Annotated in this window: 32 protein-coding genes and 2 tRNA genes (1 of these 34 running past the window's edge); 14 read left to right on the top strand and 20 right to left on the bottom strand. The window is 49.7% G+C overall.

Translation table 11 applies throughout. From position 1 onward, the window contains the following. The 5 genes from VFS25_RS21455 to VFS25_RS21435 all read right to left on the bottom strand — a co-directional run. Positions 1 to 1,041, bottom strand: the beginning of a protein-coding gene (locus tag VFS25_RS21455) for an alpha-galactosidase (protein ID WP_326464230.1). The gene continues 1,143 nt to the left of window position 1, outside the view; the window shows 1,041 of its 2,184 coding nt (coding positions 1-1,041); its start codon is at positions 1,039 to 1,041; its stop codon lies off the left edge, out of view. Positions 1,042 to 1,061: 20 nt separating this feature from the next. Then, the gene (locus VFS25_RS21450; RefSeq protein WP_326464229.1) at positions 1,062 to 3,065 is read right to left on the bottom strand and encodes an alpha-galactosidase; all 2,004 of its coding nucleotides are present in this window, start codon (positions 3,063 to 3,065) and stop codon (positions 1,062 to 1,064) included. Between the two features lie 62 nt (positions 3,066 to 3,127). Further along, positions 3,128 to 4,690 carry a RagB/SusD family nutrient uptake outer membrane protein gene (locus VFS25_RS21445; protein ID WP_326464228.1) on the bottom strand — a complete coding sequence of 521 codons (1,563 nt, stop codon included), beginning with the start codon at positions 4,688 to 4,690 and terminating at the stop codon, positions 3,128 to 3,130. Positions 4,691 to 4,709: 19 nt separating this feature from the next. After that, the gene (locus tag VFS25_RS21440; RefSeq protein WP_326464227.1) at positions 4,710 to 7,835 is read right to left on the bottom strand and encodes a TonB-dependent receptor; all 3,126 of its coding nucleotides are present in this window, start codon (positions 7,833 to 7,835) and stop codon (positions 4,710 to 4,712) included. A 458-nt stretch (positions 7,836 to 8,293) separates the two neighbouring features. Further along, positions 8,294 to 9,058, bottom strand: coding sequence for an SDR family NAD(P)-dependent oxidoreductase (locus VFS25_RS21435; protein WP_326464226.1), 765 nt, complete (start codon positions 9,056 to 9,058; stop codon positions 8,294 to 8,296). A 350-nt stretch (positions 9,059 to 9,408) separates the two neighbouring features. Between VFS25_RS21435 and VFS25_RS21430 the strand changes: the two genes are divergently transcribed. Further along, positions 9,409 to 10,512, top strand: coding sequence for a class I SAM-dependent methyltransferase (locus VFS25_RS21430; RefSeq protein ID WP_326464225.1), 1,104 nt, complete (start codon positions 9,409 to 9,411; stop codon positions 10,510 to 10,512). A 90-nt stretch (positions 10,513 to 10,602) separates the two neighbouring features. Next, positions 10,603 to 12,963: an alpha-L-rhamnosidase C-terminal domain-containing protein gene (locus VFS25_RS21425; RefSeq protein WP_326464224.1), complete on the top strand. Its 2,361-nt coding sequence runs from the start codon at positions 10,603 to 10,605 to the stop codon at positions 12,961 to 12,963. A 102-nt stretch (positions 12,964 to 13,065) separates the two neighbouring features. Here the strand turns inward: VFS25_RS21425 and VFS25_RS21420 are convergent, their stop codons facing one another. The 3 genes from VFS25_RS21420 to VFS25_RS21410 form a co-directional block, all read right to left on the bottom strand. Next, positions 13,066 to 15,078 carry a TIM-barrel domain-containing protein gene (locus tag VFS25_RS21420; RefSeq protein WP_326464223.1) on the bottom strand — a complete coding sequence of 671 codons (2,013 nt, stop codon included), beginning with the start codon at positions 15,076 to 15,078 and terminating at the stop codon, positions 13,066 to 13,068. A 256-nt stretch (positions 15,079 to 15,334) separates the two neighbouring features. Continuing rightward, positions 15,335 to 17,071, bottom strand: a complete 1,737-nt coding sequence (locus tag VFS25_RS21415) for a RagB/SusD family nutrient uptake outer membrane protein (protein WP_326464222.1) — start codon at positions 17,069 to 17,071, stop codon at positions 15,335 to 15,337. Between the two features lie 18 nt (positions 17,072 to 17,089). After that, the gene (locus VFS25_RS21410; protein WP_326464221.1) at positions 17,090 to 20,062 is read right to left on the bottom strand and encodes a SusC/RagA family TonB-linked outer membrane protein; all 2,973 of its coding nucleotides are present in this window, start codon (positions 20,060 to 20,062) and stop codon (positions 17,090 to 17,092) included. 767 nt (positions 20,063 to 20,829) lie between these two features. Here VFS25_RS21410 and VFS25_RS21405 point away from each other — a divergent pair. Then, positions 20,830 to 22,164, top strand: a complete 1,335-nt coding sequence (locus VFS25_RS21405) for a DUF6377 domain-containing protein (protein WP_326464220.1) — start codon at positions 20,830 to 20,832, stop codon at positions 22,162 to 22,164. 23 nt (positions 22,165 to 22,187) lie between these two features. Here the strand turns inward: VFS25_RS21405 and VFS25_RS21400 are convergent, their stop codons facing one another. The 5 genes from VFS25_RS21400 to VFS25_RS21380 all read right to left on the bottom strand — a co-directional run bounded on the left by VFS25_RS21400 (position 22,188) and on the right by VFS25_RS21380 (position 27,198). Beyond that, positions 22,188 to 22,652 (bottom strand): DUF3368 domain-containing protein, encoded by a 465-nt coding sequence (locus VFS25_RS21400; protein WP_326464244.1) that lies wholly within the window; start codon positions 22,650 to 22,652, stop codon positions 22,188 to 22,190. Then, positions 22,636 to 22,863 (bottom strand): UPF0175 family protein, encoded by a 228-nt coding sequence (locus VFS25_RS21395; RefSeq protein ID WP_326464219.1) that lies wholly within the window; start codon positions 22,861 to 22,863, stop codon positions 22,636 to 22,638. The genes VFS25_RS21400 and VFS25_RS21395 overlap by 17 nt, the downstream gene beginning before the upstream one ends. Positions 22,864 to 23,081: 218 nt before the next feature. Next, positions 23,082 to 23,156, bottom strand: a tRNA-Pro gene (locus VFS25_RS21390). A gap of 174 nt (positions 23,157 to 23,330) precedes the next feature. Beyond that, positions 23,331 to 26,558, bottom strand: a complete 3,228-nt coding sequence (locus VFS25_RS21385) for a glycosyl hydrolase (protein ID WP_326464218.1) — start codon at positions 26,556 to 26,558, stop codon at positions 23,331 to 23,333. A gap of 551 nt (positions 26,559 to 27,109) precedes the next feature. Next, positions 27,110 to 27,198, bottom strand: a tRNA-Ser gene (locus VFS25_RS21380). Positions 27,199 to 27,346: 148 nt separating this feature from the next. On the opposite strand from VFS25_RS21380, the gene VFS25_RS21375 reads away from it, so the two are divergent. Both VFS25_RS21375 and VFS25_RS21370 read left to right on the top strand, forming a co-directional pair. Then, complete coding sequence (locus VFS25_RS21375) at positions 27,347 to 28,993, top strand: M28 family metallopeptidase (RefSeq protein WP_326464217.1); 1,647 nt, start codon at positions 27,347 to 27,349, stop codon at positions 28,991 to 28,993. A gap of 380 nt (positions 28,994 to 29,373) precedes the next feature. After that, positions 29,374 to 30,447 carry a fatty acid desaturase gene (locus VFS25_RS21370; RefSeq protein WP_326464216.1) on the top strand — a complete coding sequence of 358 codons (1,074 nt, stop codon included), beginning with the start codon at positions 29,374 to 29,376 and terminating at the stop codon, positions 30,445 to 30,447. 93 nt (positions 30,448 to 30,540) lie between these two features. Here VFS25_RS21370 and VFS25_RS21365 read toward each other — a convergent pair whose 3' ends face one another. The 4 genes from VFS25_RS21365 to VFS25_RS21350 form a co-directional block, all read right to left on the bottom strand. Then, positions 30,541 to 32,172: a RagB/SusD family nutrient uptake outer membrane protein gene (locus VFS25_RS21365; protein WP_326464215.1), complete on the bottom strand. Its 1,632-nt coding sequence runs from the start codon at positions 32,170 to 32,172 to the stop codon at positions 30,541 to 30,543. Between the two features lie 11 nt (positions 32,173 to 32,183). Next, positions 32,184 to 35,483, bottom strand: a complete 3,300-nt coding sequence (locus VFS25_RS21360; protein WP_326464214.1) for a SusC/RagA family TonB-linked outer membrane protein — start codon at positions 35,481 to 35,483, stop codon at positions 32,184 to 32,186. Between the two features lie 261 nt (positions 35,484 to 35,744). Then, the gene (locus VFS25_RS21355; RefSeq protein WP_326464213.1) at positions 35,745 to 36,929 is read right to left on the bottom strand and encodes a FecR family protein; all 1,185 of its coding nucleotides are present in this window, start codon (positions 36,927 to 36,929) and stop codon (positions 35,745 to 35,747) included. A gap of 97 nt (positions 36,930 to 37,026) precedes the next feature. Further along, positions 37,027 to 37,605, bottom strand: coding sequence for an RNA polymerase sigma factor (locus tag VFS25_RS21350; protein ID WP_326464212.1), 579 nt, complete (start codon positions 37,603 to 37,605; stop codon positions 37,027 to 37,029). A 193-nt stretch (positions 37,606 to 37,798) separates the two neighbouring features. Here VFS25_RS21350 and fabF point away from each other — a divergent pair, with 193 nt between their 5' ends. From fabF to VFS25_RS21325, 5 genes are all read left to right on the top strand, one after another. Beyond that, positions 37,799 to 39,061 (top strand): beta-ketoacyl-ACP synthase II, encoded by a 1,263-nt coding sequence (gene fabF, locus VFS25_RS21345; protein WP_326464211.1) that lies wholly within the window; start codon positions 37,799 to 37,801, stop codon positions 39,059 to 39,061. 132 nt (positions 39,062 to 39,193) lie between these two features. After that, positions 39,194 to 40,462 (top strand): hypothetical protein, encoded by a 1,269-nt coding sequence (locus tag VFS25_RS21340; RefSeq protein WP_326464210.1) that lies wholly within the window; start codon positions 39,194 to 39,196, stop codon positions 40,460 to 40,462. Between the two features lie 87 nt (positions 40,463 to 40,549). Further along, positions 40,550 to 43,423, top strand: coding sequence for an excinuclease ABC subunit UvrA (gene uvrA / locus VFS25_RS21335; RefSeq protein WP_326464209.1), 2,874 nt, complete (start codon positions 40,550 to 40,552; stop codon positions 43,421 to 43,423). A gap of 92 nt (positions 43,424 to 43,515) precedes the next feature. Then, on the top strand, positions 43,516 to 43,980 hold the full coding sequence (locus VFS25_RS21330) for a DUF6452 family protein (protein WP_326464208.1): 465 nt from the start codon (positions 43,516 to 43,518) through the stop codon (positions 43,978 to 43,980). Further along, complete coding sequence (locus VFS25_RS21325; protein WP_326464207.1) at positions 43,943 to 44,755, top strand: DUF6048 family protein; 813 nt, start codon at positions 43,943 to 43,945, stop codon at positions 44,753 to 44,755. Before VFS25_RS21330 ends, VFS25_RS21325 begins: the two co-directional genes overlap by 38 nt. 12 nt (positions 44,756 to 44,767) lie before the next feature. Here VFS25_RS21325 and VFS25_RS21320 read toward each other — a convergent pair whose 3' ends face one another. Continuing rightward, positions 44,768 to 45,211, bottom strand: a complete 444-nt coding sequence (locus VFS25_RS21320; protein WP_326464206.1) for a GNAT family N-acetyltransferase — start codon at positions 45,209 to 45,211, stop codon at positions 44,768 to 44,770. Between the two features lie 172 nt (positions 45,212 to 45,383). On the opposite strand from VFS25_RS21320, the gene VFS25_RS21315 reads away from it, so the two are divergent. From VFS25_RS21315 to pbpC, 4 genes are all read left to right on the top strand, one after another. Continuing rightward, complete coding sequence (locus VFS25_RS21315) at positions 45,384 to 46,892, top strand: ATP-binding cassette domain-containing protein (protein WP_326464205.1); 1,509 nt, start codon at positions 45,384 to 45,386, stop codon at positions 46,890 to 46,892. Between the two features lie 154 nt (positions 46,893 to 47,046). Beyond that, positions 47,047 to 47,313 carry a hypothetical protein gene (locus VFS25_RS21310; RefSeq protein WP_326464204.1) on the top strand — a complete coding sequence of 89 codons (267 nt, stop codon included), beginning with the start codon at positions 47,047 to 47,049 and terminating at the stop codon, positions 47,311 to 47,313. A gap of 62 nt (positions 47,314 to 47,375) precedes the next feature. After that, the gene (locus tag VFS25_RS21305) at positions 47,376 to 52,949 is read left to right on the top strand and encodes an alpha-2-macroglobulin family protein (RefSeq protein ID WP_326464203.1); all 5,574 of its coding nucleotides are present in this window, start codon (positions 47,376 to 47,378) and stop codon (positions 52,947 to 52,949) included. Between the two features lie 116 nt (positions 52,950 to 53,065). Then, positions 53,066 to 55,441: a penicillin-binding protein 1C gene (pbpC, locus tag VFS25_RS21300; protein WP_326464202.1), complete on the top strand. Its 2,376-nt coding sequence runs from the start codon at positions 53,066 to 53,068 to the stop codon at positions 55,439 to 55,441. A 170-nt stretch (positions 55,442 to 55,611) separates the two neighbouring features. Here pbpC and VFS25_RS21295 read toward each other — a convergent pair whose 3' ends face one another. Further along, positions 55,612 to 56,874: a replication-associated recombination protein A gene (locus VFS25_RS21295; RefSeq protein ID WP_326464201.1), complete on the bottom strand. Its 1,263-nt coding sequence runs from the start codon at positions 56,872 to 56,874 to the stop codon at positions 55,612 to 55,614. Between the two features lie 34 nt (positions 56,875 to 56,908). Next, positions 56,909 to 57,400: a hypothetical protein gene (locus VFS25_RS21290; protein ID WP_326464200.1), complete on the bottom strand. Its 492-nt coding sequence runs from the start codon at positions 57,398 to 57,400 to the stop codon at positions 56,909 to 56,911. Between the last annotated feature and the right edge of the window lie 271 nt (positions 57,401 to 57,671).

Below are 57,671 nucleotides of genomic sequence, written 5' to 3'. Positions count from 1 at the left end.
ACCCAGGTATTTGGCTTCTGTGATCAGTGAGTCCAGCTTCTGCTCATTGAAATCAAACCCTGTAGATTCCCAGTTGTTAAGCAGGGTTAGCCGGTCGCCCTGCCCGTCCTTAAGCTGGTAATTACGCGCCCACCGGTGCAGGTCGCGGCTGCCTTTTCCAGTGCCGCTGTTGCTCAACGTAAAGATAAAGGCTGGCGTGGTAAATACCTTTCCGGGATCTAACGTATAGTCAGAAGCATAAGGATTGATGCCCGAGATCACCCGCAGGTTGTTTTCATTATCCACTTCAAATGTAAAGCGGAAGTTGCCGGTCCAGGCCAGGGTGCCCATTAGTACCTGGCCGTCATTTTCACGGGGCGCTTCGCCCAGGCCTACGGTGAAGAAAGGCGATACATGCAGGTCGGCCCTGGATCCCAATTTTGAGTCAATCACTTTTTTGCCAAAGTTCAGCGGCGCAGTACTCATGCTCGCTTCCTTAGCCCAGTCGCCGCTAAACTCCGTGAGGAAGTAGCGGGCGCGTTTCCAGTACAGCATAGACGATGCATAACGGCTGATGCTCACCGGCCGCTTTTCATGGTGGCTGATCTCCGTCCACGACTCAATGATATTATCTTTTGCAAAGGTGCGGTAGCAGAGCTTCACCTGCACGGGGTACAAAGCGTCTTTCAATGTGATAACCGTTTCCGTAACATCATCTGATACTTTCTGCACATTATGTGAAACGTACTGTAATACCGTGGTCAGGTTACCATCGTTATGCCGGATGGCAAATGCCGGTTCAAAAAAAGTTTCCGTACCGGACACAGGGTACGCCTCCCATGCCTGCCCGTCGCTGCGCGATTTCAAAGTAGCTGCCAGGTGGGCGTACTCACCGGGGTCTGACAGGCGGGGTCCCAGGTAAAGCTGGTAAAGGCAGCCGTTCTGCGCGGTTTGCAATACCAGCTCTGTTTCATTGGTAGCAATGTGAATGGTTTCCGATTTAACGGCTGCGTGGGTTACAACAACCAGGAAAAACAAAATTGTCAATAGCTTCTTCCTCATGGATATGATTTATTGCCAGCTTATTTAGCGCTGATTTTTAAAAAACGAACGTCTTTTGCGGGAATGCCGATGGCCTGCGCCGCATCAATATCAGTATGGGACCAGAGATCGCGCACGCGGTAATGCCTGCCGGGTTTCAGTCCCAGCCTTTCCAGCGGCAGCTGCATGCTGCGGCTGTTTGCTGTATAGTTGAAAACAGCATAGTAGGTATTGCCCTGCGCATCTGTTAACGTGAACTGGTCTTCCGAGCGTTCGCCGGTTCCTTCTACCGGGCGGAAGCTGCGGCCCATAGCAGCAGCGTTCACTTCTGCGTTGGTCAAGAACTCTTTGGCTTTGGCTTTTCCCTCTTCGCTGCCGTTTTTGCTGAAATCGTCGCCGGATATAAACAGGCCGGTGATAACGGCAGAGGTTACACGCGCGCGGTTCTCGCCTTCAGATGCTTTTTGCAGCACCACATGATCTGCATCGTTGAACTGGTAAATATGGGTAATCCACCAGCCATAGGAAACTGCATTGAGCGTGTATTCCGTGTCTTTGATCTTGTTCCATGCATCGCAGGCTATGCGGCGCGACTGCGCGTACTGCGCGGGGAAAATGGGTGCAATGGAAAGGTTGATGTACATGTCGCCAAAGTATTTGTCCAGCAGCTGCATGCCATAGTTATAGGCGGCAATGCCGGATTTTATTTTGGGATTGTACCACTTATCTGCATTAATAGCGCCATGCGCCATGAAATCAACCTTCACATACTGGAAGCCGCAGCGGCGAAAGAGTGCAGCCACTTTTTGCATGCGCTGCTCAATGGCCGGGTGGGTAGGATCAATGGCATAAGCGCCATCCAGCTCCTGGGGTTTGCCATGGGCGTACAGGTAAACATCTTTGAATTTATACTGCGGCGCTTCCTTAATTACAGCATCCGGGTGTTTACCCCAGTCTGTAAAAGGTGTCCAGTAAATGCCTGCCATCTGGCCATTGGCTTTACAGTGCCGCACAAAATCTTTCAGCTGCTCTTCGGTAAAACGGTCCCAGCCCGAGTCCAGGCCAATCACCACTTCACCATCACGGTTTGCAAAATGGTGCGGCTGCAGGTTTTCATGGAAAAAGTCCGACACTTCCAGCGCTTTCTCGTAGCTGATCTTGAACTGTAATACGCCCCAGCTGTTCCATCCAACCGGCATGGCCTTTTTCCAGGGCCTGCGCGGCGCAATCACGGCGTTGGCAGCCCCATAGGCTTCCATACCGGTGCGCCAGTCGCTGAATACACCCAACATTACTTTCGGGGATTTGATGATGTGCCCTTCCAGTGCGCCATGCGGCAACAAATCACGGGTAGTGGAGTCTGCAGCACCGCCGTAGCAGGTAAGCGTGTATGCGTTTCCATTAGCAGCCTTGCTCATAATAACGGCCGACTTCCAGAAGCTGTGCTCTACAGAACCTACCACCAGCCCTTTGCGGGTATCGCCATTAAATACAGCCGTGGTTTCGTAGCTGGTAAGGGTAGTAAAATCCAGCGGGTGCGACTGAAAGCGGATCCATTTGTCGTTGTCAAAAGGTATGAACAGGGCACGGTTGTTTCCGTTGCCCAGCATTTGTGTCATATCTTCCAGGTTAACAGGCGCCATGTAGTTGGAGGCTATGCTGCCCGAAGGCGCTTCAAGCGTAAATTCCGTGAGCAGGTAATCTTTGCCGGGATATTGGTAGAACGACTGCACCAATGTGGGCAGCTTTTCATCACGATAAGTAACGTGCGCCAGCGAACCCTTGCCGAATGCATCGTTCAGGGGCTTTACCGTCAGCGCATTGTGTGCGTAATCTTTTGTGGTAACCAGCTGCCCGTTCAATTTATAGGAAGCATACAGCTGAAGGTTCACATTGCCCGCAGCCCTTGTAAGCCGCAGGGTTTTGCCTGTCTTATCATACACAATTTTCCAGCCGGCCGGCGGAGCTGCATTTGCTGCAACCGCCAGTAAAAGCACGGCCACCGCTATTATCACAAGCGGGACAATTCTTAATATCTTTCTCATAATAATGATAAAAGCAGGTCCATTGCAATAGACAACGGACCTGCTTCTTTTAAAAATGACGATTAGTGATAGCCAGGATTCTGATCTGCTGGTGTAATATCATCGTTCAATTTCAGTTCCGTATCAGGAATGGGCAGCAATGTATTGAAATCCTGTATGGTATTGGATTGCTGCGTCCATTTGTTACGGGCCTTAACCAGCTGCAGGTACTTGCCGGTGCGGATCAGGTCAATACGGCGCCAGTCTTCCGCAAACAGCTCGCGCATACGCTCGTCCATAATAGCCGTGCGGAAAGCTTCCTGCGACATGGCGGCCCAGCGCTTGTCGGCCGGCAGCGTGCCGCCCCAGGCGCGGGTGCGTACTTCATTCACCACATTAACGGCATCGCCCGTACGGTTCATTTCGTTGAGGCACTCCGCATAGCAAAGCTTAATATCGCCCAAACGAAGCACCGGTATATTCTTGCCGGAGTTCCACATGTTATTGATCTTATTATCCGTATGCTTGTCTGTACGGAAGTCTTCATATTTTTTCACGTGCGGCATCAGCTCGTCATAGTCGTTGCCCAGGTCTTCCCACAGTACCGGGTCCAGGGTAGGTGTTTCGCCGTAGTAGGTAAAATCATAGCGGATAGCTTCCCACCTGCGCTGGTCGCCGGATTCCCATACGCCGCCGCTATCTACAGAAGAGTAAGCATAATGCGTAGGCACGATCTTATCATAACCGGAATAATAGCAGCCGTCGCCAAAGAAGGCCTGCACGGCGCGCGAGCCTATCTGGAACTGTATCTTATTGTTATTGGGATAGATGGGGCTGAACTGGAATTCCAGTATAGACTCCGCTGTATTGGGCTTGTTATAGTCCCAAAGGTCCTGGTAAGGCACCAGGGAATAGTCGCCCATCATTTTTTCAAAGCAGGCAGCCGCTTTTGTAAAGTCGCGCAGGCCGGTGCTTTCAGGCGCCGACATATACGCCTTGCCTAACATAGCCCATGCTGCGCCGGAAGTAGCGCGGCCCGGGTCATTGGTTTTGGGGCAATTATCCGCCGCGCGTTGCAAATCGGCGATTATGAAAGCCCATACATCTTTCAGCGGCTGGCGGCGGGTACCCAGTTCCGCTTCACGATCCAGGTCGCGGATGGGAATTTCGCCCCAGTACATGGCCAGCTGAAAATCAAGGAAACCGCGTACAAAGGAGGCTTCGCCCAGCAGCTTTGCTTCGCGCGAGTCCGGCGTAACAGTGCCGGAGCCAAGGCCTTTAATGATCCGGGCGGCTTCATTCACAATGGGCCAGCGGATGTTCCACTGGTTGGCAATGTGGTTGAGCGTAGAGTTCAGGTTACCATCGTACCGGTCCAGGCCGCCTTTCGCGGGATCGCTCTTCATCTGGAAAGCGCCCTGCTGGGTTTCATCGGTGCCCATCATCATAATGAGGCCCTGCTCATCGGTACGAACAGATTTCCAGTTGGCGTAAATGCCTTTAAGGCTGGTTTCTACCAGGTTTACATCAGAGTACACCTGGCTTTCATCCAGCTTTGTCATACTCTTTTCATCGAGAAATTTGCTACAGGAGGCGGTGAACATTGTCATTCCCGCTACCAGCGTCCATATTATAGTGCGTTGCATAATAATTAGCAGTTGAAGTTTAGAAACCTACATTCAGTCCGAATACATACATTTTTACCGGGGGATAACCATAGTCGCCGGTTTCCGGGTCCATGCCCTTGTATTTTGTAATACAAAGCAGGTTAGAGCCGGTTACATACAGGCGCAGGTTGTTCAGCTTCCAGGCAGTGAGCATTTTTTCCGGCAGGTTGTATGACAGCGTAAGAGCCGACAGGCGCAGGAAAGATGCATTTTGTATGGCATAATCCAGGTCTGACGGGTTGTAGCGGTTATAGCTGGTGTTGGCAATCACGCGGGGAATATCCGTGTTGGTATGTTCCGGTGTCCAGCGGTTCAGCAGGTCTACAGAAGCCATGCTTTCGCCAACGCTGTTTATCAGGCCTTCGTAGTAGCTGCTGATCTTTTTAGCGCCATAAGAATAGGTGAACACTGCGTTCAGTCCAAAAGCCTTGTAGTTAAGATCCGTGGAAAAGCCGCCATAGAACTTGGGATCTGTTTTAGCCACCACGGTTTTGTCGTACTGGTCTACTACCCCATCCGGCGTACCGGCGGGTCCTGAAATATCACGGGCAAAGAGATCGCCCGGGTTCACGGTTTTACCGTTGTAGTTCAGTCCTTCCCATTCCCTGCGGTTAGATTCCTGCGCAATACCGCCGGAAACGAGCGTGTAAATGCCGTGCAGCGACTGGCCCAGGAATATGTTGTTTTCACGCTGTATCACATTCTCGTTGATATTGTATATCTCGGTAGCATCGCCGTACAGGCGGGTTACCTTGTTCTTTACAAAGGCGATGTTGCCGGACACTGACCAGTTGATATCTTTCTTCTGAATAACGTCGCCTGTTACAGAAAACTCCATACCCTTGTTATTCACACGCCCGATATTCTCCCATTGCTGTACGTAACCATAGGTGGAAGCCAGGGAACGGTTCAGCAGCAGGTTATCGTTATTGATATAGAAGAAGTCTGCGGTAACGGTTAATCTTGATCTGAACAAACCCATGTCCAGTCCAATGTTGCTCTGCTTCTGCTTTTCCCATGTAATATCCGGGTTACCACGGCGGCCGTCATTCACGATCAGGGCGTTGCCGTTATCGATCTTTGAGCCGTACAGGGTTTGGAATGCATAGTTGCTGATGTCCTGGTTACCTACAACACCATAGCCTGCGCGCAGCTTCAACTGGCTGAACAGGGATATGTTCTTCATAAAATCTTCACTGGTCACATCCCAGGCAGCGGATATAGAGGGGAAAATGCCCCAGCGGTTCCCTTCTGCAAAACGGGAAGAGCCGTCATAACGCGCTGTTGCTGTTAAATGGTATTTGTCTTTGTAGGTGTAGTTCACACGACCCAGAACAGAAAGCAGCGAGTAGGCATAGAAGTCGGAGCCCAGCACTGATTTTTCCACGGCAGCAGCGCCGCCCAGGTCGTGGTAAGATAATTCGTCGCTGGCAAAGCGGTCGCCCTGCGCCAATGTATAATTGGATTGGCGCTTGCTGGCGCTGGTACCTACCAGGGCAGTGAGCTTATGATCATTGGCAATGGTGGTGTTGTAAGTAATGGTATTGTCCCATTGCCAGTAAGTATCGCTCCACCTTTCATGTTTGGCGCGGGAGTCGCCGTTGTAGTGGCGCACTGCTTCCTGGATGTTATGCGGCGTAAACTCGAACCAGTCCTGTGCGCCATAGTCCAGTGAATAGCTGGAGCGGATATCCAGTCCTTTTATCGGTGTAATATCTATATAGTTGGCGGTAGTAATGCGGTTACGGGCACGGTTGCGCTGAATAAGCAATGAGTTAAAGGGATTGAAGTCATTATTATTCTGCTCTCCGTGTGAGCGGTAGTAAATAGTAAGGTAATCGTAAGTATAGCGTGTAGCCGGATCACGATAAGGATCATAATTCAGCAGCGGGTTGGCATTCAGGGCCTTGCCGTATACATCGTCAGAAGGAATATCGTCGTTGGTACGTGTAAAGCCGGTGTTGGTGCCTACTTTCAGCCATTTCTTAATATTATATTCCGCATTAAAACGGCCGGTATACTTATTCTGTTTGGTATTTTCCACCACGCCTTTGTTGCCTGCATAGCCAAGGCTCAGGTAAAATATGCCCCGATCAGATCCGCCGGAAAAGCTCACAGCATGGTTTTGCTGTAAGCCGGTGCGGGTTACCTGGTCCAGCCAGTTATAGCTTTGTTTCTTGTTGTAAGTATCAAATTCCTGGTCGGAGAAGGCAATGTTTGTTTTCATCAGGGTGTTATCGATGTAGTCCTGGCGATCAGCATCCGGATGATCCTTCATATAGCCGTTGGCATAGGCATCTGTACGCAGCGCAAACAGCTCCTGTGCATTCATGGTTTTAGGTATGCGCGTAAAGTCGGAAACACCGAACCAGCTGTCGTAGGTCACAAGCCCGTCGCCGCCCCTGCGCTGGCCTTTTTTGGTGGTGATCACTATTACGCCGTTGGCGCCGCGGGAGCCGTAAAGCGCTGTTGCAGATGCATCTTTGAGCACCTGTATAGAAGCCACATCGTTTACGTTGATGGAATTAAACCCGCCCTGGTTATTTTCCATTACCACGCCATCCACTACATAAATAGGGGAAGATCCTGCGTTGATGGTATTGATGCCGCGCACCCTGATGGTGGCGTCGTCGCTGGGACGGGTGCCGTTGCTCACAAAAACACCGGCAGCATTGCCCTGCAAAGCCTGGTTGATATTGGTGGCAGGCCTTTGCAGCAATTTTTTAGAGTCTACTGTAGCTACTGCGCCGGTAAGGTCCGTTTTTTTCATGCGGGCGCCTACCACCACTACTTCATCCACATTAGCGGTGGCCTGCTGCATTTTTACATTCAGCGGAGCAGAACCGGTGAAGGGCACCGTTTGTGTTTCAAAACCTAAAAAGCTGAACTCCAGCGCGCCGTTTGCGCCGTCTGTATTCAGTGAAAAAGCACCGTGGCTGTCTGTAACGGTACCGGTTTTAGTACCGGTTAGCTTCACCGATACACCGGGAAGCGGCTCTCCTTTAGTGTCGGTGACATTACCGGAAATCTTGCCACTCTGGGCAAAAACGGGCACAACGCCGGTTAGCATAGCTATGATGGCAAGGAGCAAACATAGCCTCCTGGAAGCATTTCTTGTATGCATAACGTGAAGCATAAAGTGTAAAGATTCTTTTTTAATGATAGGTATAATGTCTGTTTGTATCCCCCGATGAACGTGAAATTGCATTTCGAACCTGTCCCCATTACACAAAGCGATTCCTGCACAGCGGCAACCCGCTGCTTTGAGCCTCAGTTTGTGGATTTTGATTGGTTTGGTCTAGTCTGTTCTACTGAACAAATATAGTGTTAGTTTGGGATAAACAAATAATATTTTTGACAAGCGGGATTTGAGGAACATTATGAAGCGCCCGCGTTATGATATTATTTTCTGCAACTGTGCAAAGGATAATGGCGGTAGTAGAATGGTGCTAAATGTACGGCAGACTGGGGCCACGTGGTGCATTTCTATCCTTGGGGCATTAACAAAATACTTCCCGGCACTTATTAAAATTTAAGAACCGGGAAGTAGCATACTTTAATAGCTAACGATGGCTGGGGGCGTTACAGCTGCATGCCGCCGGAAGCCTCAATACGCTGGCCATTTACCCAGCGTGCATCTTCCGTGCAGAGGAAAGCCACCACACCGCCAATGTCTTCAGCTACGCCTGGCCGGCCCAAAGCTGTAACACTGCTCACGAATTTCTGCAGCTCTTCATTATTACGTAAATGGCCGCCGCCAAAATCCGTCATGATAGCACCAGGAGCAACTACGTTTGCACGAATGCCTCTTGCACCCAGCTCTTTGGCCAGGTAGCGGGTAAATGTTTCCACTGCGCTCTTTAAAGAAGCGTACACCGATGATCCGGGAACAGCAATACGTGTAAGCCCCGAAGAAATATTTACGATACCGCCCCCGTCGTTTATTGCCGGAATAAGCTTTTGTGTTAAGAAGTAAACGCCTTTAAAATGCACGTTCAGCAGGTCGTCAAAAAACGCCCCGGTTACATCACTGACAGGACTGTAACCGCCTTGCCCCGCATTATTCACCAGGAAGTCAAAGCGATCAGCGCCGAAATGAGTACTTAAAGTTGTATTAAGCTGGTTTGCAAAGCGGTCGAAGCTTTCGATAACGCCGGTGTTGAGCTGCAACGTTGCAGCCTTTTGCCCCGCTGCCTCAATTTGCGCTGCCACACGCTGCGCATCCTCAGCCCGGTTGTTATAAGTAATGATAACGTCCAAACCTTTTTCGGCCAGCCTTAAAGCCATGTCCCTGCCTAGTCCGCGGCTTCCGCCGGTTACCAGCGCTATTTTGTTTTTCTTTTCCATTGCATTTGTTTTTTGCAAAGTTATATGATGAAGCAGGGCAACGGTTTGCTGTAATCAATCGGTTATTTGTAAAAATCAAATATTTGGAAAGAGAAGATGCCGGGAGCGCTACTTTAGTTAAGACCATTGCCTGGCTGGCAGGTGGTTATACACGAACAAGTTGTGGCTATCGGATTAGCGCTGGCGGCCCCTTCAGCGGTAATGACCCCAGTAATGCGGCAAACAACACTATTTCTTTCGGTTAAAGAGCTTTGTTTACATAGGACTGCAGTTCAGGTACTGCTGTCTGCACACCAGTTGGCAAACCCTGTTTGCATAGTTTTTGTGCTGGCTTCAGAAAGAAAGCCATTATGCACCTTTCCGACATCATAAAAGAAACGATCAGCAGGAATGGCCCTATTGCTTTCCATGATTTTATGGAAACTGCCCTGTATTACCCCGGGCTGGGCTATTACACTTCTGACACTGATAAAATTGGTACAAAGGGGGATTATTATACCAGTACGAACCTGAGCGCTGTTTTTGGCGCCATGATCGGACGCCAACTTGAAGAAATGTGGGATTTAACAGGGCGGGGACCATTCACCATCGTTGAATATGGCGCCGGAACAGGTGCACTTTGCCATGACCTGCTGGATTACTTAAAAAACAATCCGCCATTTTATGAGCAACTGCAGTATTGCATTATTGAAAAAAGCCCGTTCATGCGCAGTAAAGAAAAAGCACATTTATGCGGGAAGGTTAGCTGGCATGATTCCATTGCCGAAATAGGTGATGAAATAACCGGCTGCATATTATCCAATGAACTGCTCGATAATTTTTCCGTTCATGAAGTTGTTATGGGCAATGAACTGATGGAAGTGTTTGTGGGCTATGATAACGGGTTCTTTGAACTGCTGCAGCCGGCGTCGCCTGCACTTAAAGATTATTTGCAGCAGCTGCATATCACTTTACCAACAGGCTTCCGTACAGAAGTTAATCTACAGGCCATAGAATGGATCAGTGAAATTGCCCGGTCGTTAAAAAAGGGATTTGTGCTAACCATTGATTACGGCTATCCTTCTGCTGAGCTATACCGGGAATACAGGTGCAACGGTACACTTATATGCTATCATGAACACCGGGCAAATGACAATCCCTACCATCACATAGGGGAACAGGATATTACCGCTCATGTAAACTTTTCCGCATTGCATCACTGGGGTGTAAAAAATGGATTGGAATGCTGCGGGTTTACGGATCAGGGTTGTTTTTTGCGCTCCCTGGGACTAATGGATTATTTAAGAGCGATCGAACAAAATAGTGTTGACAACGGCCTTGCAGGCCCTGAAAAGGCAATAGCGATCTACAACCTGCTGAACGACATGGGCGCCAAACTGAAAGTTTTCATCCAGCAAAAGGGATTGGCCGCCCAACCGCTCACTGGTCTTGCACTGGCCAGGATGCCTGTTTAGAAAGGTCTGCCATCAGCATAACAGGATAGTGTAGGATGCGGAGTATATAACAGACTGTTATATTGGCATCCAGCTAATTCCATGTTTTAAATGAACAAATTCTTTTCTTTAGTACTGGCGCTTTACTCCTTTCTGCTTACTCAGGCCAGTTATGCCCAATTTGCCACTTCCGGGAGCAGGCCCTGGAACGCCAATTGGATTGCGGCCCCCAATGACCCGGGCAACACGTACGGGGTTTATTATTTCCGGAAAAATATTGATCTCGCAGCAAAACCAGCCAGCTTTATCATACATGTGTCAGCCGATAACCGTTACAAACTGTATGTAAACGGTAAACTGGTATCGTTAGGGCCGGCACGCGGAGATGCTTATTACTGGAACTATGAAACAGTAGATATTGCGCCATACCTGGCAGCAGGTAAAAATACGGTAGCGGCGCTGGTTTTTAATGAAGCAGAGAACCGCCCGGAGGCACAGATCACGGTAAGAACCGCATTTATTGTGCAGGGAAACACTTCGGATGAGGACATACTAAATACCAATAATACCTGGAAATGCATCCGGGATAAAGGGTATCAGCCTATTACGGGCTTTTTTGCCGCCAGTACAGGTGAACTGGTGGATATGAACCAATCTGTTAAAGGCTGGACGGCCGTTGATTTTGATGATAGCAGCTGGCCATTTGCCGCTAACCTGTTCCGCGGCCAGCTAAAAGGCTCATCCGATGGATTTGGCTGGATGCTGGTGCCTTCGCCATTACCACAGATGGAGCTGACTTATCAACGGCTACCCGTTGTGCGTAAAACAACCGGTATTATCCTTCCTGCTGCATTCCCAGCGTCGAAAACCGCCATTACTATTCCAGCTGATACTACGGTTTCTTTCCTGCTGGACCAAACCTTTATGACCAACGCTTACATTCACTTAAACTTTAGCAAGGGTAAGCATGCCGGCATTTCCATGCGTTATGCCGAGTCACTTTTTGATAATTTACAGCAATACGGCGACCGGAAAGGCAACCGGAATGATGTGGATGGCAAAGATTTTAAAGGACGGAAGGACAGCCTGATCTCCGACGGCAGCACAGGACAATCTTATACAACCCTTTACTGGCGCAGCTTCCGTTACATATTAGTAACGGTGCATACGCAAAGCGAGCCATTGGTGATAGATGATATTTTTGGCGTATTCACCGGTTATCCTTTTAAATTCAATGCAGCCTTTAATACCGGTAATACCGAAATAAAAAAGATATTGGACATAGGGTGGCGAACCGCCCGGCTATGCGCCATGGAAACCTATTTCGATTGCCCTTATTACGAACAGCTGCAGTACATAGGCGATACACGCATACAGGCAATGATCAGCTACTACAATAGCGGCGACGACCGGCTGGCCCGTAATGCCATTAGCCTGATGGACCACTCACGTACAGCCGAAGGCGTTACACAAAGCCGGTGGCCTACTCACGATACCCAGGTTATACCCACCTTTTCTTTATGGTATATCGGCGTGCTGCACGATTACTGGATGTACCGGTCCGACAGCAGCTTTATAAAGGATAAGCTAACCGGCGAACGCGTTGTGCTGGACTTTTTTAGTAAGTACCAGGGAGCAGATGGCTCGTTAAGAGGCGTTCCTTACTGGAATTTTATAGACTGGGTAGGCGGTAAAGGATGGGACTTTGCCATGCCGCCAAAAGGCACCGACGGCGCATCCGCCATCCTTGATCTGCAGCTGCTGATGGCCTACCAATGGGCCGCTGAGCTGGAATCCAACATGGGTATGCCCGCATATGCCGCGCTGTACCGGCAAAAAGCAGGACAGCTAAAGCACACCATCCAAACCAAGTACTGGAATGCAGGCAGGAAATTGTATGCAGATACGAATGAAAAAGACGTTTATTCACAGCATGCCAATGCGCTGGCAATACTGGCCGGTATGGTTGATCAACAACACCTCCCCGAAGTATGCCGGCAGCTTTTAAACGATCATTCGTTAACCCAATGCACCATCTATTTTAAGTATTACCTGCACCAGGCGCTGGCAAAAGGCGGCCTTGGAAATGACTACCTCAAGTGGCTGGATGTATGGCGGGATAATATCAAAATGGGATTAACCACCTGGGCCGAAGTATCTGACCTGCCCAACAGCCGGTCCGACTGCCATGCGTGGGGAGCCAGTCCTAATATCGAATTTTTCAGGATAGTGCTGGGTATCGACAGCGATGCGCCCGGCTTCCGCAAAATAAAAATCGAACCACACCTGGGAGGCCTCACCCATGTAAGCGGCGAAATACCGCATCCTAACGGAAAAGTTGCCGTAGCATATGCTTTCGATAAAGGCAAGTGGAAAATAAAAATTGTTTTGCCTGCAAACACTTCCGGTACGTTGATATGGAAAACGGAAAAATATCAGCTGAAAGCGGGAGAGAATGTGTTGGAGATTTGAACATACCGGGATTGATAAAGAAGTTTTGGAAACAAAAAGGCCTTACAGCATTACACTGTAAGGCTTCTTTTTGCCTGGCTATAAAAGCCAGCTCTTTACCTGTTATGAACCTGCGGTTTTTAACTCGCCTTTTTTTAAATTTATCAGGCCTGAATATACCTGCCCGTTTTTAACAACCACTGCTTTAACCTGGTGAATGTCTTTATTAATGTTGTACCTGCCCCGGCGGGATGTAAGGTTAATTCTGGTTACACCATTTTTTTCTGTTGCCTGGAACCTGAGAAGGGAATAGTTACCATTTTTAAAGCCCCAGCCTTCGCCGGCATCCCAATAAAGCTCGCCACTGGCTTTACCTGTGCTGTCCAGGCATATGAACAATGTTAGCTGCTCTACTGATTTTTCATTGGTATTCTGAATAATTTTTCCGGCAGGAATAATGCTGCCGCCTTTGATGAACAGTTTCGCCTGGTATGGATCTGATTCATCCCCGTCAACCAGGTTTAAGCGTTCCCAGATGCCTTTGGGCAGCTCCGGATCTTTGGCAAACGAAGGCACCACCAGCAAGTGTTTCCCAAGCAAAAATACCTGCTCCTCTGCCCTTAGCCTTATGTCTTCGGGATCATCAAAAAACACGGGACACATTAACGGCAGCCCGGTTTCATGCGCATTGTAAAATAAGGTATAGAGGTAAGGCAGTAAACGGTACCGCCGTTCGATTGCAATCCGCGATGTTGTTTCAATACTGTCACCAAATGCCCAGGGCTCTTTGTCATTGGTTCCGGCACAGGCGTGCCCTCTTGCAAAAGGCAGGAAAACGCCAAAGCCCAGCCATTTTGCCCACAGGTCGGCACTGGTATTGCCGAGAAAGCCACCAATATCGGGGCCGCTGAAAGGCTGGCCCGATAAGCCAAGGGTAATAGACATCGGCACGGAAAGCTTCATAAATTTCTCACTTGCCCAGTTATCACCTGTCCAGGTGGCGGCGTAACGCTGCCCACCCAGTAAATTCGCCCGCGTTAAAACAAAAGGCCTTTTGTCTGGTTTGGCAGCCATCACGCCTTGCCGGGTAGCCTGCACCATCAGTCTTCCAAAAGCATTATGGTATAGCAGGTGCGGCCCTGCAGGCAAGCCGCCGCCGCCACGATGCGGTGTGTTGTATGGCATTGTGCCCAGCCGCAGATCCTGCGCCAATTCATTATCATTAACTGCTGGCTCGTTCATATCATTCCAAATGCCATCCATGTCATTTTTCATGAAGTCGCGGTACAAGCCGGCCCACCACTGCCGGGTACGGGGCATCGTAAAATCCGGGAAGGCGCAGTCGCCCGGCCATACCTTCCCATGGTATTCCCTTCCTGCCGTGTCTTTCACCCAAACATCCTTTGCTGTGCCTGACCTGTAAACAGCATAGGTAGTGTCGAACTTAACACCCGGATCGATCATAAACACCGAGTGAAAACCCTTTGCATGCAGGTCGGCATTGAGCTGCCTGGGATTGGGAAAATTGGTTTTGTTGAAAGTGAATACCCGGTAGCCATCCATATAATCTATGTCCATCCAGATAGCGTCGCAGGGAATCTGTTTTTCACGGAAAGTGCCTGCAATTTCCCTTACACGTTTTTCTGTTCCATACGAGAACCTGCATTGATGATAACCTAAGGCCCATAGGGGTGGCATTTCAATGGTTCCGGTTAATTCGGCTAATCCTTTCAGCACATCCTGCGGCGATTTCCGGTCAATCACAAACACACGGAACAAAGCGCCTTGTGTATTAAATTCAATTTTATCAGTGTTGGTAGTCAGCTGCGATTTCCACGGACTGTCAAACAAGATCCCAAAGGCAGTACCATCTTTTCTCACACCTAACACCCAGGGGTGGGTTTGATAAAGCCGTTGACCGTTATCAGTGCCATAAGCGCCGTTATCGGTGTTCCACAGTTTAATGGTTTGACCATTTCTTAACAGCGGGCCGGTTACCTCCCCTCCGCCATACAGGCTGATGTCGCCTTTTAAATGAACATTCGCACTTGCCTTGCCATCTGTTAAAAAAAATTCAGGAAAGATGTTCCAGTTTGCCGGCACGGCACCTTGTATGGAAGGATTGCCCTGCAGCATTAACGACGGCGTTTTTAATGAATCAAACCCTGCCGGGATAAATGCTGCAATTGAATTGCCCACAAGACCTGACTGTTGAACCGGGATATTTTGTGCCTGCGATGCGGAACAGAGAAGAACAAAAAGGATAAACAGGTAACACTTTGACGATATAGTCATGAATAGCTGGCAGTTGAATAAATTGACGAAAAAAACCTGCTGCCCTATACCATTGCATGGGTTTGGGGCAGCAGGTGGATATATTAACAGTGGTGTATTAGTAGCCTGGGTTCTGCACAAATTGCGGGTTAGCACCCATGATGTCGCGGCCTATGGGGAATATAGCTGTGTGGTTATCGGCATCCGGTTTTTTATCCCACCAGGTACCGGTATTAAATACGCCCCAACGTATCAGATCAGTGCGGCGACGGTTCTCCCCTAAAAATTCCCGGCCCCATTCGTCCAGCATTTCCTGGTCGGTAAGCTGGCTGCCATCTGGCCTATACAAACTGGGGGAGCCGGCCGGGTAGTTCCGCTGGCGTACAGCGTTCAGCAATACGGCTGCACCGGCCTTATCTCCTGCGCGGTACTTACATTCAGCCAGTGAATAATAGATCTCTGACAAACGTATCTCCGCATAGGCAGATGTAATACGATTCGGATCGGGAGTTGGGTATAAAGGATATTTGAGGAAGAATACGCCTGAGTTATGGTCGGCATGATTCATATTGGATTCCTTATCAGCAATCCGTGTTCCGGGCTTTGCATCCAGGAACCAACCCACCTGGTCGCGGATAAACAGCGGGTAAGGGCCCTTGTTGCCACGAACGGTATCGGTAACGGTTACACCGTTCACAACGTGTTCATAGGGCAGGTAGCCGTACAGGAACATGCCTTCACGTTTGCTGTCGCCCAGGTTTTTGTACAGCTTCAGGCGATAGTCGTCAGGATAGCGTTGAAACTTAACGAAAGGCTTACCCAGCTGAAAGCTGTATTCAACACTGTCTACATCCCTACCGGGTTGAAGCGCGTATCTCGGGTTAGCCTGGCCAAAATCCGTAAAACCGCAATATAGTGGCGCTGCGTCGTAGGTCATTGCCCAAAAGAACATGCCGCCGTCATACTGCCAGTGTGTGCGTGCAAGCGTGGATGGGAAGCCATAGATCGTTTCTGAATTAACCGTAGTGTTGGTATAATCAAACGGCGCATCCCAGCGGGTGTCCAGCTGATAGTTACCGTATTTGCCGTCAATAATATCCTGGCAAACCTGGGCGCAATCGCTGTACTTATCCTGGCCAATGTAAACTTTAGCGTTCAGGTACAGGCGTACCAGTAAAGCTGCTGCGCCTGCCTGTGTCCACCGGCCAATGCCTTTATCGCCCAGTGTTTCGCGTTTGGGCAAATCGGGCAGGGCTGCTTTCAACTCTGATTCAATATAACTGAAAGTTTCTTCCGGCGGTGATTGCTTGTTACCAGTGGTGGTATGCTTTACGTCTGTTATGATCTCGATATTGCGGTAAAAATCAAATGCTCTTAAATAAAACCATGCCCGCAATGTTCTGAGCTCGGCTTTAAAGTCGGCCAGCTCGGTTTCTGTAACATTCAGCTTACCGGGATCAGATATTGCTTCCATATCCTGCAACGAGTTCGTTGCAAGCACAATGCCCTGGTAAAAGGCTGTCCAGGCGCCGTTGGTAAAACCATCCTGCGTAGTCCAGGTATGATAGTGCATACGCTGGTAATAGTTTCCGTCCTGCCAGTCGCCCTGGCGGTTAAAGGTGCCTATTTCGTCGGTGCTATTCTCCCCTACAGCGTAAATGTCATTCCCCTGTATGCTCCAGTAGGCGTGCTCAAACGGCCGTAAGAAATCCCTGATCACATCATCGCGCCTGGTAAGGAACTGCGACACATCCACCTTGTCATAAACATGCTCATCCAATTTTGTGCAGCCGCCTAAAATCAGCGCGGCGCTCAAAGCGGCATTTACTATATATTTTTTATAACTCTTTTTCATACTGTACCTATTAGTTGTTTAGAATGTTGCCTGTACGCCTGCCAGTATCTGGATGGTGGCCGGGTAAAAATTCAGACCATAAGTATTTGTACGCGGGTTACCCTGAACACCAGGTGTTAAGTCGTTAACCGGGTACAGGTCAGGATCGCCGCCTGTGAAGCCGGTAAAGGTGTACAGGTTGCTTGCCGCTGCATAAATCCGAAGGGCACGCAGGTATTTAGAGTTAATTGTACAATTATATCCCAGCGTTACGTTATCGATCTTAACAAAGGAACCTGACTCCAGGAAATAATCTGAAGCAAGCGCTGTAGTGGCCGAGCTGGTAAGCTTTGAATATTTGCTTTTCGGATCGTAGGCCGATCTTAAAGTATTAGCATCGGTTTGGGTGGCCGGCGTGCCCAGGTAAAAAGCCTGCATGTTAAACAGCTTATAACCAAAGTTTCCTCTCAGGAAGATGTTGAGATCCCAGTTCTTATAAGTGAACACGTTGCCAAGTGAGCCGGTAAATTTAGGCAAACCATTGCCTACAAATTGCTTGTCGTCTGCATTTGCCTGGTTAGCAGTTACTATTGTTCCATCCTTTTTATAAACCAACAGTGCGCCATTTTCATCCACACCCGCAGATCTCAACATATAAAAGTCCCCGATTCGGTGCCCCTCCTGCAAACGCTGGATAGGACCGGGAGAACCTGGCGCAGGTAACCCTGCCATATCCTGGAAAGGAGCTCCCTGGTACAATTCATTAGAGAAGGAAACAAATTTGTTATTATTAAGAGCAGTTGTAAATGACAGGTTATAGTTAAAGTCCTTGTGCTGTATTACCTGTGCACTCAGCTGTATCTCTAACCCCGAATTCTTCATGGTGCCCACGTTAGTGAACGTTTGGGACTGCGGATTAGGCGGCAGCGGCACATTGTAATTACCCAGCAGGTCTTTGTTGGTACGCACATAATAGTTTACGGAACCTGATAAGCGGCTGTTGAATAACTCAAAGTCGATGCCTGCATTAAAGTTGATGGCTTTTTCCCAGCCCAGGTTCGGGTTTATGTTCTGTGATGGACCATACACCTGGTAAGTTTGGCCATTGAAAGGAAAATATCCATAACCACCATATAAAAGCAGCGATTTGTAGCTGTCAAAGTCCTGGTTGCCGGTTACACCGTAATCCGCTCTCAGCTTCAGGTCGTTCAGCCAGCTGATTTTGTCTTTCAGAAAACTTTCATCAGAAATACGCCATGCAACGGAGGCAGCGGGGAAGTTGCCCCACTTGCTATCAGCGCCAAATTTTGATGACCCTTCGTGCCGGAGGCTGGCGGTAAAGATATACTTGCTATCGAAATCATAGCTTATCCTGCCGTAGAATGCCGCCAGCCGTGAATCATTCTGGGTTGAGGATACGGCGTCCTGCCCATTGCCTTTGTCGCCACCATTCCAGGTACCTGAGCCGAGATTGTTCCATGAGTAAGTGTCAAACGGAAAATCGTAGTTATGCGCTCTGAACTGCTGGTAATTGAAGTAGCTGTAAGAATAGCCCCCGAGTGCCTTAACGTGGTGTTTATTAAAATTAAGTGCGTAGTTGACTGTCCATTCGATGTTCCGCTGATCATTATCTATCTGTTCCTGAGAGGCTTCACTGGTTTTGGTTACCGTTCCGCTATGAACAATAGTGGTCAGGGTAGACGGGCGGAAGTTCAGATTCTTGTAAGATGATTTGATATTGGATATTGTTACGGTCGAATACAGATTTTTCAAAATATTCACCTTCAGGGAGCCACTCATATCCAGCTCCTTTATCTCTGCTTCGCTTTTAATAAGCCGTGCATTTTCAACAGGGTTATTTGAGAAAAATCCGGTATTAATAAAATGGTAGCCTGAGCTATCGTAAACAGGCATGGTAGGGTTCAACGTAATGGCGTTGTTAAAATTCCCCTGGTCGGAATTGCTGGTATGCATGTACCTGGGTGCAACATTCAGGGAAACGGTATACACGTTGCTTTTTGAGGAATGATTCAGGTTCAGGCGGGCGCCATATTCCTTTTTATAGGCGCGCAGGTCGATACCGTTGGCATTCCGGTAGTCGGCAGAAGCAAAATAATTATCGCTGGCTGTTCCACCGGAAATCTGTATGGTGTGCTTTTGTGCGTATGCCGTAGGGCGCGTAACTGCTTTTACCCAGTCGGTATTAGCTCCATAATCAACCCCTTGGGCCGGCGTTGCGTTAACCCGGTACTTACGGAACTCGCTGGGACTGAGAACATCAGGCACCATTGTCAGCTTATCCATAGTGAAATAGCCGTTGTAAACCAGCTTTGATTCGCCAGTACCCTTTTTCGTAGTGATGATAATAACACCATTACTACCGCGGGTACCATAAATAGCCGAGGCAGCACCGCCTTTCAGTACGTCTATTGACTCAATATCGTTTTGATTAATGTTATCAATGTTGCCACCCGGTACCCCATTTATAACATATAACGGCCCCAGCCCAGCGCTGCGCGATGATACCCCCCGTAGCTGAATGCTCGGAGAAGAGTTAGGATCGGCAGTAGCGGTATTGGAGATCGTTAACCCCGCCACTTTCCCCTGTAAGGACATTAAGGGATTATTGGCTGCAACGGTTTTTAGCTCCTTGGCGGTCACGTGTGTTATTGCACTTGATACTTCTCTTTTATCTAATGTGCCATAACCCACGCTCACCACTTCAACGCCTTTCAGTTGCTCGCTTGACGGCGCCAGCTTAATAAGCAGGTTGTTCTGGCCGGTTATAGGAACTGTTTTAGTGGCATAGTTAATGGAAGAAAAGATGAGCTGGCTCGCAGCAGTAGTTAATGTTAACCGAAATGATCCATTTCCGTCCGTGGTGGTTCCGGAATTGGTTCCTTTAATCCTGATGGTCACTCCAGGTAACGGCGTTGCGGTGGCCGAGTCAACCACTTTCCCATCTATGACTCTGTTTTGCGCGGATGCCGGATAGGCGAATGCAAATATCACGGCGAAAGTACTCAGTAATCGTAGAATTTTTTGTAGCATATCAGTCTGCTTGATTGGTTCATAAACGCGGACATTCATCGTTCATCGCTGCAGCGGATGATTGGTGACGCCAACGCCGGTCATGACGTTTTAATTGGCGGGTCCAAATTAAATCACTAATCGGGCGTGTTATGCCGTTATAGTACCGCCTGGTGGGAAAATCTAAGCATTTCTGAATATAGATATTTGGTAATCAGCTACTTATTGGAGCTGCTGGGCGGAAAAATCTAGGGCTTCCGGACATGTTTTTAACAAAATACACGGCAAAAAGTTGTACTTTTTGGCCGCTAAAGCGTCCGCTGGTGAACAATTTTTAAAAGGACTGCTAAGAAAAATGAGTCATGCTACATTTTAAATAGACTAATTAATTTTGGATTAAAATAAGAATGTTGGGGGATTACCGCTGTACAGAACGGTGCAATTATTTTACTCGAATTAGATCTTAGATCTATATGAATAGATTATTATTTGTTTCATTTTTTCTGCTCTTATGTTTTAAGGGATATTCACAAAGCGCCAAATCAGACAGCCTTCTAACAGTCCTGAAATCGGAACTCGCCAAGGAAAGCTTTTACAACCTGAACAAAGAGAAACAGATAAATCTGCTGCGGTTTGACCTGCTTCATACAGACAGCACAAATTTTGATAGGCAGTTTGACCTTTATTTAAAGATTTCTGAAGCGTACCGGCCCTTCAAATTTGATTCCGCATTTATATATACTAAAAGGATGATTGAGCTTTCGGAGAAATTCCGGAAAAAGGACCATCTGATCCAGAGCAAGATACTACTAGGGCACACTTTGCTGCATTCGGGATTTTATAAAGAGGCTTTCGACATTATCCGGGAAATAGATACCAGCACTTTGTCGGGGACGCGCAAGGCCGATTACCTGATTTTGCGGGCACGGCTGAATGTTGGTATTGCTGAGTATGATAATGATGCCTATTTTTCAGAAAGCTATCAAAAGCAGTCAGAGGAAGATTTTAAAAAAGCCGAGGTTGTTACTCCTTCCAATAATTTTGAGAAGACAATTGACCTGGCCTTTCTCCCGGATTCAGTAAGACCTAAAAAATTAACGCCCGGCTTTTTCTTCAACTATATTGTACACCAGGGCCTGCCCGAGCACACGGTTGCAATGGTCGCCACCAGAATCAGCTTTGCCTACACCGGTTACGACCGCATATGTTTTCTTGCATTAGCTACTATAAATGATATTCGTTCCTCCACCAAGGAAACCCTGGCCATATTTTTACTCGGGCAGGAGCTGTTTAAACAGGGTAGAACAAATGATGCCTACCTGTTCATGCAGGAAGCCGCCCGCAACGCCAAGTTTTATGGCGCCCGGAACCGGGCAGTGCAGATTGAGTCCATGTTACCATTGGTGGCTGGTAAACTGATCAATGAGAAACAGCACCAACAGGACAAACTGCTGATAGGCTTGCTGATCTTTTTGATCGTTGCCGTAATTCTATTTTTCCTGCTGGTTATTTACCGGCGGCAGATGTTGCGGATCAAAGCAAACGAGCTGATGATAAAGGAAAAGAACAAGGAGCTGGAAACCGTAAATGGAAAGCTTTGGGAATCTACCAGGATAAAAGAGGAGCTTATCGGGCTGTTTTTTAAAACCTGCTCCTCTTACATAGAAACGTTGGATAAAATAAAACACCAAACCCTGCATAATATCAAGCTGGGAAAATACAAAGACATTAACCAGTTTTTAAATGAGGTGCATATCGAAGAGGAGAAAGGGAATTTATACAACATGCTTGACACCGTTTTTTTAACGATGTTCCCTAATTTCATCACGGCATTTAATGCGCTTTTAAAGAAGGAAGATCAAATTTGGCCGAAATCTGGCGAAACCCTCAACGCCACGTTGCGGATATTTGCTTTAATACGCCTGGGAATCAATGAGCATGAGGCTATAGCCAAAATACTGGATTACAGCGTTAGCACCGTATATACTTATAAAACGCGGATTAAATCGCGGGCATTGGTTCCTGCAAATGATTTCGAGCAGAAAATAATGGAGATTAAGTTTATTGATAGTAATAGTAATTGATGCGGGGCAAGCCCCCCTGGCAATCACTCTCCCGCCACTTTCAATATCTGATCGAAAACATTCTTGGAAAATCGAAAATTCGTTTGTTGAATGCGGTCCAATAAAGGCCTGATACTATTTATAATTCCGCTTTGCTTTGCCTTCAATAACACTCCTAAAGTTCCGGTATAATTAAGATGAAGCTTGTCTGCAACTTTTCTTGCTTTCAAATCATCAAGAATAAGTAGCGCAGGTTGATGCTCGATTGCCAGAGAAATAGCGCTTGCTTCCCCTTTATCTACTTCTAATTCTAAAATGATTTGATAATGTAAATCTGTTACAGATCTGATTTGTACCCATTCCGGTAGCTTTTTCCCAAACTCTTCTGCAATAGTGGTAGTAGTGGAAATGTTCTGAAATAACTGTTGAAGCAGGTTTAATGTGTCAATTTTATCCAATAAGATAAAACAACTTGTGTCAGCAATAACAACATTATATTTTGGAGGCATCTCTTTCAATGTCAGGAGCAGGATAATTGATTAATGAAACATCATAATCTCCCAGCACTTCTGAAAAAGCAACTTTAGACAATCCTGCCAGTTCTGCAGCCTGCCCTAAAGATAACCTCCCAGCTTCATATAACTTGGCTGCGAGGAATCTTACAGTTTCTCTGGGGTCTAACTCAACCTTATTAGGTATTTGTAATGTTATTGTGTTCATGAACATTTCCCTATTTACTGAAAGCGAAAGGGTACCAGTTTTGAAAAAAATTATACTTTTTCAAATTTACGCAAAAAATGACGTGAAAATTTCGACGGCGCTGCGTCTAACTTAAAAGATTACAAGATTCCAACTTGCGACCTTCCCGGTCCTAGACCGGGACGCGATTAACAAAACAAAAAAGCCCTACAGCATTTCTACTGTAAGGCTTCCTCTCGTCGGGGCGGCAAGATTCGAACTTGCGACCTCCTGCTCCCAAAGCAGGCGCGATAACCGGGCTACGCTACGCCCCGATCCGTTAAAAAAAGTTTGAAGCATCGCCTCAAACTTTATCTAAAGAGCATAATTATCAACTAATTAAAGGCTCAAAAAGCCCAAAATACCCAGCGGCCTCTAAATCGGGTGACAAAGGTAAGGACAATATCTTTACAATCAAACAAATGCTATCAATTTTTAAAGAATATCCTTTATTCTTCATGTGTCATTTGCTTTACCACTACCGGGCCCAGTAAACCCGATGATTCCAGTCCGTCCTCTTTACCAGGACTAACAAGCACCGATGTTTTACGCTGTGCAGCAGGCAGCTTGCTATCGCCTATCAGCCTGTTCACCCAGGTATTCACCACTTTTATTTCCAGCTTATTAACACCTGGCTTCAGCGCCTGCGTAATATCCACCTGGTAAGGCTGCGTCCATGCACCGCCTGCTTCTACGCCATTCACCGTTACTTTTGCAATGGCCCGCGCTATGCCAAGGTCAATTACATAACGGTCACCTTTGGCAATTTTATTTATTTGAAAAGTATTATGATAGGTGGCAGTGCCTGAATAATATTTAATGCTGTCATTTTCATGCGCCGGCCAATCGGTCAGCTGGTTAAATATAACCGGTCCGGCAGGGCCGATCTTCTTGTTGTTGAAATTAACCGTCCAGGGTTGGTTTACCGCTATTGATCTTTTCACTACCGGGTAATTCGACTTTGTTGTATCGCCTTTACCGCCACTTTTTCTAAAAACAATAAACGCGCTTCCTGCAGGGGGTAATGTTATAGGTACTGAAGTGGTTTTGCCATTATCACTATAGGCAGGCATACTACGCATGCTGCCGTCAATAGCATCCCATAATTCAGGACTTTTGCCTGTCACGCGAAACACCGCCGTAAATTTAACCGGCTGGTCTTTTTGATTTGATAAAAAGTATACCCCGCCATCTTCCAGCTGCCTGTGGATAAACAATATGGAATCGCTTTGCAGGGTTGCCATATCCGGGACAACACCTAACCGGTCAAATGCCTCCTGCATATTCAGGCCGCTGATCACCTGGCCTTTGCCATAGTGACGGACCTTTACCGTTGTTCCGTTAACATTCCCCCAAAGCTCGTTGGCCATGTTTTTCACCTGCCTGTCTGCCTCAGGATAGTTTTCAAGGCTGGGCGACCGACTGGGTTTGGGACCTAATACCACAGCGCCTTGCGCTACCAGGTCTTTGATCTTTTTCAATAATTCAGGGCGCATGGTTTCCAGTTCCGGCAGCACCAGGATGCTATAGCTTATGCCATTGGGCAATGCCAGTTTGCCGTTTTTTACAGTAAGCCGTTGCTTAATAACATCGGCATTAATGTAGTCGAATGAATACCCTTTTGGAAGCGCCGGATCTGTTACCCCGGTCATTTTGGGGGCATCTTCTCCTATAAAATAGGCAGCATCTGCAACGTATTGGCCCTGCTGCAGCATAAAGTTGCACCGCTTCATATATGCAAGCCATATGTCCATGTCGGCATACCAGGTATTCAGCCGGTTGAACTCCACGCCAAACCAGGTATTTAAACCAGGTACAGCGGTGTCCTGCGGCTGTGAAATGTACACATGCAGCAATGTACTGTTAACGCCTTCTGTAAAGAAACGGTCGCCCCGCTTCTTCAGCATGGCCGGATAGCGCTTATACGTACCGCCGCCGGCAGTGAATGATTCTGCCGATACTTTTGTTTTACCATAAATATGCGCCGATGAAGCAGCTGCCCTGTTTTCAATGTCGCCCAGGTCACCTTCGCTCCAGAATTCACCGCCTACTTCATCGGACTGGCCGCCATATTGTAAAAATTCTCCGGGATAGCCCCAGTGGCCATAATTCTCCAGCCAGGTGGTAAGGCCATGCTGATGGCTTACTTCCCTTAAACCGCCTACATAATTAAAAGATACATCGTCGGCTATTAACCGCCTGAGGTCCCATAAAAAACGGTCGGACCTATCTGCGCTGCCAACAACCTTGCCCTGCAGTACAGGTATGTAGGGCGTTGGATCGTAATGGTATTTGTTTTTGAATTCGGGGATCAGGTCGTCTGTCCAGTTTTGGCTGCCGGTTTCATAGCTGTCTTCTACTGCCACCGTAAAGGTTTTACGGTCATCGGCTGGTATACGCTCCAATATCTTACCCAAATAAGCATTAAAATGTTCGGTAACATGCTGTTTGCTCATTTTATCAACCTCCAGTCCTGTGCCTTCCGGCGGAGCCGGTGAGTTGGTAACGTTCGTAGATGTCATACCGGTGCGTTCAATGATCCAGTTACCGGCAGGCACCTGCCAGTCCAATGTGCCATCGGTGGCCATGTATTCCGATACGTCAATAATTTTCGACGGATCAATAACATATTTTGAGGTTTCCGCCGGCTGTGGCGGCCATTGGTAAGCATCCCAAAACGGGTGCGGCGTAGGCCACATTTTGGCTAGTGTTTTTTCTATATAGTCTTCAACTGCCGGTGTAGATGATAATTGCATCTCCGCTATGCCTGCATCGGACGATACATGCGTGAACACAATCTTAAAGCTGCCGGAAGTAACCGCCGGAATGGAAACAGCTGCCGGTCCAAACGGAACAAATCCCACATTTAAAGCGGAATTGGTGCGATCAATAGAAAAGTGTTTAACCTTCGTATAAGCATTGTTAACCTTTGCCAGTATATCGCCTTCCAGGCGTACCCTTTGATTAGTGGTGGTAATAACCACACTGCGAACCGTATAAGGTGTTTTAACATCAACACGCAATGAAAATTGCCTGCGCGCACTTAAATGAACACCGGTGGCTATGTTGTGATCCATTAAATTTTGCAGCGAGTCAACAACCGGTTCAGAAGATAATGACGGGTGTAATGCGCTGATACCCGTTTTATAATCCGCCGGTACCGGGTAGGCCAGCACTTTTACATCCTGGAAATCACTGGCAGGTTTATCCAGCTTTTGATGAAAGACTGCAGGACCGTGCACCATTATTTCGGAGGACGTAAGGTAGCGCATGGACTGCCCGGGCTTAATCCATGGGCCGCCGGACTGGGACCATCCGGGACCATTGAACATCCCTATCTGTATATCCAGACGTGTTGCTGTTTTAAGGGCTGTGTGCAATATATCCCACCATTCATCCGAGAACATTTTCACCTTTCCAGCCGGCACCTCCGGTAAGCCTATATTACCGATGAAAGCCCTGTTGATACCTACCTTTTTCATGGCCTCAAGATCCTTTATAACACCTTCCTTTGAAATGTTGTCAGATATCCAGTACCAGTAAACGCTGGTTTGAACGGTATCAGGGATATGCGCAAATGCATTTTGTAAACCAGGCCAGCGGGACAAAGACTGGCTATATACCTTACAGCCAAGGCTAAGCATCATCATTACAGTAGCATAAAATCTCGTTCTCATTCAGAAGGATCAAATTTTGGTTCGTATTAAACCTGGTTACAGAGCAGGTTGAGCGATAGCCAGGATTACATTACCGCAATCGGCCATTATTACTAACTAAAAAAACCTTTACAGGAGCGGCATGGGCGCGTCAAAATAGCGAATGATTCCGGCAATAGGAAAAAATCCACACTGCAATTTTTGACCTTTTAGTACTATTATTTGTCCTTTATGATATTGCCACCCGCTGTTTGTAAATGTATATTAGAGGGGCCATGGGTAGCATTTGTTATTGCTGTTATGTGGGATTAACATCAATCTCTAACGACTGCCATTATTTCTGCGCTTTGTTTTATTGTTAATGCTATATACTCCATTACCCGCGGGGCTCATTTTAGTTTGTTGTTTTCAACAAGAACGGGATAGGGTTTTCAGTGCGTATTTTACACCGAAAGTGAATCACTCACTGATTAACTCACTGGAATTTGCAAATTTTGAAACACATGCAAAAAAAAAATGCGCTATAAATCGAATGATCTATAGCGCACAATCCAGTGGCGTTTGAGCTACTGCGGTGAGGGTGGGATTCGAACCCACGGTACAGTGTTACCCGTACGACGATTTAGCAAACCGTTCCTTTCGGCCACTCAGGCACCTCACCATCCCCCTTGCAGGGGCTGCAAAAATAAAGATTATTTACAATTATCCAAAAGCATTTGCATTTTTTGCAACGGCCCGTACCCAAAAAAATACCCGCAATAAGGCCATTCTGTCATAATTATTTATTTTTAGCACTAAACAACGCTCACATGCAAACCTGCTACCGACTATTGCTAATAGCTGCCATTGCCCTTGGCGCCTGTAACCAGGCCGGCAAAAACACGGCAGCCCTTGAAGACTCTACCGCATTCAAAGCCATTAGTGAAGAGGGTTTCCGCCAGCACCTGGGCGTGCTGGCTGCCGACTCCTTCGAAGGCAGAAAGCCTTTCACTACCGGCGAAGAAAAAACCATCCGCTACCTCCAAACCCAATTCAAACAACTGGGCCTGCAGCCGGGCAATGGGAACAGCTACCTGCAGGAAGTGCCCATGGTGGAGATCACCTCCACCCCTTCCGGCCCGCTGGTGTTCAAAGGCAAAGGCGGACAGCTATCCCTCAAATACCTGGATGATTATGTGGGCACTACCCGCCGGGTAACCCCTAAAGTGCAGCTGAATAACAGTGAGATGGTGTTTGCCGGCTTTGGCATTGTGGCCCCGGAATACAACTGGAACGATTATGCCGGGCTGAACGTAAAAGGCAAAACCGTTGTGGTGATGGTAAATGATCCGGGGTTTTATGACAGCACACTGTTCAAAGGCCACACCATGACCTATTACGGCCGCTGGACCTACAAATATGAGGAAGCTGCCCGCCAGGGCGCCGCAGGCCTTATTATTATACATGACACCGCCCCTGCCAGCTATCCATGGTCTGTTGTAAGAAGCGGCTGGTCCGGCGCCAAGCTGTACCTGCAAACAGCAGATAACGACATGTCGCGCGCCGCCATGGAAGGCTGGATCACGCTGGATGCCGCCAAAAAGCTGTTCCAGCTGGCCGGCGTACCTGACACGCTCATGCAGGCGGCACGGAAACCAGGCTTTAAGCCGGTACCGTTACCGGTAACTGCCAGTGTAACCATTAACAATAAGCTCAAAAAATCCACTTCGCATAATGTGCTGGCCGTATTGCCCGGCGCTACCCGTCCGCATGAATATGTGATTTACTCCGCCCACTGGGACCACCTGGGTATTGGCGAAGCTATTAAAGGCGATTCTATTTATAACGGGGCTGCCGACAATGCCACCGGCACCGTGGCCCTGCTCGAAATTGCGAAGGCATTCACCAAGCTGCCGCAGCGCCAGGGCCGCTCCATACTGTTCATTGCCCTTACCGGTGAAGAACAGGGCCTGTTAGGATCGGAATATTACGCCACACACCCGGTGTACCCGAAAGACAGCACCGTGGCCGATATTAATATGGATGTGCTGAACACCTACGGCCGTACAAAAGACCTGACCATTGTAGGCCTGGGCCAGTCCGAGCTGGATGATTATGCGGAACGCGCCGCCGCCAAACAGGGGCGCACCATTTCACCGGACGAAAACCCTTCTGCAGGCCATTTCTTCCGCTCCGACCATTTCAATTTTGCGAAAGTAGGCATCCCCGCCCTATACGCCGGCAGCGGTACTATATCGCTGCTGCATGATACTGCCTGGGCCAAGCGCAAAACGGATGAATACGGGAAAGAGCGCTACCACTCGCCATTTGACGAGGTTGACAGCACCTGGGAATTTGACGGTATGGTGGAAGATGCGCAGCTGCTGTTTGATGTAGGCTATACCCTCAGTAACGAAACCACCTTCCCCAAATGGAAGGAAGGCTCTGAATTTAAGGCCGCCAGGGAAAAGAAGTAAAGCAGGTAAAGCAATAATAAAGAGGCTGGAATATTTGCCGCAACACAGCACCGTAACGGCCTGCAACTTCACGGTTAACCTGCGGAAATCTTTAACATCGTTGGCGCCTGGTTACTCCTGGGCGCCAATAATGTTTATCATCCGGTGATTCTTTATTTTTCCGCCCGCCTTCCTGCTTAACAATACTGCTATTGCGCTACCGGCGGCCATTGGCTTTTGTTGCAGCCATTCTCCAGCGCACAGCCTGGCAAAAGCTATAACATCGTTTTAACGTTTTATATGCAATTAATCCTTTGTAATACGTTATCTTGTTAGGAACAGATATAAAAATATGCGAACCTACAACTCAGCCTATACCTTTAAAACCACTGATTAAGCGCATGAAAGCATTTACATTACTAACAGATCCGGTGTATAAAAAACCGGAAAAAGCCTACAACCGTCTGCAGAAATTTTTAAGATCATTGATACGTGATGAGCGGGACCTTCCCTTTGTGTATCTTACCATCCGCATTTCGGTAACCTTAATACCGCTGGCCGTACTGCTGTTTATACCCGGTATATCCAACTGGCTCTGGTGGACAGCGGCAATTGCGTACCTGGTACTTAACAACCTGATTTTTAAAGGCCCGTACGGCCTGATGCTGCACTGCACCAGCCACCGCTGCTTTTTTGAGCGTAAGTATAACTTTATGAACCATTACCTGCCCTGGGTACTGGGCCCGTTATTCGGGCAAACGCCGGAAACATATTACAGCCACCATATTGGCATGCACCACCCGGAAAACAATATGCCGGATGATGACAGCTGCACCATGTTTTTCCAGCGCGATTCCCTGCGGGGCTTTATCAAATATTTCAGCAGCTTTTTCTTTGCCGGTATTTTTCACCTGGCGCGTTATTTCGTCCGGAAAAACCGTAAAAACCTGCTGATCCGCTCTGTACGGGGCGAGTTCCTGTTCATTGCCATGTGTGTGGGGTTAAGCTTTGTAAACTTTCCGGCTACGCTGGTAGTGTTTATACTGCCATTCGTGATCTCCCGTATTATTATGATGCTGGGCAATTGGGCGCAGCACGCATTCATTTGCGCCAGCGAGCCGGGCAACCCGTATAAGAACAGCATTACCTGCATTAATACATCATACAATCACCAATGCTGGAATGATGGTTATCACATTGGCCATCACCAGAAACCTTCCCTGCACTGGACAGAGTACCCGAACCACTTTAAGCAAAACCTGGATGCCTATGTGTCTAATGACGCTGTTGTGTTTGATGGTATTCATTACCTGCATGTATTTGCTTACCTGATGCTGAAGCGTTATGACCTGCTCGCAAAAAATTTTGTGAATATTGGCAACCGTTATAGCTCAGATGCAGAGGTGATCGCTTTCCTGAAGCAGCGCACCCGCAAGATATCAGCAGTGGAAGCTGCGGCGGTACATGCCGCATAAGTGAATGCATAAAATATTCCTATAATGAAAAAGCATCCCGTTAGCGGGATGCTTTTTTTGCATGGTTCCATTTAACAATTGATCGTATAACACTTAAAAGTTTCCTTTATTTACATCCCACCACAACCGGGTGCCGCCGTTGTCCGCGCCGCCCAGCAGCTGTATGCCTTTGTCAAGCTCGGCCCTGTTGGTGTTGTATTCATTTTGCGGGTAGGGCAGGCGGCGTACCTGCACATCTGTATCAATAGTGCCGCCGCTGTTGTTATTAACTACGGTAAATAATTTAGGGTAGCCGGTGCGGCGGAACTCCGTCCACGCTTCCTGCCCTTCGGGGAACATGGCTATCCATTTCTGTGTAATAATACGTTCCAGCTTCTGCTCATTGGTGGCGGTTTCACTCCACCTGATGGTTACGTTGGAGGGCGCCGGTGCATTATTAGCGGCATTCTTCGGATCTGTATAACCAGCCGGGGTGCTGGTGCTGTTATTGATGTATTCGGCATCCGGTACGCCCCATTGCGCCAGGGAAGTATTAATACCCTGCTCATACAGCGATTGTGCAGTACCACCGGCGTTAGCCCATCCGCGCAGCGCAGCCTCTGACCGCAGGAAATATACTTCCGCTGCCGTCATCAGCTGTACGGGCGTATTTAAAGTAAATGCAGGTGAGCTGCCATCTTTAAAGTTAATGGTAGAATACGTCTGGTAGGCCGATTTTACCACGTTACTGCCTATACGAATACCTTTGTACTGCACAGGAAAAGTAGAGTCCGTGCTTTTATCCATATAACGGCCAATACGCGGATCATTGTAGCCGGACAGATAGCTTTGGATAGATGCGCCAATGTTAATATCGGCCCAGTTCCTGGCAATGAATACCAACGGGTTGGTAAAGCCGGCGCCGGCCATTTTCACATCCATATTACCGCTGTTGTCGGTGATCACACCACCGTTGGCAGGGTCCAGGGCTTTTTCGGCCTGCACCTGTGCAGTAGCCTTATCTACCTTTACAATATGCATGGCCAGGCGTAACCGCAGGGAGTTGGCAAACTGCAGCCAGCGGTTAAAGTCGCCGTCATACACCAGGTCCATTGCGCTGAATTCAAAAGGCAATGTTTGCCCGCTGCTGATGAAGGTTTTCAGTGCCGTGACAGCGGCATCCAGCTCGGTAAAAAAGCTGCCGTATATCTCCTGCTGGCTGTCGTACTTTACGCCGGATTTAGTGCTGCCGGCCTGGCTGTAAGGCAAAGGACCATAAATATCCGTAGCGCGGTCCATAGCCGTGATCTTCACGATCTGCGCCACAGCCCATACTGCCGGGTAATCTTTGTCCACCCCCATTTCCTGTATCTGGTGTGCATAAGAAAGCACATCCAGGTACACTACTTTAAATGCTTCCCCGTTCCAGCCGCTTACCATAAAGTAATTCATATTGGTATTACCGCTAAACTGGTTGGCCGACATCATGTAGCCAGAAAAGCAATCGGCATTCAGGTTCTGCTGCACCTGGTAGGAGTTGGGATCGCCGCCGCCGGAAAAATTGATCACCGCCATCTGCTCATGCTTCATCAACGACTCCAGGTTGGTGTTTACGCCGGTATTATCGGTGTTATACCGTTCAAAGTTCTTGGTGCAGGCACTGGCGCCTGTAAGTATCACGCCTGCCATGAACAGTGCTTTGTACAGCAGGGAAGATTTATATATATAGTTGTTAGTACGTTTCATGTTTCAGTTTTTTAGAAAGAGGCATTTAAAGAAAGACCAAAGCTGCGGGTGGCAGGCGGCATAAAGATGTCAACCCCTGCCAGGCCGTTACCGGTTGACATAGTTACTTCCGGGTCAAACGGCGCCTTTTTGGAGAAGTAAGCCAGGTTGCGGCCTACCAGCCCTACTTTCAGGCCCTTGATGAAATTGGTCTTTACCGGTATGGCGTAGTTCAATGCTACTTCACGCAGGCGTACCACGGTAGCGCTGTAAATATATTCGCTGGAAACACCGGTACGGCCGCCTACCACGGAATACCATTTCTGCGCATCTACGGTGCTTACTGCATTGCCGTTCGGGTCTACCCCATTCACCTGCACACCGCCGGCATCGCGCGCAGCGCCGCTGGCGGCAGATACGCCGTATTGGTCCATCATGGCCTGGGTAATGGATAACACCTTACCGCCGAATTTACCGTCAATCAAAAAGCCTAATGAAAAATCACCGTAGGTAATATTGTTGTTCCAGCCCAGCTGCCATTTGGTGTTGGCATTGCCCAGGTACACATAATCGCCGGTTTGCATAATGGGCTTGCCATCTGCGCCGATCATTACACGGCCCTGTGCATCGCGCTGCAGCGTGGTGCCGTAAATATCGCCGTAAGAGCCGCCCTTGGCAAACTGGGAGGCATAACTGGTGCCCGACTGCCCGCTGAGGGTAAAGTAAGGCACACGGTTATCCAGGTCAATTACTTTGTTATCATTTACCGAGTAGTTCAGGGCAGTGTTCCATTTCAGCTTATTACCGCGGAACACGTCGTACCCGATAGATACCTCCACGCCTTTGTTCTGGATATTGCCTGCATTAATATAAAAGCTGTTATAAAAGCTGGCCTGGCTGGCGGCTATTTCCAGCGTTTGGTTTTTGGTATTGGTTTTATAATAAGTAGCGTCAACATTCAAACGGTTATCAAAAAAGCGCCATTCCGTACCAAATTCAATGGAGTTGGTAAGCTCCGGCTTCAGTGTGGTGAAAGGCGCTTTGGGATTATATATCACCGTACCGCCCGCGCCAAAGGTATAACGGGCAGGGTTGCTCATATACGCATCCGGCGAGTTGCCTACCTGCGCAAAAGAGCCTCTTACCTTGGCATAGCTCACCGCTTCCGGCAAGGTAAGCACCTGGCTCAGGATGAAGTTCAGGCCCACGGAAGGATAGAAGTAGCTCATATCCGGCGTGAAAGACAGGTTAGAGGCCCAGTCGTTACGCGCAGTCAGATCCAGGTACACCCAATCGTTATAAGAGATATTGGCGCTGGCAAATACAGATTGCCACTGGCTGTGCTTTTCCTGCATAACGCCGGAGTTCAGCGGGTTAAACTGCTTAAAGTTCTGGATGGTGAACACGTTAGGCAGGGTTAGCCCGTCCTGGCCGGAGGCAAAGTACTCGCCGCTGGTTTTTACATCGCGGATGGCAGCGCCAACCAGGCCGGTTACCTTAAACTTGTTGATGGGAAAGTTAAAGTTGGCAATTACATCGCCATACTGCTGCGTGTTCACGCCATTGCGGTAAGTGTAAGAACCGTTTTCAGGCGCAATGGTATGGCTGGTGCCATCATACAGCTTCTGGTCATAAGTATCATTGATACGGTCAATGCTTCCTCTTGCCTGGATGTTCAGCCAGGGTTTTACATCGTACCGCACGCTGGCGTTCATGAGCACGCGGTTACGCGTAAGCGAGTTAATGTTGCGGTGCACGATCCACCAGGGGTTCTGCTGTATGTCCTCCATATAGTCCCAGTACTGGGTAGGCCGGTTAGTGGCAGGATCGAGCCGCTCGTAACCGTTTTTATACGGCAGTATGTCTGTCCCGCGGGGAAACAGGTACAGGCCTGTTAAAGGGTTGGTGTAAAAACCCGCAGTGGGCGTGTTATCGATGGTTTGCGTTACATAGTTTATATCGCCCGATACAGTTAGCTTATCATTAAAGAAACGGCCGGTTTCCTTGAATGTAATGTTGTTACGCCCCAGCTTATTGCCTGGCTCAATGCCTTTGGCGCTGGTGTTGGCGTAGGAGAAATAAGTTTGCGCCTTATCTGTACCTGCTGACAGGCTTACGGAGTTGGTCCAGTTCTGGCCCGTCTGGAAAAAATCGCCCAGGTTATCATGGCCGCCGTTGGCGGTTTTACCGCCCCAGCTTTGGGTAGAGGTATTGTCGGTACGCCCGTAGCTGTTCTGGAATTCTGGCTTTACCGCTGCCTGGTCAATCGTAAAAACAGAAGAGGCGTTTACCTGCAAGCGGCCTGCCTTACCGCTTTTGGTGGTGATCAGTATCACCCCGTTGGCGCCCTGGCTGCCGTACAGCGCTGCTGCGGAAGCGCCTTTCAGCACGGAAATGCTTTCTATATCATCGGGGTTCAGGTTGGAAATAGGATCGCCGCCATCGTAGGAGGTACCGCCGCCGTAAGAGCTGTTAGGCTGGTTGGTAACCGTGTTGTTCATGGGTACCCCGTCAATAACATACAGGGCCTGGTTGCTTTGCAGGCCTGATTTGTTGCCGCGCAGCACCACCTTGGCCGAACCGCCTACGCCTGAAGCGCTGGAGGAGATATTTAACCCGGCAACCTTACCGTTCAGGGTGTTTACCAGGTTAGAGGTTTTTACTTTGGTAAGCTCGCTGCCGTTCACCTGCTGGGTGGCATAGGTTACAGACCTTTCTGACCTTTTTACGCCCAGCGCAGTTACTACCACAAAATCTTTGAGCTTGTTTACCGCCTGCTTCAGCACAACGGCAATGTTGATGGTTTCATTGTTCACCGTGATCTGCTTTTCCTGCGGCTCATACCCTAAAAAAGAAATGGTGAGGGTATAAGTACCGGGGGCTATGTTGGCAATGGTAAAGGAGCCGTCGGCGCCGGTTTGCGCGCCGCGCTTTATTTCTTTCAGGTACACGACCGCGCCAAAAAGGGGCTGCCCGCTTTCATCTTTTACCGTGCCCTGTATAGTTTGGGGCGGTGGTGGTGCGGCCGCCGTCCCCTGCGGTTTTGCACGGATGATAATGATCTTGCCGGCTATTTCATAAGTGAGTGGTAAACCACTGAGGCAGGCCGACAGCACTTCGTCTAACGACGCATCTTTTACATTAATGTCGATATTCTTTGCCTGTTTAATCAGGTTATTATCATACAGGAGGGAAAAGCCGCTCTGGGCCTGGATGTCGGCAAACACCCGGCTGAGTGGTACGTTTTTTTTATCCAGGGTAATCTTTTGCGAGAAGCCCTTGGCGCTGATCTGTAAAATGCCAACCAGCAAAAGAAGTGTGGTCAATTTCATAACAAGAACCAGGTTGATGGCAGTAAAATGCCGTGTGGGCGGCACTTTACAATGTACCCGTAGTTTCATAACTTTGTTTGGTTTGGTTAATTAAAGTTGTTCAAGGCATCTTTACGGTTAATCCAGACTTATGGCCGGGAGTGTTCGCAGCACTTCCGGTTTTTTTTGGAAAACCCGTTTGTTGTTTGCTGTTTATTATTATGTTTTGTTGTAATTGTCCCCCCCTCTTTATAAAAGTTCCCCCATTATTATGTTCAATGCTTAACTTATAATAACCAGGCGCCGGCCTTCCATGCGGTAGTGCACCCCGCTGCTTTCCAGCGCCTTTAAAACATCTGCCAGGTAAACGTTACGGGCTATTTTACCCACGAACTCGTAATTTTTCACCGGCCCTTCATATACTACCTCCAGGTTGTACCAGCGGGCTATCTGCCGCATAAGCGTGGGCAGGTCGGCTTTGTCAAACTGGAAATAGCCGTTTTTCCAGGCCATCGCCTGCTCCAGGTCCGCATGCTTTACCAGGTTCATGCTGCCGTTCCTTTGCAAACGGGCCTGCTGTCCGGGCGCCAGTAATACCGATGCTGTGCCCTTGCTCATTTTCACTGCACCCTCCAGTAAGGTGGTGCGCACGTCTGCTTCATCGCTGTAAGCGTTTACATTGAAATGCGTGCCCAGTACTTCCACCACAGCATCGTTCACTTTTACCCGGAACGGCAGGTCCTTATTATGTGCAATCTCGAAATAACCTTCTCCGTGCAGCTCCACGCTGCGCTCATTACCCGTGAAATGATTGGGAAAACGCAGGGAGGAAGCGGCATTCAGCCACACCTTGCTTCCATCGGGCAGCGTAAGCTGGTACTGGCCGCCGGCGGGTGTGGTAATGGTGTTAAATACCGCCGCGCTGCTGTTAGCAGCAGCGGGCGGGTTATAAGCCAGTTGTCCGTTGTTCAGTTTAATAATGCGGGTATTGCCCTGCTGCGCCAGCACGCCGTTCTGCGCGCTGTCCAGCGTAATGCTGCTGCCGTCTGCCAGGGTAAGCACGGCATGGTTACCGCCGGGAGCATTGGGCAGCGGCGCCGGGTTGTTTTTGGGCGTTACCTGCGCCACGGGCTGGGGGGCAGGGCGGCGCAGCCAGTAAAAGGCGCCGGCAGCCAGCAGCAGCACCGCAGCGGCGGCGGCCATCCTTTTCAGGTAGATAATGCCGCGGCGGACAGGCATGGGGCCTGCTTCCTGCGCATCCAGCCTGGTTTCCAGCCTGCCGGCAAATTCCGGGGATATAGGCGGCAATGCTTTCCATTCCTCCGGCAGGTTGCTTAACGCCAGTATGGCGTCAAACTCCTCCGGGGAGGTTTGCTGCAGCCAGCGGGTTACCTGTGCGGCTTCTTCCGGAGAGGCCGTACCCCGGGCATACTTTTCCAGTAATGCAATGATGGTGGGCTGGTTCATGCGTAGTTACGTCAATACAGGAATAAAGACGGCTATCTGGCGCAAATGGACACCGGCAGGAAGCAATTTTTTTGAAAAACTTTTTAAGGGTTGATTATCAATGCCGCTGCTCCAGGCGCAGCTGCTGTTTAATAAAATGAATAGAGGCGTACAGGTGCTTTTTTACAGCAGAGCGGGAAATGCGGAAAGCCGCGGCGATCTCGTTCAGCGACATGCTTTGCTGCGTGCGCATAAAAAATATCAGCTGCCGGCGTTTAGGCAGCCGGGTAATAGCGTCTATGGCAGCACGCTCATATTCCTTATATATAAGTGCTCCTTCCACCGTATCAGCTGCTGCATGTTGGGCTGCGCCCAGCTCCTGGACAGCTTTAAGGCGGGTAGTTTGCTGCCGGGCCTGGTCAAACAACCGGTGCCGGGCCATAATAAACAGGTAATCCTGCAGGGAGTGAATGCCGGTAAGCGTTTCCCGGCGTTCCCACAGCTTCAGGAAAATGTCCTGTATCACTTCTTCTGCATCTGTACGGGAGCGGGTGGTAATGTGCACAAAGCGGAACAGCCCCGGAAAACAGGCGGTATAAAGGTCCGCAAAAGCCTGCCTGTCCCCTGCTGCCGCCTTCAGCAGCAGCTCCCTTACATGAGCCGTTTCAATCTTTTCACTGTCCGTTTCAGGTAACATGTTATACGAGCGCAGGTAAAATCCTGTGAAGGTACTTAAAAATAATATTGTGTACAGTCTGCCGCTCCTTTAAAACACCTTAAAATTGCAGCATACCCGGCCTTTACATTTTGCAATTAAAATTTTACATTTTACATTTTATAAGAATAAGTAACTAAATTTGCGCTCTACTATAATATTTGATTAAACTTTTATGCGTACTATTTCACTAAAAAGGGTTGTAGTTACAGGGTTAGGAGCATTAACACCTATCGGGAATGATGTAAACACTTTTTGGAAAAATATCAAGGCAGGCACCAGCGGTGCTGCGCCTATTACCCGGTTCGATACGACTGAGTTCAAGACCAAATTTGCCTGTGAGCTGAAAAACTTTGATATAGAAAAGTTCATGGAAAAGAAAGAGGCCCGCAAAATGGACCTCTTTACGCAATATGCCATGGTGGCTGCACAGGAAGCTATTGAAAATGCAGGTATTCACCTGGAGGGTATTGATAAAACCAGGATCGGTGTTATCTGGGCCTCCGGTAACGGGGGTATGCAAACCTTCGAAGACCAGATCGTGGAGTTTACAACAGGCGGCTTTATACCAAAGTTCAATCCCTTCTTTATACCCAAGCTGATCTCCGACATTGCCGCCGGGCAAATCGCCATTAAATACGGCTTTATGGGTATTAACTATTGTACGGTATCTGCCTGCGCTTCGTCCAGCAGCGCCCTGGTAGACGCCTTTAACTACATACGCCTGGGCAAGGCCAATGTAATTGTAGCCGGCGGTTCAGAAGCGCCCATTACCCGCGCAGGCATTGCCGGGTTCAACGCCCTGAAAGCCCTGAGCACCCGCAACGAAGAGCCGGCAACCGCCTCCCGCCCCTTTGATACAGACCGCGATGGTTTTGTAATGGGAGAAGGCGCAGGCGCCATTATACTGGAAGAGTACGAACATGCCGTTAAAAGAGGCGCTACCATTTATGGTGAAATGGTAGGCGGCGCCATGACGGCCGATGCTTACCACCTGACCGCTACCCACCCTGAAGGGCTGGGCGCTAAAATGGGTATGCAGGATGCGCTGAATGATGCGGAGCTGACACTGGAAGACGTGGATTATATTAACGCACACGCTACCTCTACCCCGGTGGGCGACGTGAGCGAGCTGAAAGCCATTACCGGCCTGTTTGGTGAGCACGTGAAAAAGCTGAATGTAAGCGCCACCAAATCTATGACCGGCCACCTGCTGGGCGCTGCCGGCGCTATAGAAGCCATTGCCTGCGTTAAAGCTACCCAGGAGGATATTGTACCGCCCACCATCAATACACAGGTACTGGGCGAAGGCATACCTACCGATGTAAACCTTACTATTGGTAAGGCGCAGCAGCGTAAGGTAGATGTGGCCATGAGCAATACTTTCGGGTTTGGCGGCCACAATGCCATTGTAGTATTTACAAAATTTAAAGCATAAAAATTTTTACGCCATCACTAACAGGGTGGCATACATACCGCTTTATATTCAAAAAAAGGAACGGCTGTTTACGCAACAGTCGTTCCTTTTTTTTGGCATAATTTTTCAGTATCTTTTGCATATATGTTGACTATGCACCGTTTATCCACGCTTATAACCCTTTGCTGCCTGCTCAGCATACCTGTTTTTGCCCAAAAATCCGAAGCTAATCTTACCGAAGCTAACGTACCGTCCTATACGTTGCCCGATCCCCTGAAAATGGCCGATGGCAAAACCGTTACTACTTCACAGCAATGGAACAAGATACAGCGCCCTTATATCTACCATCTTTTTGAAACCAATGTGTACGGCCGCTTTCCGCGTAAGCAGGTGCCCATGACCTTTAAGGTAACCAGTGTTAACCCTTATGCGCTGGACAGCATGGCCACCTGCAAACAGGTAACCCTGTACTTTGCAAAAGATACCAATGTCCGGCTGCACCTGCTGTTATATGTTCCCAACAAGCCCAAGGGCCGCGTACCGGTATTCCTGGGCATGAACTTTTACGGTAACCAGTCGGTAACAGATGATCCTTCCATACCCATTACCCCCCATTATACGGTAAAAGGCCCGGGCATTGTGGATAACCATGCTACAGAAGCCTCCCGCGGCTCGCAGGCCTCCCAGTGGCCGGTAAAAGATATTATCAGCCGCGGCTACGGCGTAGCCACTTTCTTTTACGGGGAGGTGGAGGCCGATAAGCCCGATGGCTGGCAAACCGGTTTCCGGACGCTGCTGAAGGACCAGCTGCAGATTGCCCCCCAGGAATGGAGCGCCATGGGCGTATGGGCATGGGCGTTATGCCGCGCGCTGGATTACCTGCAGCAGGACCGCCGGGTGGATGGCGCTAATGTAATGCTGCTGGGGCATTCCCGGCTGGGCAAGGCAGCCCTGTGGGCCGGCGCCAGCGACCAGCGGTTTGCCATTGTTATCTCCAACGAGTCGGGAGAAGGAGGCGCCGCGCTTTCCAAACGTGATTACGGTGAGAACATCGAAATAATTACCCGCAATTTCCCCCATTGGTTTGTAGCCAAATACCGCACTTATGCCAATAACACGGCCGCCCTGCCGGTTGACCAGCACATGCTGCTGGCCCTTATAGCCCCCCGCCCCCTGTACGTGGCCAGCGCCGAAGGCGACCAGTGGTCCGACCCCCGGGGCGAGTTCCTGAGCGCCCGCAATGCCGAACCGGTGTACAAGCTGTTCGGCGAAGAAGGAGTAGGTACCGGCACCTTTCCGCATGTGCAGCAGCCTACCGGCGACTTTATCCGCTACCACATCCGCTCCGGCAAACATGATGTTACGGCCTACGACTGGGAGCAATACCTGCAGTTTGCCGGTAAGCACATGGCCATGCAATAATGCCAAAAAATTTAGCCGTTGGCAAGCAATTATGGCGTAGTTTAGTAGTTTGAAAAAGTTCGTTCAAGAACTTTTAGGACTTAGCTTATGTCAAAAAAGAAGAATGCATCGGTTCCTGTGGTGCCTGTAGCTGCTGACGATAATATTGCCGTGTTTGGCGCACGGGAACACAACCTGAAGAACCTTGACCTGCAGTTGCCCAAGAACAAGCTGGTGGTAATCACCGGCATCAGCGGCAGCGGCAAATCATCGCTGGCCTTTGATACCATTTATGCAGAAGGGCAGCGCCGTTATATGGAAAGCTTTTCGGCCTATGCCCGCCAGTTTATCGGCGATATGGAAAGGCCGGATGTTGATAAGATCACGGGCCTGTCGCCGGTTATTTCCATAGAACAAAAAACCACCAACAAAAATCCCCGCTCCACGGTAGGCACCATTACAGAGATCTACGATTTCCTGCGCCTGCTGTACGCCCGTATCGGCATTGCCTACTCTTACCACACCGGCAAACGCATGACGCGCTTTTCCGAAGAGGAGATACTGGCCCACCTGTTTAAAAACTATGCTAAGAAAAAGCTGGTCATACTGGCGCCTATGGTACGCGGCCGTAAAGGCCACTACCGCGAGCTGTTTGAGCAGGTGCGCAAGCAGGGCTACCTGAAAGTGCGGGTAGATGGCGAGATACTGGACCTGAAGGAACGCATGCAGGTAGACCGCTACAAGATACACGATATTGAGCTGGTAATAGACCGCGTGCAGGTGCAGGAAGATGCCCGCACCCGCATTAGCCAGAGTGTGCAAAAGGCCCTGCAAATGGGCAAAGGCCTGCTGTTTGTAATGGATAACGATACCAATAAGGTAAGCCAGTACAGCAAGCAGCTGATGTGTGAAGATACCGGTCTTTCCTATGAGGAGCCTTCGCCCAACACGTTCTCCTTTAACTCCCCCTACGGCGCCTGCCCCCGCTGCAAGGGCCTGGGCACCATTTACCAGATCAATATGGACGAAGTGATCCCCGATTACAACGTTTCCATTAACGATGGCGGCCTGGCTCCCCTGGGCGAAGCGCGCGACACCTTTACCTTTAAACAGGTGCAGCAGCTGGCCCGTAAATACAAGTTTTCCCTCACTACCCCTATCAGCAGCATTCCGCAAAAAGCGCTGAATGTGCTGCTGTTCGGCGATGAGAACGGCAAGCTGGAAGTAGATATGGACTTTGGCAGCAACGGCAACGGTGAATATGCTACGGAATATGAAGGGGTGGTGAACATGGTACGCCGCTATTTTAACGATACCTCATCGGACTATGTACGTAACTGGGCCGAAGGGTTTATGCAGCTGAGCACCTGCCCCGAGTGTAATGGCGCCCGCCTGAAAAAGGAAAGCCTGCATTTTAAGGTAGATGAAAAGAATATTGCGGAGCTGGGAGAAATGGACCTGGATAAGCTGCAGGACTGGTTCCGGGATATTGAAAAACGGCTGGACAGCAAACAGAATGTAATTGCCAAGGATATTCTGAAAGAAATACGGGAAAGGCTGCAGTTCCTGCTGAACGTAGGGCTCAGCTACCTTACCCTCAGCCGCCCTACCCGCACGCTCAGCGGCGGAGAGTCGCAGCGCATACGCCTGGCCACGCAAATAGGCTCGCAGCTGATGGGCATTACCTACATACTGGATGAGCCCAGCATTGGCCTGCACCAGCGGGATAATATGCAGCTCATAGAAGCGCTGCAGCACCTGCGCGAAATGGGCAATACCGTGATCGTGGTGGAGCATGATAAAGATATTATGCTGCATGCCGATCACCTGGTGGATGTAGGTCCCGGCGCAGGCGTGCACGGCGGGCAAATCATTGCCCAGGGCACACCGCAGCAGGTAACAAAGCTTGATACGCCAACGGCCGGCTACCTGAACGGGCGCCGTGGCATCATCATACCCGAAGAAAGGCGGAAAGGCAACGGCAAGTTCCTGGAGCTGAAAGGCGCCACCGGCAATAACCTGAAGAATGTGAGCGTAAAGCTGCCCCTTGGTACTTTTATTTGCGTTACAGGTGTTTCCGGCAGCGGTAAATCAACGCTGATTAATGAAACGCTGTACCCCATCCTTTCCAAGCATGCTTATGACTCCAAGCTGGTGCCCATGCCCTACAAGAGCATTAAGGGCCTGGAAAATATCGACAAGGTGATTGAGATAGACCAGTCGCCCATAGGCCGCACCCCGCGCAGCAACCCAGCTACCTACTGCGGCTTCTTTACCGATATACGCCAGCTGTTTGCCCAGGTGCCCGAAGCCAAAATCAGGGGCTACAACGCAGGCCGTTTTTCCTTTAATGTAAAAAGCGGCCGTTGCGATGTTTGTGAAGGCGGCGGCATGCGCGTAATAGAAATGAACTTTTTGCCGGATGTATATGTGCACTGTGAAAAATGCAACGGGCGCCGCTACAACCGCGAAACCCTGGAAATACGCTACAAAGGAAAATCCATTTCCGATGTGCTGGATATGACGGTGGATGAGGCAGTTGAATTTTTTCAGCCGGTGAACTACATTTACCGCAAGGTAAAAACCCTGCAGGATGTGGGGCTGGGATATATTACCCTGGGCCAGTCGGCCGTAACCCTTTCCGGCGGAGAGGCGCAGCGCGTAAAGCTGGCCACGGAGCTGTCCAAGAAAGATACCGGCAAAACCATTTACATCCTGGACGAACCCACCACGGGCCTGCACTTCCAGGATATACAATTGCTGCTGAACGTGCTGAATAAGCTGGTGGACCGGGGTAATACCGTGCTGGTAATAGAGCATAACCTGGATGTGATTAAAATGGCAGATCACATTATTGACCTGGGCCCCGAAGGCGGCGGCGGCGGCGGCACCATTCTCTGCACCGGCACCCCGGAAGAGGTAAGCAACTGCAAAGACAGCCACACCGCGCGTTTTCTTAAAAAAGAGCTAAACAGTAATTAATAATGAACCATTAATAATTAATAGGACAGCGCCGTATCAGCACACTGCTTATTATATTAATTGTTCATTATTAATTATTAATTCTATTAATAGTGAAGTACTTTATCTTTTTACTGCTGCTGACAGCGGTAGCCTGCGATGATGAAACCAAGGTTTGCGACCAGGCGCTGAACACCGATGCGCACATGCGTTTTATACGTGACAGCGCCGGTGTACGACGCGATACCACCATGGGCGACGTTACCTTTTTTGCACTGGGTATGGATAGCATTTACCGCAGGCAGGCAGTGTCGGATGTATTCTTTTCACTGTCGCCCGTGGCAGACAGCAGCCTGTTTTACCTGCGGGTAGACTCTTTATCCATACCAGATACCATTACCTTCCGGTACGAGCGGCAGCCGCACTTTATTTCCCCCGGCTGCGGCTTTGCCACCTTTTTTTCGCTGGACACGGTGATCGCCACCCATAATACCATACAGTCTTTAATTATCAATCAAAAGGCAATAACTTCCACCACGAATGATACAGCGCATATTACTCTATATTTTGGTATTTAGCGGCAGCTGCATGGTGGTGCGTGCGCAGGTGAAAAAGCCGGCGCTCCCGCCTATAGACAGCAGCGCCCGGGCAGCAGATACCAGTGCGCGCAGGAACATTGCCGAAAAAAAGCAGCCTCCGCCTCCCTTACCGGATAGCGTATACGAAGTGCCGGGCGGCATCCGGGTAGGCATTGACATCAGCCGCTTTCTGCTAAAAGCATTTCAGCCTTACCGCACCGACGTTTCTTTTGCAGCGGATATGCGCATTAAAAAAGACCTGTACTTAGCTGCGGAGCTGGGCTGGCATACCACCTCCCACAGCGACAGCAACTATACCTATAAAGGCAACGGCATTTTTACCACGGTAGGGGTAGATTATAATTTCCTGCGGAAGATCAGCAATAAAGAGCGGTATATGATCTATGGCGGCATCCGGTACGGATTTGCCCACCTGAACTATGAAGCGCCCAGCTATACCATTTATGACTCTTACTGGGGCGATAAGCTGCCGGGCAGCTTCCCGAAAACCAGCATTAATGCGCATTGGGTAGAGCTGATCCTGGGCCTGAAGGCAGAGGTGCTGAAAAATTTCTTCCTGGGCTGGAGCATACGGGAAAAGATAAAGGTAAGCGGTCCTAAAAAAGATATTGCTTTTCCGCCCATTGTAATACCCGGCTTCGGCAGCGGTACCAAAGGCTCCCAGTTCGACTGGCAGTATACCGTATCTTACTGCATACCATTGAACAATATAAAAGTGCATGTGCCGCGCAAAGCACCGCCGAAGAAGCGCTAATTACGAATACGGTCAGGGCCTGATCATCTCTATGTGCGGTATATTATCTTCCAGGTACATATCGCTGCTTTGGCGGAAGCCAAAGGAACTATAAAATTCCAGCAGGTATTGCTGCGCGCCTATTTTAATAGGCTGTTTGCCAAAACGCGCTTCCAACAGCGCAATGGATTGCGCCATTAGCGCCCGGCCTATGCCGCCGCCCCTTACTTCCTTTGCAGTTACCACCCGGCCTATGGCAGCCATATCGTATTTAATGCCCGGCCCAAACAGGCGGGTATAAGCCACCAGCTTGCCGGCTTCATTATATCCCATTACATGCACCGCCTGCTGGTCTGCATAATCCATATCCAGGTAAGGACAGTTTTGCTCCACTACAAATACTTCACTGCGCAGGTGCAGCAGGGCATATAATTCTGCCGTTGTTAATGCATCAAACGTTTTTTCTACCCAGGTCATAAGCTACAGGAATGGCTCCAAAGTAAACAAAAGGCAATTAACCGGCGCAGAAAGCACACGGTATTGACCGGTACCGTTATTGCACCGGGCTATGTCTTACTTTTTTTTCAAAACTAGCGTAAAGCTTTTATAAATTTATGCCCTTTATACGAGGAACCATCAACTACTGATCATGAGTGAAAAAGGCAGGCCGTTTCTTACGCTGGAACATATTACCGTACGTTACCTGGATAAAACATTATTCACCCACCTGGACTGGGAGCTGCTGGAAGGCCAGCAGTGGGCAATTACCGGCAACAGCGGCTCCGGTAAAACTGCCTTGTTAAATACAATTGCAGGCCGCTTTAACGTGATCAACGGCGGCATTCATTATCATTTTTATGAGCAATACCGCCGGCAGCACACCATTACAGATCCTTACTTTACTTACCGCAACCTGCTGGCGCAGGTAGCGCATCATCATAATTTCCGCAACCGCAGCAATACCACGGATTTTTATTACCAGCAGCGCTTTAACAGCATGGATGCCGGCGATGCGCCCACTGTGCGCCAGTACCTGTATGGAGAAGATGCGGCCAATATGCCGGAAGATACGCTGCTGGCTCCTTTACGTATTAACGCCCTGCTGGATAAAGAGCTGATCAAGCTATCCAACGGGGAAACCCGCCGGGTAATGATCGCCAAAGGCCTGCTGCAAAAGCCCCTGCTGCTGATGCTGGATAATCCATTTACAGGCCTGGATGTACAAACCCGCCGCCATTTTATGGAAATGGTGAACCAGGTAATTGCCAGCGGCATTCATGTGCTGCTGGTTACCAGCCCCACGGAAATACCGGACAATATTACCCATGTGCTTACGCTGGATAACGGCGCTATAACCGGCAGGTATACACGGCAGGAGTTTCAGCGGCTCCCTGCCGCCGGGGCGGCGCCCGCCGCAGCCGGCCCTGTTATTGACCGGGAAAAGCTGCAGGCGCTGGTACAGCCCGCACCCCGCGCTTTCAATACCATTGTGCATATGGAAAATGTGCATGTGCAATACGGGGAGAATGTAATACTCGATAATATTAACTGGACGGTAAAGCCCAATGAAAAATGGGCGCTGCTGGGGCCTAACGGTGCAGGCAAATCCACGCTGCTGAGCCTAATTAATGCCGATAACCCGCAGGCCTATGCCAATGAGCTGTACCTGTTTGACCGTAAGCGCGGCAGTGGGGAAAGCATATGGGATATTAAACGAAAGATCGGGTTTGTATCACCGGAACTGCACCAGTATTTTCCTGCACGCAATAGCTGCCTGCAGGTAGTATGCTCCGGCTTCTTTGATATTATTGGCGCTACCCGTATGCCAACACCGGAACAAACCGCCCATGCGCAGGGCTGGATGGAAATATTGGATATAGCGCAATACAGTGCCCAGCCCTTTAAGCAGGTGCCTGAAAGCATACAACGGCTGGCCCTGCTGGCCCGCGCGCTGGTAAAAGATCCGCCCCTGCTTATTTTTGACGAGCCCTGCCAGGGGCTGGATGCGCAGCAGAAACAACACTTTAAGCAGGTAATTGATACATTGTGCGCAGTAATGGAGCTAACGCTCATTTTTGTTACCCATTACCAGGAGGAGATACCGGCTGCTGTAACCAAAGTATTGCGGCTGGAGAAAGGAAAGGCGGTGCCTTCCTGATATTCGTATATTCATTACTGTTACAAACGGTCATATTTTTCTGGTATTTTTTTAAAAAATATCAGCATTTTATGAAACCATACACCCCCCAATTACCGTAAATACCAAAACCACGAGCATTGTATTTACATTGTTAACCTTTAAATAATCCGCCATGCATTCAAATGCAAATCTGCCTTTTAATCCGTTGCAGCACATCCACCAGCTGCTAACCACGTTACCCCAGGCTGTTAAAGCCCGCATTTGTTCCGAGTGCAACTGGAGCCTGCCTACCTATTACCGCAAGGTAAAAGGCGCGCATATCAGTAATGCAGAAAAAGAAAAAATCACCTTTATTCTCTTTGATCAATTACAGCAAACCTGGCAGCGCTGCCATAACGGCAATAATCCCCCGCCGGCGCCTGCAGCAGTGCCGGCGTAAAAAGCCAGAGTTGATTATACATTTTATATTATCTTTATGCGTACCTAAACGCCTTACTGCTAATGTATCCCAAACCCAAATATGCGGTTGTTACCGCTATTTCCACCCTCCTGGTGGCGTTGTTATTGTTTCCGGCCTGCAAGCAAGCCAAAAAAGTAATGAACCCCGCATTGGCCCAATACATTGAGGCCTATACTGCAGGTATTATTTCAAAGCAAAGCACCATCCGCGTGCAGCTTACCGGCAATGTAAACGTAACGCATACACAAAATGAGCCACTGGAGGGTGGCATATTCAAATTCAGCCCCCGTATTGAAGGCAAGGCATACTGGATAGACGCTACCACCATTGAGTTCCGGCCGGATGAAAACCTGCAGCCGGGTAAAACATATAACGCCACCTTCCACCTGTCAAAAGTGACAAAGGTGCCGGATGATCTTTCTTCTTTCGACTTTGAGTTCCGTATTATAAAACCTGCTTTTTCGCTGGAAGATAACGGCCTGAAAGCAACCGATAACTCCACGCTGGATAAAATGACTTTTTCCGGCGTTATCCATACTGCAGATGTGGAAGACCCGCAGCAGGTGGAAAAGCTGGTAACAAACAGCTACAATGGTAAAACACTGCCCGTTACCTGGCAGCATAACCCGGCCGAAAAAACATCCCGCTTCACCATTGCCAACATTCCACGGGGCAACACCACGGGCAAGCTGGAGCTTTCCTGGGATGGCAAGCCCCTGGGTGTAGACGTAACGGGCAAAAAAAGCATTGAAGTGCCGGCCACCGGCATATTTAAAGTGCTGAACATACGGGCTGTATCGGAACCGGAGCAGCACCTGCTGGTACAGTTCTCTGACCCTGTTAGCGTAGCACAGAACCTGGATGGCCTTATCGGCATCAGCGGCCAGTCCGACCTGCGCTATTCCATAGAAGGCAGTGAGGTAAAGGTGTTTGCCCCCAACCGGCTGGAAGGCAATTATACCATTGCCGTAAACGAAGGCGTTATAAATATCACAGATAACCGCCTGGGCACTACCATTACCGGCAACGTGAACTTTGAGAATACGCTGCCCGCGGTAAGCATACCCGGTAACGGGGTAATACTGCCTCAAAGCAATAAGCTGGCCCTGCCTTTTGAAGCCGTGAACCTGAATGCGGTAGATGTAACCATCATTAAGATCTATGAGCAGAACATACCGCAATACCTGCAAACCAACAACCTTAACGGCGACCAGGAGCTTCGGCGTGTAGGCAAGCCCGTAGTAGAGAAAACCATCCGCCTGGATATGGATAAATCCCTGAACCTCCACAAACGCAACCGCTTTTTCCTGGACCTGGATAAGCTGCTGCGTACGGAACCAGGCGCTATTTACCGCGTTACCATCGGCTTCCGCAAAGCCTATGCCCTGCAAACCTGCAGCAGTAAAGAAGGGAATGAGGAAGACAGCGATGCTGCGCAGGATGAGGAAGATTATTACTACGGCGACGCCATAGATGAGGATGACGCCTTCTGGCAGCGCTATAACAGCTACTACCCCTATGGCTATAACTGGGAAGAAAGGAATTCCCCCTGCTCCAACTCCTACTATGCCAAGGATAAATGGGCTTCCCGCAATATTATTACCTCTAACATCGGCCTTACCGCCAAAAGAGGCAATGACAACAGCATGGTAATAGCAGTAACGGATATACGCGATACCAAACCCCTCATAGGCGTGGAGCTGGAGCTGCTCGACTATCAGCAGCAGGTCATCTACAAAACCAAGAGCGATGGGGATGGTATGGCCTCCTTTGACCTGAAGCGCAAACCATGGCTGCTGATCGCAAAAAAAGATGATGAGCGCGGGTACCTGAAGCTGGACGACGGCAGCTCCCTGCCCCTGAGCCGCTTTGACGTAAAGGGTGAAGTAGTGCAGAACGGTATTAAAGGCTTCCTGTACGGAGAGCGCGGTGTATGGCGCCCCGGCGACTCCCTGTTCCTCACATTTATCCTGGAAGATAAAGACAATAAGCTGCCGGAAAACCACCCGGTTACTTTAGAGCTGTATAATCCCAAAGGACAGCTGTATAAACGTTTAATACAGCACCAGTCGCTGAACGGGTTTTACAGCTTTATCACCGCTACCGCGCCGGAAGACCCCACCGGCAGCTGGAGCGCCAAAGTAAAAGTAGGCGGTGCAGTATTCCAGAAAAACCTGCGCATAGAAACGGTAAAGCCCAACCGCCTGAAAATACAGCTGGACTTCGGCAAAGCCGCCCTGTCGCAGAAAACCGCTACTGCAGGCACGCTCGCGGCCCAATGGCTGTTTGGCGCCACAGCGCAGCACCTGAAAGCCAAGGTAGATGTATCGCTGCGCTCACAGGCCACGCATTTTCCAAAGTTTGACGGTTATACCTTTGACGACCCGGTAACACATTTTGAAACAGAAGATAAAACCCTGTTTGAAGGCCCGCTGGATGATAACGGCACCGCACAGGTAAGCGCCAACCTTCCCCTGGGCAAGCTGGCTCCCGGGCAGCTGAAAGCCAATTTTGAGGTGAAGGTGTTTGAGCCGGGCGGCGATTTCAGCATCGACCACTTTTCCATGCCCTACAATCCTTTTGCCACCTACGCAGGCCTGCGCATACCCGAAGGTGACCGTTTAACCGGCATGCTGGTTACGGACAAGCCGCACCCCGTAAGCATTGTGAATGTAGATGAGCAGGGCCGCCTGCTGCCAGGTAACCGCGATGTGCAGGTAGAGCTGTATAAAATACGCTGGCGCTGGTGGTGGGATGAGAATGACAGCGAAGCGTTCAGCAACTTTACACAGGACAGCTATAACCAGCTGCTGCAAAAGGAAACCCTTACCCTGCATAATGGTAAAGGTGAATGGAACCTGGAGATCAAATACCCCGACTGGGGCCGCTACCTGGTAAGGGTAAAAGACCTGCAAAGCGGCCATACTGCCGGCCAAACGGTGTATATCGACTGGCCGGGATGGGCGCAGCGCATGCAAAAAGAGAACCCGGCCGAAGCGGCCATGCTGGTATTTACGTCAGACAAAACCCGGTATAATGTAGGCGATGACATTACGCTCACCATCCCCAGCAGCGAAGGCGGCCGCGGCCTGGTAAGCATTGAAAGCGGCAGCCGCGTGCTGAAAACTGCCTGGATCAAAACCGAAAAAGGACAAACCACCTACCGCTTTACCGCGGAAAAAAACATGGCGCCCAATATATACGTGAACGTTAGTTTGCTGCAGCCGCATGCGCAAACCGTGAACGACCTGCCCATCCGCATGTACGGCACCATTCCCATTGCTATATCAGACCCTAACACCATACTGCAGCCGCAGGTAAAGCTGCCGGCTACGCTGCGCCCCGAGCAGGAAGCTGCCATCACAGTGTCGGAAGCCAAAGGCAAAGCCATGACCTACACCATTGCAATTGTAGATGAAGGCCTGCTGGATCTCACCCGCTTTAAAACACCCGACCCTCACAGCGCATTTTATGCACGGGAAGCACTGGGCGTAAAAACCTGGGACCTGTTTGATTATGTAATAGGCGCCTGGGGCGCCGACATGGACCGCATTTTAAGCATAGGCGGTGATGAAGGGCTTGACCGCAGCGCCGGCACTGCCAAGGCCAACCGCTTTAAACCCGTGGTGAAATTCATGGGACCTTTTTACCTGAAAAAAGGGCAATCCCAAACCCACCGCTTTAAGCTGCCGCCTTACATTGGTTCCGTAAAAGCCATGGTGGTAGCGGGGCAGGAAGGCGCATACGGCATGACAGAAAAAACAGCTGCCGTTAAAAAGCCGCTCATGCTGCTTACCTCCCTGCCGCGTGTGCTGGGGCCTTCAGAAACTATTCAGCTGCCCGTTACCGTGTTCGGGCTGGAAAATAATATCCGCAACGCCACTGTTACCCTTAATACAAGCAGCCTGCTCGAAGTAGTAGGTGAAAACAGCAAAACCGTTACCTTCTCCCGGCCCGGGGAGCAAATGGTATATTTTGATGTACGGGTAAAACCGCAGGTAGGCGTAGCCAAAGTAAAGGTAACCGCCAGCAGCGGCAGTGAGCGGGCAGAGGAAACTACTGAGCTGCAGGTGCGCAATCCCAACCCGGTAATTACCAACACGCTGGAAAGTACGGTAGAAGGGCATAGCGCGTGGAGCACCGCATTCAGCCCGGTAGGCATGTCCGGCACCAACACCGGTACGCTGGAAATATCCACCATACCGGCGCTCAACCTGGCCAAACGACTCAATTACCTGGTACAGTACCCGCACGGCTGTATTGAGCAAACTACCTCCGGCGTATTCCCGCAGCTGATGCTCAACCAGCTCACGGATCTTACATCCGGCCAGCAGGCGGAAATAGATCATAACATCAAAGCCGGTATTAACCGCATTAAAGGCTTCCAGGCATCGGACGGCGGTTTTAGCTACTGGCCCGGTGAAGGACAGTCGGACGAGTGGGGCACCAACTATGCCGGCCACTTCCTGCTGGAAGCGCAGGCCAAAGGCTATGCGCTGCCTCCCGGCCTGCTGGATCAATGGAAAAAATACCAGCGTAACAAAGCCAATACCTGGGCGCCCGGCACTTATAACTTTTATGGAGGAGATCTGATACAGGCATACCGCCTGTACCTGCTGGCGCTGGCCAAAGTGCCGGAACTCGGCGCCATGAACCGCCTGAAGGCGTTCCAGTATTTATCCGTAGCAGCCAAATGGCGGCTGGCAGCGGCTTACCGTCTGAGCGGGCAGCCGGAGGTAGCCAATGCGCTGGTTAAAAATCTGCCCACAACAGTAAAACCTTACCACCAGCTGGGCGGCACCTTTGGTTCTGACCTGCGCGATAAAGCCATGATACTGGAAACCTTAACGGCTATGGGCCAGCGCGCAAGCGCCGGGGAGCTGGTAAAACAAATAGCCGCGCTGCTGTCGCAGGAAAGCTGGTACAGCACGCAAACCACCGCCTATTGCCTCATTGCTATTGCCAGATACTGCGGCAGCAATGCCAACGGCAGCAAAATGAGCTTTACCTACCAGCTGAATGGCACCAAAGGCAGCGTAAACAGTAATTCATATATCACACAAATACCGGTAACCTTTACAGGAGCGGCAGGCAATGTGAGCCTGCAAAACAACGGGCAGAATGTGCTGTATGCCCGACTTATCCTGCAGGGGCAGCCCGAAGCAGGCCAGGAGCCGGTAGCCGGGCATAACCCGGATGTGCTGGATGTGCAGGTAAAATACAGCACCCGTAACGGCAAACCGCTGGACCCTGCCAGCCTGCACCAGGGCACGGATTTTATGGCCACTGTTACCATCCGCAACCCCGGCAAGCGCGGGTATTATGAGCAGATGGCCCTGAGCCAGATATTCCCCTCCGGCTGGGAAATACTGAATACCCGCCTGCTGGAAAGCGACAGCGCATTTTCACAGTCGCCGTTTACGTATATGGATATACGTGACGACCGGGTATATACTTACTTTAACCTGGAGGAGAATAAAACCCATACGTATAATGTGCTGCTGAACGCCGCTTACCTGGGCCGCTATTACCTGCCGGCCACTACCTGTGAAGCCATGTATGATAATAACATCCATGACTTTGCGCCGGGTAAATGGATAGAAGTAGTTAGATAATTACGAATGGGCAATTACGAATTGGGCGGTGAATGTATTGTTTGGTGCTTAACGCCCTGAGCGTCCTGCATGCAATCGTAATTGATAATTCGTAATTGAATAATTCGTAATTAACTATGCTGTATTGGATAACAAGAAAGAAATGGTGGCTGCTGGGCATTACAATACTGCTTATTGCCTACTATTTGCTGTTACCGGCCAGGCTGTTCAAAGCGCCCACCTCTTTTGTGATAGAAGATGCAGGCGGCGAGCTGTTAAGCGCTACCATAGCCGCCGACGGGCAATGGCGGTTTCCTGCAGGCAATACGGTGCCTGAGAAATTTGCGAAGTGCATTATTACGTATGAGGATAAACGTTTTTATTACCATTGGGGGGTAGACCCGCTGGCGCTGGCCCGCGCCGTTAAACAAAACCTGGGCCGGCACAAGGTGGTGAGCGGCGGCAGCACGCTTACCATGCAGGTTATACGCCTGTCGCGCAATAAATCCCGCACCCTTTGGCAAAAGCTCATAGAGGCAGTGCTGGCCACCCGGCTGGAGTTTGCCTGTTCCAAAAAGGAAATACTGGCGCTGTATGCCGGCAATGCGCCTTTCGGCGGCAACGTGGTAGGCCTGGAGGCCGCTGCCTGGCGGTATTATGGCCGCAGCCCGGAGCAGCTTTCCTGGGGCGAAACAGCTGCACTGGCAGTACTGCCCAACAGCCCGGCCCTGGTACACCCCGGCCGCAACCGGCAAATGCTGCGGGTTAAACGTAACCAGCTGCTGGATAGGCTGTACCAGCAGCATTATATCGACAGCCTTACCTGCCACCTGTCCAAGCTGGAACCCCTGCCTGCACAGCCTTTGCCGCTGCCGCAGTGGGCGCCGCACCTGCTGGACCGCTTCCGGCAGGATTATGCCCGGCAAAAACAATCCGGCAGCACCCGCATCCGCACTACGGTAGAAGCAGGCCTGCAGCGCAGCGTAACCAATATCATTGCCCATTACCAGCGGCAGTACCAGGCCAATGGCATTAACAATGCAGCGGCCCTGGTGCTGGATGTGGAAACCGGCAATACCCTTGCTTATGCAGGCAATATTTACCAGCCCGATAACCCCGAGCTGGAAAGCCATGTAGATGTGATACAGGCGCCCCGCAGTCCTGGCAGCACGTTAAAGCCGGTGCTATATGCCGCTATGCTCAATGACGGGCTGCTGCTGCCCCATACGCTGGTGCCGGACATTCCCACACAGATCGCCGGCTACACCCCGCAGAACTTTGACCTGGGGTATGATGGCGCGGTACCGGCTTCACAGGCGCTGTCGCGCTCCCTGAACATACCTGCCGTACGTATGCTGCAGCAATACCGCTATGAACGTTTTCACGCCCTGCTGAAACACCTGGGCATTACCACGCTTACCTATCCTGCAGATCATTATGGCCTGTCGCTGATACTGGGTGGGGGCGAAACCACGCTATGGGAAATGAGCGGCATGTATGCCAGCATGGCCCGTACCCTGCTGCACCTGGATCAATACAAAGGCAAATATGACCCCGACGATATACATGCGCCCAACTATGTTAAAGGCATACACCGCCCCTCCCGGCATAATCTCACTGCTGCCGGCGTGCTGGATGCAGGCGCTATATGGTACGCCTTTCAGGCGATGGAGGATGTAATGCGCCCCGGTGAGGAGCTGTTATGGCAGCAGTTTTCCTCTTCACAGCGGGTGGCCTGGAAAACCGGCACCAGCTTTGGCTTCCGGGATGGATGGGCTATTGGCGTTACCCCGCAGTATGTAGTGGGCGTATGGGTAGGCAATGCCGACGGCGAAGGCCGCCCGGGGCTTATAGGCGTAGCCACCGCTGCGCCGGTGCTGTTTGATATATTCCGTTTACTGCATACCAGCGGCTGGTTTGCAACGCCCTATAGTAAGCTGCGCAAAATAGCGGTATGCCGGCAAAGCGGCTACCGCGCCGGCGATGCCTGCCCCGACCAGGACAGCTTATGGGTGCCGGCAGCAGGGTTAAGATCGGGTGTGTGCCCCTATCACCAGCTTATTCACCTGGACCATACCGGTAAGTGGCGGGTAACTGCCAATTGTGAACCGCCGGCGCTGATGCAGCACAAGTCCTGGTTTGTACTGCCGCCCGCTATGGAGTTTTACTATCGTACCAAAAATAATTACCTGCCCCTGCCGCCGTATAAGCCCGAATGCCTGGCTACCCTCAGCCAGGATAAGGCGCCGATGGAGCTGATATACCCGCGTCCCAACGCCCGCATATTTGTACCGGTTGAAATAGACGGGCAGCCCGGGCAAACCATTTTTACCGCAACCCACCGCAATGCCGGTGCACACATTTACTGGCACCTGGATAATCATTATATGGGTACTACCACAACGTTTCACCAGATGGCGCTGCACCCCGCACCAGGCAGGCATACCGTTACCCTGGTAGATGAAAATGGAGAAGAAATAACCGTAAATTTTGAGATACTGGGGAAAAAATAGATGTGCAGAGCAAATGTGCAAATGTGCAGATAATTGAAATTGTGGATGTATAGATTGAGGTGAAATAAATGTGCGGATATGCAAATGTTTAGTTCACAAGATGAACGCGTCTACACCTCATCTGCAAATTTGCATATCTGCACATCTACCTCCCCATCTGCACATCTGCATCAGTAGCCGTATTTTTCTTTCCACATCGCTTTCAGGTACCGGCGCAGCTCCTCTTCCCGGGCGTTTTTCCCCGGATCGTATAATTTGGTGCCGGCTATTTCATCCGGTAAATATTCCTGTGCGGAAAAATTGTTTTCGTAGTCATGCGAATACTTGTAATTTTTTCCGTAGCCCTGTTCCTTCATTAACTTCGTAGGGGCGTTACGGATATGCAGCGGCACCGGCAGGTCGCCGGTTTGCGATACAACGGCCTGCGCATTGCCAATAGCCATATAAGCCGCGTTGCTTTTGGGTGAGGAGGCCAGGTAAGTAGCACACTGGGAAAGAATAATGCGCGCCTCCGGGTAGCCGATCAGGTTCACTGCCTGGAAGCAGCTGGTAGCCAGCAGCAGCGCATTGGGGTTGGCATTGCCGATGTCTTCGGACGCCAGTATCACCATGCGCCGTGCAATGAACTTTACGTCTTCTCCGCCGGCTATCATACGCGCCAGCCAGTATACCGCGCCGTTAGGATCGCTGCCGCGGATAGATTTAATGAAAGCAGATATGATGTCGTAATGCTGTTCGCCCGCTTTATCATAGATGGCTATGCGCTGCTGCGCAATATCCATTACCTTTTTATCGGTGATCACTACCGGGTCCTCATCTTCCTGCAAGGTATCTACCACCAGCTCAAACAGGTTCAGCAGCTTGCGCGCATCGCCCCCGGAGATATTCAGCAGGGCGGCAGTATCTTTAATTTCAATATGCTGTTCGCGCAGCCACACATCCTTTTCCATGGCCTGCTGCAGCAGTTGCCGCAGCTCCGGCTCGCCCAGGGGTTTCAGCACATACACCTGGCAGCGGGAAAGTAAGGCGGCATTTACCTCAAACGAAGGGTTTTCGGTAGTAGCGCCAATGAGCGTGATAATACCCTTTTCCACGGCGCCCAGCAGCGCATCCTGTTGTGATTTATTGAAGCGGTGTATTTCGTCAATGAACAATACGGCATGGCCCTGTTTACGGGCCACTTCTATTACTTCCCGCACCTCTTTTACCCCGGCGGAAATAGCGCTGAGAGTATAAAAAGGCACTTCCAGCGTATGGGCAACAATATTGGCGATCGTGGTTTTGCCTACACCTGGCGGGCCCCACAGGATCATTGAAGGTATTTTACCCTGCTGCAGCGCCTTACGCAAAATGCTTCCCTGCCCGGTCAAATGCTCCTGCCCTACCAGTTCATCTAGCGCTGCCGGTCTTAAACGTTCCGCTAAAGGCTCCATAATGTATAGTATTAAAAATAATGATCAGCACCGGCTACTGCTTGCGTTCCTGCCAGTATTTCAGAAAAGAAAAAGATAAAGCGCAGTTCACCAGCACGCCGGCGGCATGTATTACCAGCACAATTACCAGGCCGGTCATCAGATTACGCATGGTATGCGCGCTGGGTACCGGCTGGTTTTTAGGCAGCTGCTTCATGGCATCCTGCAATATTTCATTCATATGCGCCAAACCGTAAATGCCATTGGTAATTAACATTACCGCGTAAAAAATAGCCATGAACCCCATAATGCGGATGCCGCCCGGTGTATTGGCCTTTAACGGCCTGGAAGGATCTTTGAGGCTTTGCTGCAGCGATAAGCTTAGTACGCTGTGTATCACTACCGCACCGGTTAACAACATAAATATCAGCACCGGCGATAAAGCTGCGGTAAACATTAATGCAAATAACATCATCAAAACAAAAAAACCGGCTACCAGTAAGCTGATAACACTGAGAAACCTGAATAATCCAAACTTTGCAGACATGTGTACCCTTTTTATATTTACAAACCTAGCTAAAATTACCCGACGGTCAACCGGCCATCAAATTTTCCTCCCCGGCAACCGGCAATTCATTAAATAATAGTTAATTCGTGTAAATTTAAACACTAAACCTGTTTCCTTATGAACAAAACACATGCTGTAAAGCTACTGATACTGGCTGCTGTAATAGGTACGGCCGCCTGTAATTCAGGTACTTCAGAGCAGGTGGCCGCCGATTCAACCAAAGTGCCCGCCTATGATCTGAGCTCCATTG

Source organism: Chitinophaga sp. (assembly GCF_035761305.1).
Lineage (GTDB): Bacteria > Bacteroidota > Bacteroidia > Chitinophagales > Chitinophagaceae > Chitinophaga.
This window is presented reverse-complemented; position numbering and strand designations above follow the sequence as displayed.

What these genes read in the sequence shown, in the direction of transcription:
- VFS25_RS21325 (WP_326464207.1), top strand. Translation starts at nt 43,943, where the DNA reads ATGATACAGCGCATATTACTCTATATTTTGGTATTTAGCGGCAGCTGC.
- VFS25_RS21435 (WP_326464226.1), bottom strand. Translation starts at nt 9,058, where the DNA reads ATGGAAAAGAAAAACAAAATAGCGCTGGTAACCGGCGGAAGCCGCGGA.
- VFS25_RS21385 (WP_326464218.1), bottom strand. Translation starts at nt 26,558, where the DNA reads ATGAGAACGAGATTTTATGCTACTGTAATGATGATGCTTAGCCTTGGC.
- pbpC (WP_326464202.1), top strand. Translation starts at nt 53,066, where the DNA reads ATGCTGTATTGGATAACAAGAAAGAAATGGTGGCTGCTGGGCATTACA.
- VFS25_RS21340 (WP_326464210.1), top strand. Translation starts at nt 39,194, where the DNA reads ATGCACCGTTTATCCACGCTTATAACCCTTTGCTGCCTGCTCAGCATA.
- VFS25_RS21430 (WP_326464225.1), top strand. Translation starts at nt 9,409, where the DNA reads ATGCACCTTTCCGACATCATAAAAGAAACGATCAGCAGGAATGGCCCT.
- VFS25_RS21320 (WP_326464206.1), bottom strand. Translation starts at nt 45,211, where the DNA reads ATGACCTGGGTAGAAAAAACGTTTGATGCATTAACAACGGCAGAATTA.
- VFS25_RS21395 (WP_326464219.1), bottom strand. Translation starts at nt 22,863, where the DNA reads ATGAACACAATAACATTACAAATACCTAATAAGGTTGAGTTAGACCCC.
- VFS25_RS21355 (WP_326464213.1), bottom strand. Translation starts at nt 36,929, where the DNA reads ATGAACCAGCCCACCATCATTGCATTACTGGAAAAGTATGCCCGGGGT.
- VFS25_RS21370 (WP_326464216.1), top strand. Translation starts at nt 29,374, where the DNA reads ATGAAAGCATTTACATTACTAACAGATCCGGTGTATAAAAAACCGGAA.
- VFS25_RS21290 (WP_326464200.1), bottom strand. Translation starts at nt 57,400, where the DNA reads ATGTCTGCAAAGTTTGGATTATTCAGGTTTCTCAGTGTTATCAGCTTA.
- VFS25_RS21365 (WP_326464215.1), bottom strand. Translation starts at nt 32,172, where the DNA reads ATGAAACGTACTAACAACTATATATATAAATCTTCCCTGCTGTACAAA.
- VFS25_RS21445 (WP_326464228.1), bottom strand. Translation starts at nt 4,690, where the DNA reads ATGCAACGCACTATAATATGGACGCTGGTAGCGGGAATGACAATGTTC.
- VFS25_RS21420 (WP_326464223.1), bottom strand. Translation starts at nt 15,078, where the DNA reads ATGCTGCAGGGCAATCCTTCCATACAAGGTGCCGTGCCGGCAAACTGG.
- VFS25_RS21295 (WP_326464201.1), bottom strand. Translation starts at nt 56,874, where the DNA reads ATGGAGCCTTTAGCGGAACGTTTAAGACCGGCAGCGCTAGATGAACTG.
- VFS25_RS21405 (WP_326464220.1), top strand. Translation starts at nt 20,830, where the DNA reads ATGATTGAGCTTTCGGAGAAATTCCGGAAAAAGGACCATCTGATCCAG.
- VFS25_RS21310 (WP_326464204.1), top strand. Translation starts at nt 47,047, where the DNA reads ATGCATTCAAATGCAAATCTGCCTTTTAATCCGTTGCAGCACATCCAC.
- VFS25_RS21315 (WP_326464205.1), top strand. Translation starts at nt 45,384, where the DNA reads ATGAGTGAAAAAGGCAGGCCGTTTCTTACGCTGGAACATATTACCGTA.
- VFS25_RS21375 (WP_326464217.1), top strand. Translation starts at nt 27,347, where the DNA reads ATGCAAACCTGCTACCGACTATTGCTAATAGCTGCCATTGCCCTTGGC.
- VFS25_RS21400 (WP_326464244.1), bottom strand. Translation starts at nt 22,652, where the DNA reads ATGCCTCCAAAATATAATGTTGTTATTGCTGACACAAGTTGTTTTATC.
- VFS25_RS21350 (WP_326464212.1), bottom strand. Translation starts at nt 37,605, where the DNA reads ATGTTACCTGAAACGGACAGTGAAAAGATTGAAACGGCTCATGTAAGG.
- VFS25_RS21415 (WP_326464222.1), bottom strand. Translation starts at nt 17,071, where the DNA reads ATGAAAAAGAGTTATAAAAAATATATAGTAAATGCCGCTTTGAGCGCC.
- VFS25_RS21440 (WP_326464227.1), bottom strand. Translation starts at nt 7,835, where the DNA reads ATGCATACAAGAAATGCTTCCAGGAGGCTATGTTTGCTCCTTGCCATC.
- VFS25_RS21360 (WP_326464214.1), bottom strand. Translation starts at nt 35,483, where the DNA reads ATGAAATTGACCACACTTCTTTTGCTGGTTGGCATTTTACAGATCAGC.
- VFS25_RS21305 (WP_326464203.1), top strand. Translation starts at nt 47,376, where the DNA reads ATGTATCCCAAACCCAAATATGCGGTTGTTACCGCTATTTCCACCCTC.
- VFS25_RS21425 (WP_326464224.1), top strand. Translation starts at nt 10,603, where the DNA reads ATGAACAAATTCTTTTCTTTAGTACTGGCGCTTTACTCCTTTCTGCTT.
- VFS25_RS21450 (WP_326464229.1), bottom strand. Translation starts at nt 3,065, where the DNA reads ATGAGAAAGATATTAAGAATTGTCCCGCTTGTGATAATAGCGGTGGCC.
- fabF (WP_326464211.1), top strand. Translation starts at nt 37,799, where the DNA reads ATGCGTACTATTTCACTAAAAAGGGTTGTAGTTACAGGGTTAGGAGCA.
- uvrA (WP_326464209.1), top strand. Translation starts at nt 40,550, where the DNA reads ATGTCAAAAAAGAAGAATGCATCGGTTCCTGTGGTGCCTGTAGCTGCT.